Origin of the sequence: Pseudomonas sp. NPDC088429, from assembly GCF_044753305.1 — a bacterium.
Lineage (GTDB): Bacteria > Pseudomonadota > Gammaproteobacteria > Pseudomonadales > Pseudomonadaceae > Aquipseudomonas > Aquipseudomonas rustica.
The window spans coordinates 1-51,292 of sequence record NZ_JBIVMX010000012.1 but is presented as its reverse complement, the minus strand read 5'-3'; the positions used below and the strand labels follow the sequence as shown (position 1 = coordinate 51,292).

The window sequence follows — 51,292 nt, the reverse complement described above, 5'->3', positions numbered from 1 at the left end:
CCCCAACTGCTGACGCTGGCGCTTCAAGTGCTCCGGCATCTCTTTGTAGACGTCTTCGAACATGGTCGCGGCGCTTGGAATCTGCCCGCCGGCGAGGGTGCCGTAATGTTCGGCCTGTTTCTGCGCGGCAATCACTTCGGCTTCGAGCTCGGCGCTGACGGCGGCGTGCTCTTCGTCCGACCAGTGGCCGACCTTGATCAGGTGCTGTTTGAGGCGGGCAATCGGGTCGCCGAGCGGGAAGTGGCTCCAGTCATCGGCAGGACGGTATTTCGATGGGTCGTCGGAGGTCGAGTGCGGGCCGGCGCGGTAGGTGACCCATTCGATCATGGTCGGGCCGAGGTTGCGGCGGGCGCGTTCGGCGGCCCAGGCAGAAGCGGCGTAGACCGCGTAGAAGTCGTTGCCATCGACGCGCAGAGAAGCGATGCCGCAACCGACGCCGCGTCCGGCGAAAGTAGTGGCTTCACCACCGGCGATGGCCTGGAAGGTCGAAATCGCCCACTGGTTGTTGACCACGTTGAGGATCACCGGCGCGCGGTAAACGTGAGCGAAGGTGAGGGCGGTGTGGAAATCCGATTCGGCGGTCGCGCCGTCACCGATCCACGCCGAGGCGATTTTGGTGTCGCCCTTGATCGCCGACGCCATGCCCCAGCCGACCGCTTGAATGAACTGGGTCGCAAGGTTGCCGGAAATGGTAAAGAACCCCGCCTCTTTAACCGAATACATGATCGGCAACTGGCGGCCCTTGAGCGGATCGCGCTCGTTGGACAGCAGTTGGCAGATCAGGTCGACCAGTGGCACTTCGCGGGCCATCAGAATGCTTTGCTGACGATAGGTCGGAAAGCACATGTCGTCGATGTTCAGCGCCAACGCCTGAGCACTGCCAATGGCTTCTTCGCCAAGGCTCTGCATATAGAACGACATCTTTTTCTGACGCTGGGCGACGACCATGCGGTTGTCGTAGATGCGCGTCTTGAGCATGGCGCGCATGCCTTTGCGCAGGATCTCGACCGGCACGTTTTCAGCCCAAGGGCCGAGGGCGTTGCCTTGATCGTCGAGCACGCGAATCAGCCCACGCGCCAGGTCGGCGGTGTCGGCAGGTTCGACGTCGATGGAAGGTTTGCGCACCGTACCGGCATCGGTCAGATGCAGGTAGGAAAAATCGGTTTTGCAGCCTGGACGGCCCGAGGGTTCAGGGACGTGCAGACGCAGCGGTTCATACGCTTGGGTCATGGCTTCTACGCTCGATCTTGTGAATTTCTTGTAGTGAGCTGGCAGTCATCCTTCGGTAGAAGAAATCTTGTCCTACAACAATCATAGGCCGGGCCAAGAAGAATATTTATCTCTGTTTCGTTGCGCTGGAGACGATTTGCAGATAGAAATTCTGCATAAACATAAAAAACAGGTGGTTTTGTCTCATGCGCAAACTGGATCGTACTGACATCGGCATTCTCAACAGCCTTCAAGAGAACGCGCGCATCACCAACGCCGACCTTGCACGCTCGGTGAATCTGTCGCCGACGCCGTGCTTCAATCGGGTGAAAGCGATGGAAGAATTAGGCCTGATTCGCGAGCAGGTGACGCTGCTGGACGCCGATCTGCTGGGGCTGCACGTGAACGTGTTTATTCACGTCAGCCTGGAGAAACAGGTGGAGTTGGCGTTGCAGCATTTCGAAGAAGCGATTTCTGATCGCCCCGAAGTGATGGAGTGCTATTTGATGGCCGGCGACCCGGATTATCTGATCCGGGTGCTGGTGCCGACGATTCAGTCGTTGGAGCGCTTCATGATGGACTTTCTGACCAAGGTGCCGGGGGTGGCGAATATCCGCTCGAGTTTTGCGTTGAAGCAGGTGCGGTATAAGACGGCGCTGCCGCTGCCGGCGAATGGGTTGACGTTGGGGGCGTGAAGATCAAAAGATCGCAGCCTGCGGCAGCTCCTACACGGAAAAATGCATGATCGTGCCCACACGCCGCCTGGGAACGATCAATTCCGTGTAGGAGCTGCCGCAGGCTGCGATCTTTTGACGTTAAAGCTTGTTAAGCGGAATCTTCAGATAAACCACACCATTGTCCTCAGCCGCCGGCAAATTCCCCGCCCGCACGTTCACCTGAATCGCCGGCAGCAACAGCGTCGGCATGCCCAGTCCGGCATCACGCTTCGTGCGCATCTCGACAAACGTCGCCTCATCAACTCCGTCATGCACATGAATGTTGCTTTTGCGCTGCTCGCCCACCGTGGTCTGGCACTGCGACTCGCGACCCTCGGGCGGGTAGTCGTGGCAGACGTAAAGCTTCACGCTCGCCGGGAAGGCCAGCAGTGTGTGGATCGAGTTGAACAGTTGATTGGCGTTGCCGCCGGGGAAGTCGCAGCGCGCCGTGCCCACATCCGGCATGAACAGCGTGTCGCCGACCAGAATCTGCTCGCCATCAATCAGGTAAGCCATGTCCGCCGGTGTGTGGCCGGGAACATGCAGCGCCGTAGCTTTGAGATTGCCAATGCTGAATGACTCGTTCGGCGCGAACAGGTGATCGAACTGAGAGCCGTCGACGCAGAATTCCGGCTCCAGATTGAACAGCGCCTTGAACACGTTCTGCACTTTGCTGATCGACTCGCCGATGGCGATCTTGCCGCCCAGTTCGCGGCGCAGGTAGGGCGCGGCGGACAGGTGATCGGCGTGGGCGTGAGTTTCCAGCAGCCACTGCACTTGCAGATTGTGTTGGCGGACGAAGGCAATGATTTTGTCGGCTTGTGCGGTGCAGGTGCGGCCGGCGGCTCCGTCGTAGTCGAGCACCGGATCGACGATTGCGCAGTACCCGCCGTCGGCTTCATAGACCACATAACTGTAGGTCGAGGAGGCGGGGTGGAGGAAAGCTTCAATCAGCGCGGGCATGGACACAAACCTGTACGAGTGGGCGAAAAGTCATTCGGGGTTGCAACACTTTATGTAAAAACATAATGTTCGCAGCTTAAGTGACGTTGAAGGCATCGTGCAAATGCAATCCAGTCTGACCGAATGTGAAGTCGCCCAATTACGCGCCTCGGCCACCAAGGCCTGTGCGCTGCTCAAGGCGTTGGCCAATGAAGATCGGTTGTTGATCCTCTGTCAATTGACCCAGGGCGAACGCAACGTTGGCGAGCTGGAAACCATGACCGGCGTACGCCAGCCGACGCTGTCCCAGCAATTGGGCATTTTGCGCGACGAAGGCATGGTCGCCACTCGCCGTGAAGGCAAATACATTTTTTATGGGCTCGCCAGCCCGGAAGTGATTCAGGTGATGAAGACCCTGTCGGGGCTTTATTGCGGGGCCGTCCTAAAAAGCTGGGAACACCCATAAATGCCAGCCATCACACCAATCCCCTGTAGGAGTGAGCCTGCTCGCGATAGCGGTGTATCAGTCGATAAACATGTTGGCTGACCCACCGCGATCGCGAGCAGGCTCACTCCTACAATGGATCTGTGTGATGGCTGACGAAATCCTTGCGTGCAGCAAAAGGAACAAGCAATGAACGATCAACACTGGGGCCCATCCATCAGTGCAGACATCGTGGTTATCGGCGGCGGCACGGCGGGCATCGGCTTCGTCGCCAGTCTGCTCAAGCGTGATCCTGACCTGAAAATCACCGTGATCGAGCCGAGTTCGCAGCACTATTACCAGCCGGCGTGGACGCTGGTCGGCGGCGGTGCTTACGACGCAAAAGACACCGCCAGACCCATGGCCAAGGTGATGCCGCGTCAGGTCAACTGGCTGCAAGCCGCCGTCACCGGCATCGATCCCGACAAGCGCCAACTCACCCTCAACGATCAGCGCACGGTCAGCTATCAAAACCTGATCGTCTGCCCCGGCCTGCGCCTGGCCTGGGAGAAAATCGAAGGCTTGCAGGAAAGCCTCGGTCAGCACGGCGTCACTTCCAATTACAGCTATCAGCACGCGCAATACACCTGGGATCAGGTGCAAAAACTGCGCGGCGGCAAAGCGCTGTTCACGCAACCGGCGATGCCGATCAAATGCGCCGGCGCGCCGCAAAAGGCGCTGTATCTGTCCTGCGATCACTGGCTTAAAAGCGGCGTGCTGAACAACATCAATGTCGAATTCAATCTCGCCGGCGCCGCGTTGTTCGGGGTGGCGACGTTCGTGCCGCCACTGATGAAGTACATCGAAAAATACAACGCACAACTGGCCTTCAACTCGAATCTGGTCAAGGTTGAGGGCCCGGCGAAAACCGCATGGTTCGAGATCAAGGACGCTGACGGCAACGTCACTCGCGAGGCGAAAACCTTCGATCTGCTGCACGTCGTGCCGCCGCAGGTCTCGCCGGATTTCATCGCGAACAGTCCGTTGGCCGACGCCGCCGGCTGGTGCGAAGTCAATCAACACAGCCTGCAGCATCCGCGTTATCACGAGGTGTTTGCACTCGGCGATATCTGCGGCACCAGCAACGCGAAGACCGCAGCAGCAGTGCGCAAGCAAGTCGTGGTTGTTGCGCAAAATCTGCTGGCTCAGCGCAAGCAACAACCGCTGCCGTTGAAGTACGACGGCTACGGTTCGTGCCCGCTGACGGTGGAGAAGGGCAAGGTGATCCTCGCCGAGTTTGGCTATGCCGGTAAGTTGCTGCCGACGTTTCCGCTGGATCCGACCGTGGCGCGTCGCTCTGCGTGGTTGCTCAAGGCGACGTTGCTGCCGTGGTTCTACTGGAACGGCATGCTCAAGGGCCGCGAATGGCTGACTAGTCTGTCCAAGGTCGACTGAGATAACCCTATGTTGCTGGCAAGTCTGTTTGGCGTGGTGATGGGGTTGGTGCTCGGTTTGACCGGTGCGGGCGGCGGCATTCTGGCGGTGCCGGCGCTGGTGCTCGGGCTCGGCTGGACGATGACGCAAGCGGCGCCGGTCGCGTTGTTCGCGGTGGGCAGTGCGGCGGCGGTTGGAGCTATCGATGGATTGCGCCATGGGCTGGTGCGTTATCGTGCGGCACTGTTGATTGCGGCGCTCGGCGCAGTGTTTTCGCCGCTGGGGATCTACTTCGCGCATCAATTGCCGGAGAAGATTCTGATGATCCTCTTTAGCCTGCTGATGGTCATGGTCGCTTGGCGCATGCTGAGGCGCGAGCGTCAGGAAGAAGGGCCGAGCGATCACGGGCATGGCAGTTGGGGGCAGAAGAACTGCATGCTCGATGAAGAAACCGGGCGCTTCGACTGGACCGCGAAATGCACCGCAACCCTTGCGGCGTTGGGTGCGGTTACGGGCGTGGTGTCAGGGTTGCTTGGCGTTGGCGGCGGGTTTTTGATTGTGCCGGCGTTCAAGCAACTGACCGACGTGCAGATGCGCGGGATTGTTGCCACGTCGTTGATGGTGATCAGCCTGATTTCGGCGATCGGGGTGATCGGATCGTTTCACGCCGGGGTGCGGATTGACGGGCAGGGCGTTGCGTTCATTATCGCCAGCGTCATCGGCATGATCATTGGCCGCAAGCTCTGCGCGCGAGTGCCGGCGCGGGCATTGCAGGTGGGGTTTGCCAGTGTGTGTCTGGTGGTGGCGGGATATATGTTGTTGCGTGCTTGAGTATTTGAAGATCCAAAGATCGCAGCCTCGTTTCACTCGACAGCTCCTACATGGAATGCGATTTCTGTAGGAGCTGCCGAAGGCTGCGATCTTTCAGGTTGTTACAACACCAAGTGCGGTAGCCACAGGGAAATGGCGGGAATGTAGGTGACCAGCATCAACACCAGAAACAGCACCGCGTAGAACGGCAGCAACGCTTTTACCGTGCTTTCGATACTGACCTTGCCCACCGCCGACCCGACAAACAGCACCGCACCTACCGGCGGTGTTATCAATCCGATCCCCAGGTTCACCAGCATGATCATGCCGAACTGCACCGGGTCTACGCCAATGCCGAGAATCACCGGCATCAGAATCGGTGTGAGGATCAGAATCAGCGGGGCCATGTCCATCACGGTGCCGAGCAACAGCAGCATGACGTTGATGCACATCAGGATCACGTAGCGGTTGTCTGACAGGGTCAGGAACATCGTGGTGATCTTCGCCGGGATCTGCATCAGGGTCATGATGTAGCCGAAGCTCGCCGCGAAACCGATCAGGATCATCACGATCGAAATCGTCCGCACTGTGCGGTGCATCAGCTTCGGCAACTCACTCCATTTGTAGTCGCGGTAGATGAACATGGTCACGAAAAATGACCAGAGCACAGCGATGGCCGCTGATTCGGTTGCGGTGAAAATCCCGGATAGAATCCCGCCGAGAATGATCACCATCGCCATCAGGCCCCACAGCGCTTCACCGCAGATTTTCAGCGCCTGGCGCAGCGGAATGACTTCGCCTTTCGGGTAGTTGCGTTTACGCGCGAAAATCAGGCACAGCACCATCAGGCACGCGCTCATCAACAGGCCCGGCACCACGCCGGCCATGAACAGCGAAGCGATGGACACCGTGCCGCCGGCCGCCAATGAATAAAGCACCGAATTGTGGCTCGGGGGTGTCAGCAAGGCTTGCACCGAACCGCTGACCGTCACCGCTGTGGAGAAATCACGCGGATAGCCTTTGCGCTCCATTTCCGGAATCAGTACCGAGCCCACCGACGCGGTGTCCGCCACTGACGAGCCGGAGATCGCGCCGAAGAATGTCGAGGCCATGATGTTGACCAGCGACAGACCGCCACGGACGAACCCCACCAGCACCCCGGCGAACGCCACCAGCCTGCGCGACATGCCGCCCTCGGCCATGATCGCCCCGGCGAGCACGAAGAACGGAATCGCCAGCAGGGAAAATTTGTTCACGCCGCCAGCGACCTGAATCATCAGCGCCTGAAACGGAATGTCGATCCACCACGCGCCGATCAACGCCGACAGCCCGAGGGCGTAAGCGACCGGCATGCCGATCAGGATCAAGGCGATAAAACTGCCCAGCAGAATCAATGCGTCCATCAGGCAGCCCCTTCGTTTTCTTCAACCAGGTCAAAGCGCACCACGCGGCGATTGCTCTGGTCGCCGAGAAAGAGTTTTTCCAGCACAAAAATCAGCGTCAACGCGCCGCCGACCGGGATCGGCATGTAGGTAATGCCCACCCGCAGAGTGGGCAGGGCGCTCATGAACTGGTTCCAGGTCGACAGGCAGAGTTTGCTGCCCCAGATGGTCATGAACAGGCAAATGGTCGCCATCAATACCTGCGAGACAATGCTCATGGTTCTGCGCATGTCGGGCGCCAGGCGATCGGTAATCATCGCGACGGCCATGTGTGCGCCGGCGCGATAACTGGCGGCGGCGCCGATGAAGGTGAAGACCATCATCAGCAGAATGGCGGTGGGTTCCGGCCAGCTGGAGCCAGTGCCGAGGACGTAACGGGCGAAGACGCCCCAAGGGATGATCAGGGAAATGGTCAGCACCGAGAGACCGGCGACCCAGATGCAGGTCATGTAGATCCGGTCGTTGATGCGCAGCAGCAAATTCTTCATCGGGTTCCACCGTAACCGGGCAGCCGCCGACCTTCGGCGAGGTCAGCGTTGCCGGGCCTTTCGTTGAGGGCTGGGAGGGTTACTGCACGGCTTCGATGCGTTTGATCAGATCGACGTAAGGTGCGCCGTACTTCTCGCGTATCGATGCGGTGGCCTCATAGAACGGTTTCTTGTCGACGGTGATGAACTCGACGCCGGCCGCTTTGAGTTTTTCTTCGCTGCTGGCCGACTTGGCATCCCACAAAGTGCGCTCTTGTGCTTGAGCGGCTTTCGCGGCTTTTTTCACCAGGGTCTGCTGATCGGCGGTGAGTTTTTCCCAAGTGATTTTCGACATCACGATGGGCTCTGGCAGGATCAGGTGTCCGGTCAGGCTGTAGAACTTCGCGTTCTGGTAGTGATTATGTTCGAGCAGGGTAGGCGGGTTGTTTTCCGCGCCGTCGATCACTCCGGTCTGCAGGGCGCTGAAGATTTCGCCGGTGTCCATGGCGATGCCGTTGCCGCCCATTGCGTTGATGGTTTCGATGAACATCGGGTTGCCTTGCACGCGGATCTTCATGCCTTTGAGATCTTCGAGTGTGCGCACCGGTTTCTTGGTGTAGATATTCCGTGTGCCGCCGTCCATCCAGGCGAGGGCTACGAGGTTGAATTCCGACTGGGTGATCTTGTCGAGGATTTCATCGCCGATTTCGCCGTCGATGACTTTACGCATGTGCGCTTGGTCGCGAAACACGAAAGGCATGTTGAACACGTTCACGTCAGGTACCACCGGGCCGACGATGCCGAGGCTGACGCGAGCCATTTGAATCGCGCCGACTTGCGCCTGTTCGACCACTTCTTTTTCCGAGCCCAGCACGCCGCCGGCAAACATCTTGAAAGTCAGTTTGCCGTCGCTGTCGGCGACCAGTGTTTTGCCCAGTTGCTCTTCAGCCACCACCGTCGGATAGCCGGCCGGATGGATGTCGGCGAATTTGATTTCCAGTGCCTGAACGGCGCTGCTGAGGGTGAACGCGAAAGGGAGTGCAGCGACGAGCAACGTGCGTTTGAAGTCCATGAGGGGTGTCTCCAGTCTTGTTATTTTTGTGTTCAAGGCACAGCGGTGCAGCAGAGGCGGGTTACAGCAAATCGTTGAACAGTGGTTCCGGCAGGCCTTTGACGCCGGGGTTCAGGGCGAACACGCCGCCGGCCAGAGATTGCGGATCGTGGTCGTCACCGGGGCGGATCGAGGCGACGAACAAGGTGTCCATCTGGCTGCCGCCGAACGCACACATGGTCGGTTTCTTCACCGGTACAGGCAGTGAGTAATCGAGGCGCCCGTCGGGTGTGAAGCGATGCACGAGACCGGCGTCGTTGGCGCAGATCCAGTAGCAGCCATCGGCGTCCACTGCCGCGCCGTCGGGGCGCCCGCAGTGGTTGTTCATGTCGACGAAAACACGGCGATTCGATGGCGTGCCGCTGTCGGTGTCGTAGTCGAAAGCCCAGATCAACTGCACATTCGGGTGTGAGTCGGACAAGTACAGAGTTTTGCCGTCGGGACTGAAGCCGAGGCCATTGGGGACGATGAAGCCATCAAGTTGCGCTTCGATCGTCCCGGTTGCGCCGGCACCGTAGCGATAGAGCCGTCCTTCGGGCGCATTCAGGCCCATGTTCAACACCATGCTGCCCGCCCAGAAACGCCCCTGACGGTCGCAGCGACCATCGTTGAGGCGCATGTCCGGGCGTGCGTGTTCAACGCTGGCGAGCCGCTCGGCGTCGAGGCTGCCGTCGGTGTGCGGATGCAAATGAAAGAAGCCGCTCTCCATGCCAGCGATCCAGCCGCCACGCTGGTGCCGCGCGATGCAGGCGAGCATTTCCGGGGCTTTCCAGGCACGCACCTGGCCGGTATCGGCGCTCCAGCGTTGCAGCGCGCCGTTGGGGATATCGACCCAGTACAGCGCATTTTCCTGCGCCACCCAGACCGGGCTTTCGCCCACGGCGTTGCGGGCGTCGACGATCAATTCGGCTTGCATACTCATTCCCTTGGTTTTTATTGGGGGGGATCAAGTGAGTCGGTCAGTCGCCGAAGGGGCCCGCCGCGACGAAGGCGCCACCCTGATAAATCCGCGCCGGGTCATCGGCGGCCGGCATCGGTTGCGCCTCGACTTTCTCGCGGAATACTTCGGAGCTGTCCCGGGCTTCGAAACCGAGGTGGCTGGCGAATCGGTTGTCCCACCAGACGTCTTTGTTATCGGACATGCCGTAGACCACGGTGTGACCGACATTGGCCGTGTACAGCGAGTGCTCGAGCAGTTGCGTGAGGTCGTCGAAGCTCAGCCAGGTGTGCATCATTCGACGGTTTTGCGGCTCGGGGAACGAGGAGCCGATGCGGATGCTGACGGTCTCGATGCCATAGCGGTCGAAGTAGAAACTGGCCATGTCTTCGCCGTAGGACTTGGACAAACCGTAGTAGCCATCAGGGCGGCGCGCAGAGCTGGCGTCGAGTTGCTCGTCCTGTTTATAGAAACCGATGACGTGATTGGAACTGGCGAAAATCACTCGTTTGACGCCATGCCGGCGCGCCGCTTCGTAAATGTGAAAGACCCCGCAAATGTTGGCGCCGAGGATTTCCTCAAACGGCCGCTCCACGGACACACCGCCGAAATGCAGGATCGCGTCGACGCCTTCGACCAGTTGATGCACGGCCTGTTTGTCGGCGAGATCGCAGAGCACGATTTCTTCGCGATCATCGACAGCGGGCGTGAGCGCGGCGATGTCGGACAGTCGCAGCACGTTGGCGTAGGGGCGCAAGCGTTCGCGCAGGACTTTGCCCAGGCCACCGGCAGCACCAGTCAGCAGCAGCCGGTTGAACGGGGCGCGGGAAGGGGTGGTAGACGTCATGGCATTCCCTTACAAATTGTTATTGGTTTGTTGTAGGTTGTCGTATGACTGCGTTGGAGTATCGGTAGGGTTTCCGGATCTTGTCAACGCGACTTTTGGTGTATATGACGGATGGGCCAATTGGCATTTCGATCGCCCAATGGCTGCTCTGCAATGCATTCCCCCCACAGGGGATTTGCGGTGGCTCGGGAATTACAACAACGAAATCGGATAACTGATAAACACCCGGTTCTCATCGAACTCATTGGTGCTGAAGTCCCTGCGAATGGTCGCGTTGCGCCATCTCACGTTGAGGTTTTTCAGCGGGCCGCTCTGTACGGTGTAGGCCAGTTCCGACTCGCGGCCCCATTCCTTGCCGTCAGTGATCAAGCCGGTGTGGACGTTATCGCCGCTGATATAGCGGTTCATCATGGTCAGGCCGGGGATGCCCAGAACGACAAAGTTGTAGTCATGGCGCAACTGCCACGAGCGCTCCTTGGCATTGTCGTAACTGGCGTTGTAACTGTCGTTGGCCAGGGTGCCGCCGCTGGTGCCGTTGACCCGCATCCACGCATCGTCGCCGCCGAGTTTCTGCAGGCCGACATAAAAGGTGCTGCCGCCGTATCTTGCCGAGAGCATGGCGAACGCGGTCTTGTTGTCGAGTTCGCCCGCCTGGGCCTTGCCGTCTTCCTTGCCCGTGAAGAAGCCGAGGTTGGCGCCGAGCGTCCAGTCGCCCACGGGCTGGCTGTGGCTGAGGTTGAAGTACTGTTGCTGGTAGATGTCGCTGAGTTCGGCGTACCACACGCCGACCAGGGTTCGCTTGTCATTGAAGCTGTATTCGCCACCGCCGAAGTTGAAACGATCGGAGGTGAAAGCGCCCCGGCCGTTCATCGACATGTCTTCCATGCTTGCGTCGTTGCGTGGGCTGTTGCCGCGGAACTGGCCGCCGTAGACGGTCAGGCCGTTGATCTCGGTGGACGTGATCTGCCCGCCACGAAAGGTTTGCGGCAGGGAGCGGCCATCGTCGGAGCGCAGGATCGGCAGGACCGGCATCCATTCCCCGACCTTCAATTCGGTCTTCGACACCTTGGCTTTCATCGCCACGCCGAGCCGGCCAAAGTTGTCCGCCGGACGCCCGTCATCGTGGATCGGCAACAGCTGCGTGCCGCCGGTGCCTTTGCCGCCATCAAGCTTCTGAGAGTACAACCCGAGCACGTCGAGGCCGAAACCGACGGTGCCTTGGGTGAAACCGGATTTGGCGTCGAGGATGAAGCTTTGCGTCCACTCTTCAGCCTTGCCTTGTGGGTTGGCCGGGTTGACGAAATTGCGGTTGAAGTAGGCGTTACGCAGGTTCAGCGTGGCTTTGCTGTCTTCCAGAAAGCCTTCAGCGTCGGCGCTCATGGGCATGGCGAAGGCGAGGCTGCTGCAACCGATCAGGCTTAGAGTAGATCGCGGGCGAATAACGGAAAAGCGGGAAGGGCGGGCGGAATTGCGGACGAGTGTGCTCACTGTGACGCTCCCTGTTTCATTGTTGTTTTTATTATTTGTCATACGTCGTCGTACAACATGGTTGCGGATATTTCCTATGTTTTGCGGGAATGTCAACAGCAAGTTATACGATGACTCCCGGCAGCACTCTGATCACTTGTAGGAGCTGCGGCACGCTGCGATCTTTTGCTCTGGCTTTTTAAAAATCAGAATCAAAAGATCGCAGCCTCGTTTCACTCGACAGCTCCTACAGGGATCTGTGTTGACCATGAGATGTGTGTTGCCGGTGAATTTGCGGCAAACTTCATCCACCTTCAGCACAAGGCTTTTTAATGGATCAATACGCCCCGCGCCACTGGCAGCCGCACGAGAAGCCCAGTCTGCCCGGTTCCCCTTCGACGCCGCTGCACTCCAACCCCAAGCGCCTGGCCTATGCGCTGGTCGGTTTGCTGGTGGCGCTGACCGGTGGTTTGGGCAACTCGCTGGTGGTCGCCAACCTGCCTTATCTGCAAGGCGCCCTCGGCGCGACCACGGCGGAGATGGCCTGGCTGCCGGCAGCGTATGTAATGACCAACGTGTCGATGAACCTGTTGCTGGTGAAGTTTCGCCAGCAGTTCGGTTTGCGTGCGTTCACCGAAGTATTCCTCGTGTTGTATGCGCTGGTGACCTTCGGCCACTTGTTCGTCAACGACCTCAATTCCGCAGTCGCGGTGCGGGCGGCGCACGGCATGGTCGGCGCTGCGTTGAGCTCGCTGGGCCTGTATTACATGGTGCAGGCGTTCCCGGCGAAGTGGCGAATGAAGGCGTTGGTGCTCGGCCTCGGCACGTCGCAGTTAGCCTTGCCGCTGGCGCGATTATTCTCCGAAGACTTGCTGCAAATCGCCGAATGGCGCGGCTTGTACCTGTTCGAATTGGGCATGGCGCTGCTGTCGTTGGGCTGCGTATTGATGCTCAAGTTGCCGCCCGGCGACCGCTTCAAAACCTTCGAAAAACTCGACTTCCTGACCTTCGCCATTCTCGCCAGTGGCGTCGCATTGTTGTGCGCGGTGTTGTCGTTGGGGCGGATCGATTGGTGGCTGGAGGCCGACTGGATCGGCGTCGCCCTCGCGTCGTCGATTGCGCTGATCATCACCGGTCTGGCCATCGAACATAACCGCAGCAACCCGATGCTGATGACCCGTTGGCTCGGCAGCGGGACGATGATTCGTCTCGCGCTGGCGGTGACCCTGATTCGTATGGTCACCTCTGAGCAGTCCACCGGTGCGGTGGGTTTCATGCAGAACCTGAACATGGGCTATGAGCAATTGCACAGCCTGTACGTGGTAATGCTGATCGGCAGCGTCGCGGGGTTGTTGACCAGCGCACTGACGATCGACCCCAAACACCTGCTGATGCCGCTGATCATCTCGCTGGGTCTGATGGCCACCGGAGCGGTGATGGACAGTTCTTCCAACAACCTGACCCGCCCGGAAAACCTCTATTTCAGCCAGTTCCTGTTGGCCTTCGGCAGCACGTTTTTCCTCGGGCCGACCATGGTGCTCGGCACGCGCAACGTGTTGACCAATCCGCGCAACCTGGTGAGTTTTTCCGTGCTGTTCGGGATCTGTAATAACCTCGGCGGTTTAATCGGCGCGGCGCTTCTGGGCACCTTTCAGATCGTCCGGGAAAAATTTCATTCCAGTCACATCGTTGAGCACCTGACGCTGTCTGACCCTTTGGTGGCCGCGCGCGTGCAGAGTGGCGGCTCGGCGTATGGCTCGCTATTGGCCGACCCGAGCCTGCGCAACCTTGCGGGCATTCGTAGCCTGGCCAACGCCGCGACCCGAGAGGCCAACGTGCTGGCCTACAACGACGTGTTCATGCTGATCGCCGTGATTGCGGTGCTGACCATGATCTGGCTGTCCATTCGTGCGCTGTGGCTGATGAGCACCACCAAAGCCGTCGCCCCTGCGCCATCCACACCTTCGAGCGGTGCCATTTCTTCATGACCGAACCGACCACCACAACCACTAACGCCATTGCCGCCACGCCCGAAGGCGTGGCGCCGCCGTCATCGCCAAATACTGAGCCACGTTCGTTGCGGGTGCGGATTATTTCGTCGCTGGGCTTTGCCGCGATCGCCATCGTCGGCGTGTTGATCGTGTTGTATGCCTGGCAATTGCCGCCGTTCAGCAGCGCGGTCGAGACCACTGAAAATGCGCTGATTCGCGGGCAGGTGACGATCATCGGCCCGCAACTCGCCGGTTACGTCTATGAAGTGCCGGTGCAGGATTTTCAGTATGTGAAGGCCGGTGATTTGCTGGTGCGTCTGGATGATCGCATCTATCAGCAGCGTCTCGATCAATCGCTGGCGCAACTGGCGGTGCAGAAAGCCGCGCTGGCCAACGTCGTGCAGCAACGCAACAGCGCCGAGGCGACGATCAAGTTGCGCCAAGCCGTGCAGGCCGACAGCGAAGCGCAGTTGCGCAAAAGCGAGGCGGATCTGCGGCGTAATAAGGAACTGGTGAGCGACGGCTCAGTGTCGAAACGTGAAATGGACGTGGCGCTCGCAGCCAATGCGCAAAGCATTGCTGCGGTGGCGCAGGCCAAGGCCAACGTGGAAATCGCCCGTCAGGATTTGCAGACGGTGATCGTCAATCGTGGTTCGCTGGAGGCGTCGGTGGCCAGCGCGGAAGCGGCGGTGCAACTGGCGCGGATCGATTTGTCGAACACGCGCATCGTCGCGCCGCGTGACGGGCAGTTGGGGCAGATTGGCGTGCGTCTCGGCGCTTACGTCAACTCCGGGGCGCAGTTGATGGCGTTGGTGCCGAACCAGAAATGGGTGATCGCCAACATGAAGGAAACCCAGATGGACAACGTGCGGGTCGGGCAACCGGTGCGTTTCACCGTCGATGCGCTGAACCACCGTAAATTCACCGGGCATGTGCAGCATATTTCGCCGGGCACGGGGTCTGAATTCGCCTTGCTGCAAGCGGACAATGCGACGGGTAATTTTGTGAAGATTGCCCAGCGGGTGCCGGTGCGGATCACGATTGATCCGGATCAGCAGGAAGAGGAACGGCTAAGGCCGGGGATGTCGGTGGTGGTTAGCATCGATACCGCTGCCGGCAACACCCAACCCCATTAAGATCAAAAGATCGCAGCCTTCGGCAGCTCCTACATGGATAATCTGTAGGAGCTGCCGAAGGCTGCGATCTTTTTCTTTTCAAGCCGTGATCATCGGGGGCAGGGTGCCGAGTAGCGAGACGGCGGCGACCGCGCCAATGCCGAGCAGCCATTCAAGCATCACACTGCGTTTGAGCGTGCCGATCCGCTGTTCGCAATCTTCCATGCGCAAGCGGTTGAACAACGCCAACCCGAGCATGCCCAGCACAATCATCGCCTTGATCAACAGAATCAGCGCAAACCCGCTGAACAATGGCGTCGGCCACCACTGGCCGGTCAGCACACGGACGTTGATCAACCCGGTGATCAGCAACCCCGCCACCAGCCAATAACCAACCCCGCTGAAACGCTGCAAAACACCACGAAGCTCGCTCGGCTGACGCAGGATCATCACCAGCAGCAACAACCCACCCAGCCACGCGGCCACACAGGTCAGATGAACGATCTGATTGAGAATCAGCAGCTGCCCGCTCAAGCCATCAAGCATCGCGCCGTGCCCGACCGGTGCCAGCGTCGCCAGCAACAACCCGCTCAAACCCAGGCGCAACGGCATGCTTGAACGCCACGGAGTGAACAGCAACGCCAGCAGCACCGCGTTGATCAGCAGGTGCCAGCGCCACACCTGACCAAAAAACGTATTGCCCAACACCAGCGCAATCGTGTCTGGATCAAACGCCGCCGCAGCCGAACCGGCCATGCTCGCGGTAATCAGCAACGCCCAGGCAATCCCGCTGACCAGCGCAACCGCGGCCAGCCAACGGGCGAGTCGCGTCAGGTGCCGATCCAGTTCCAGCGCTTCACCCTTGAGCAGCAACGGCCTGAATAGCCAGGCGCCGAACAGCATCAACACCACGGTGAAATGCAGAAAGCGGCACAGCACCAGCGCCTCGCTCATGAATTACTGGCCAACCTTGAACTGATAGGCGCCTTCGCTTTTGTGCGTGTCGACCGACACTGCGTGCCATTCGACTTTGTATTCACCGGCGGTCAGCGGCTCCGCCGGGGTGATGATCAGGGTTTTCTTGTCGCCTTCGGTGGTCAGCGGTTTGACCGCAACCGGTGCGCCGTCCTTGGTCACGGTGACTTTGGTGAACGTGGCTTCGACACCTTCGGAAAAGGTCAGGCGCAGATCGGCAGGGGCAGCGACGGTGCTGTCAGCGGCCGGGGTCTGGCTTTTCAAATGGGCGTGGGCAAATACCGAAGACGCAGCGAACAGCGAGGCGAGCAGGGCAGTGGTGGTCAGGACATTCTTGAACAGCATCGCGGATACCTCTGAGGCAGAATCGAAGAACGGCCAGTTTACTCAACCGCGTCCGGGCGCGTCTGTACGAAGTTTCGTTTTCATCTGTCGCCCGCGTGCCTGAGCGGATGCTAGTCTTCAACAACGCTGTTGTCAGGGAGCCCACATGGGCAATCACAAGATCGAAATTCGCCGCAATAACGTCGAGAAAATCCTGCTGGCGGCGGAAAAAGTCTTCGCCGAAAAAGGTTTCGGCAGCACCGCGATGGCCGACATCGCCGCCGAAGTGCAACTGCCGCGTTCCAATCTGCATTATTACTTCAGCACCAAGAGCGAGCTGTACAGCGCGGTGCTGTTTGATCTGCTGGAAGTGTGGAAGCAGGACGCGCTGTGCTTCGAGATGTTCGACGATCCGCGCGTGGTGCTCAGCAGTTATATCCGCGCCAAGATGAACCACTCGCGTAGCCGGCCGTACGGCTCGAAGGTCTGGGCCAATGAAATCATCCACGGCGCGCCGACGCTGGGCGAGGCGCTGGATGTCAGCCTGTATGACTGGGCGAAAATGAAGGAAGCGAAGATTCGGCAGTGGGTCGAGGACAAGCGGATTTTGCCGGTGGAGCCGTCGGGGTTGTTGTACATGATCTGGGCGTCGACGCAGCACTATGCCGACTTTGATCATCAGGTGAATATTTTGAATGATCACCAGCCGTTGTCGGACATGCAGTTTGAGCGGGCGGTGCAGACGGTGACGAGTGTGATATTGCGCGGGATTGGGTTGGAACCATAAGTCAAAAGATCGCAGCCTTCGGCAGCTCCTACATGATCATTCCCACGCTCTGCGTGGGAATGCCTCTAGGGACGCTCCGCGTTCCAATGGGACGCAGAGCGTCCCGGGCTGCATTCCCACGCAGAGCGTGGGAACGATCAGTCAAACCGCAACGTGGTAGGGATTGCGCGGATCATGATTCCAGTCCAGAAACGGCTTGCCTGAATCCATCGGCACCATCTCGATGCAATCCGCCACCGGACAAGTAATCTGGCACAAATTGCAGCCCACGCACTCATCATCAATCACTTCATATTTATGCGTCCCGTCCGCCTGGCGCAAACTGCCAATCGCTTGATGTGAAGTGTCCTCGCAGGCAATGTGGCAACGCCCGCAACCAATGCACGCTTCTTGATCAATCTTTGCGATCACCTGATAGTTGATATCGAGGTACTTCCAGTCCGTGGTGTTGCCCACCGCGCGCCCGGAAAACTCGGAAATGCTGGCGTAACCCTGACTGTCCATCCACCGCGACAAGCCGTCCTTCATCTCCTCGACAATGCGGAAACCATGCAGCATCGCCGCCGTGCAGACTTGCACCGCGCCGCTGCCCAGCGCCATGAATTCTGCGGCATCGCGCCAACTGCCAATGCCGCCAATCCCGCAGATCGGCAAGCCCTGCGTCTCAGGATCACGGGCAATTTCCGCGACCATGTTCAGCGCGATCGGCTTCACCGCCGAACCGCAATAACCGCCGTGGGTGCTTTTGCTGCCGACGGTGGGCAGGGCGACCATGTGCTCCAGATCGACGCTGGTGATCGAGTTGATCGTATTGATCAGCGACACCGCATCGGCGCCACCGCGATGGGCGGCGCGAGCGGCGACGCGAATGTCGGTAATGTTCGGCGTCAGCTTGACGATCACCGGCAGTGAGCAATAAGTCTTGCACCAGCGCGTCACCTGCTCGACGTACTCCGGCACCTGACCGACCGCTGCGCCCATACCGCGCTCTGGCATGCCGTGCGGGCAACCGAAATTCAGTTCGATGCCGTCAGCGCCCGTGGCCTCAACCAGCGGCAGAATGTGTTTCCACGACTCTTCAACGCACGGCACCATCAGCGAAACGATGATTGCGCGATCCGGCCAATCCTTCTTCACCTGAGTGATTTCCCGCAGGTTGATTTCCAGCGAGCGGTCGGTGATCAGCTCGATGTTATTGATGCCGAGCACTTCGCGGTTGTTGCCGTAATGCGCCGAGTAACGCGACGAAACGTTGACCGCCGCCGGATCCTCGCCAAGGGTTTTCCAGACCACGCCGCCCCAGCCTGCTTCAAACGCGCGCACCACGTTGTAGGCTTTGTCGGTCGGTGGCGCGGAGGCCAGCCAGAACGGGTTCGGTGCTTTGATGCCGGCGAAGACTATCGAGAGATCGGCCATTTACGCAGCCTCCACGTTGAGCATCAGTTGAGCGTTGATCGCCTCGGCGGCGAGTTTGCCGTGCTGCACGGCTTGCACGGTGAGGTCTTGATCGAGGCTGGTGCAGTCGCCGCCGGCATACACGCCGGGAATGCTGGTGCGCAGGTTTTCATCGACCTGAATGCGTTCACCCTGGCGCTTGAGTTCACGGGCGAGCGGGTCGGCGAGGGCGCTGCTGTCGAAGGACTGGCCGATGGCTTTGAAGATTGCGTCGGCGGCCAGTTCGAAGGTTTCACCGGTGGTTTGCAGGCGTCCTTCGACCAGACCGGTGCGAGCGAAACGCATGCCGCGCACGTTGCCTTGATCGTCGAGCAGCACTTCTTCCGGTTGTGCCCAGGTCAGCAGACGCACCTGATTGGCCTTGGCGATGTCTTGTTCATGGCCAGTGGCGCCCATGTCCGCCGCGCCACGGCGATACACCAGATTGACATCGCGAGCGCCGAGGCGAGCCATTTGCACGGCCATGTCGATCGCGGTGTTGCCGGCGCCGAGGACGATGCAGCGTTCGGCCAGTGGCAGTTGCGTGAGGTCATCGGCCTGACGCAGTTCGCGGATGTAATCGGTGGCGGCGAGCAGGCCCGGCGCATCTTCGTGGGCCAGGCCGAGCTGCTTGCTGGCGTTGAGACCGAGGCCGAGGAACACCGCGTCGAACTGATGATGCAGCTCGCTGAGGGTTAGATTCTCACCGAGTTTCTGCCCGTGACGGATTTCGATGCCGCCGATTTGCAGGAGGAAATCCAGCTCCTTTTGCGCGTAATCGTCGACCAGTTTGTACTTGGCGATCCCGTACTCGTTGAGCCCGCCAGCCTTCTCCCGCGCTTCGAAAATCACCACGTCATGACCGTGCATGGCGCTGCGATGCGCGCAGGACAAACCGGCCGGCCCGGCACCCACCACGGCGATGCGTTTACCGGTGACTGCCGCGCGCTGGAATGGGTGTTCAGTGAAGTGTGCGTTGTCGACGGCGTAGCGTTGCAGCAGGCCGATCAGCACCGGCGCGCATTCGTGGGCGTTGTTGCGCACGCAGGCTTGCTGGCAGAGGATTTCAGTCGGGCAAACGCGTGCACAACTGCCGCCGAGGATGTTTGCCGAGAGGATTTTCTGCGCGGCGCCGGGGACGTTGTCTTGATGGATATTGCGGATGAACGAGGGGATATCGATCTCGCTCGGGCACGCATTCACGCACGGCGCGTCGTAGCAATACAGGCAGCGCGAGGCTTCCAGATGCGCCTGCCGAGCGTTGAGCGGCGGCGCCAGATCAGTGAAATGCCCGGCGAGGGCGGCCGCGCTTTCGTGCGGGTGGGGGAGATGGTTCAGGGTCTCGATCACGGTTGTGTGCCTCACGGTAACTGCCTCTATCGGGCATTGGCCAAATCCCGTGTAGGAGCTGCCGAAGGCTGCGATCTGTTGATCTTGTTTTTTAAGATCAAGATCAAAAGATCGCAGCCTTCGGCAGCTCCTACAGGGGAATGCATTTCAAATGTGGGAGCGGGCTTGCTCGCGAAGGCCGAAGGCCTCGATGTCAGCGTTTCACAGCAACTGGCTTATGTTGCTCAGCCCGCTTACTCAGCAAATCAAACACCGCCGGATACGCCGGCCGTTCGATGTACCGCCCGGCGCCGCGCTCGGCGCGCAGGTCGCCATCGGCCCAGACCAAACGACCCTGGCTGACGGTATGGCTCGGCACGCCGCGCACGGTCTTGCCTTCGAAGATGTTGAAGTCCACCTGCTGATGGTGAGTCTTGGCGGAAATGGTGCGCGTGCCTTGCGGATCCCACAGCACCAGGTCGGCATCGGCACCGACGCGAATCGCACCTTTACGCGGATAGAGATTGAAGATTTTCGCAGTATTGGTTGAGGTGAGCGCAACGAAATCCTGCATCGACAAACGACCGGAATTAACGCCCTCATCCCAAAGCACCGCCATGCGATCTTCGATACCCGCCGTGCCATTGGGGATCTTGCTGAAGTCGTCACGCCCGGCAGCTTTTTGCTCCGCGCAGAAGCAGCAATGATCCGTCGCAGTGGTGTGCAGATTACCGTTCTGCAGCCCGTGCCACAGCGCCTCTTGATGACCGCGCGGACGGAACGGCGGGCTCATCACGTAACCCGCAGCAGTCTGCCAGTCCGGGTGTTGGTAGACGCTGTCGTCGAGCAGCAAATGCCCGGCCAGTACTTCGCCGTAAACCGGCTGGCCCTTGCTGCGCGCATAGGTGATTTCGTCGAGGGCTTCCTTGGTCGAGACGTGCACCAGATACAACGGCGTGCCAATGGTTTCAGCGATACGAATCGCCCGGCTCGCCGCTTCCCCTTCAACCTGCGAAGGCCGCGACAGCGGATGCGCTTCCGGCCCGGTGATGCCTTGGGCCATCAACTTGCGTTGCAGGTGATAGACCAGTTCGCCGTTTTCCGCGTGCACGGTTGGTACCGCACCGAGCTCCAGACAACGCTCGAAACTCGCCACCAGCGTGTCGTCGGCAGCCATGATCGCGTTCTTGTAGGCCATGAAATGCTTGAAGCTGTTGATGCCGTGATGGCTGACCAGTTCGGCCATCTCTTCGCGCACCTGCTCGCTCCACCAAGTGATCGCGACGTGGAAGCCATAGTCGGACGCGGACTTTTCCGCCCAGCCGCGCCACTGATGAAACGCTTCCATCAATGATTGCTGCGGATTGGGAATGACGAAGTCGATGATCGACGTGGTGCCACCGGCCAGACCGGCCGCCGTGCCGCTGTAGAAATCCTCGCTGGCCACGGTGCCCATAAACGGCAGTTGCATGTGCGTGTGCGGATCGATGCCGCCGGGCATCAGGTATTGGCCGCTGCCGTCGAGCACTTCGGCGCCGGCGGGAACATCAAGGTTTTCACCGATGGCTTTGATCACGCCGTCGGCGCAATAGACGTCGGCGCGATAACTTTCATCATGGGTAACAACGGTGGCGCCACGGATCAACAGAGACATTCCGAGTTCCTCGCAGGCATGACCGACTTGTGCCGGTTCTAAATGTTTTATTGATGTACAGCAGTGCAGGGTGTATTCCTGTCAGCGCTGTCAGGAATAGAAACTAGTCGTGAATTTGCAATAGAGCAAGAATATTTTTTATAAGCTTATGTCTGTTTTAACTATATGAAAAATAACGATAAAAAGTACAAATCACCAAAATGGTGAGGCGGCTCACCATTTTGACGCACTTGACAGGATGGAAATATGAGCAAGATTTCCTATGTGAAATCAGCCGCTTGAAGTTGAGCTGCGGTTGCACGTTCTCAATGAAAATAAATGCAGTGCACCAGTTTGAGTCCTGTCTGTTCGGACAACTTGCCAAGTGTTTAGCCTGAGCACCCAGACAGGTTTCCGCGAACTCATCAGGTGAATAATTAAAACTGATAAATATCAGAAAGTTGCAATACGTTTGAAGCACGGCCCTAGCGCCAAGCGGTTCACCCGGCACGTTTATTGATGCCGCCGCTGACACCATGGCCGGTGCACGAAAGTTGTCAGTTCCTCCGGCCATCGTCCGGCTCGCGCCTTGTGTGCAAGCCGCCTGATGAGCAAAAAAATAATCAGAAGAACAGTGGAGCGGCCATGCAACAGAACAGATCGCAAGTGACCGAACGCGACGGCTTGTTCGAACTCGAAGCCGGCAGCGACGTCCTCGACAGTCCCCGTTACAACCACGATATGGCACCGACCAAGGTGCGCGAACGAACCTGGAACAAATGGCACATCACCGCGCTGTGGGTCGGCATGTCGATCTGCGTGCCGACCTACACCCTTGGCGGTGTGCTGACGGCGTACTTCGGCTTGAGTGTGGGCGAAGCGCTGCTGGCGATTCTGTTCGCCAATATCATCGTGTTGATTCCGCTGACGCTGAACGCCTTTCCCGGCACCAAATACGGCATTCCGTTTCCCGTGTTACTGCGCTCGTCGTTCGGCATTCTCGGCTCCAACGTGCCCTGTTTGATTCGCGCGCTGGTGGCGTGCGGCTGGTTCGGCATTCAGACGATGTTTGGCGGTTTGGCGATTCACCTGTTTCTTGGCTCGATTTTCGACGGCTGGAAATCCCTTGGCGGAACGGGGGAGGTGATCGGCTTCATGGTGTTCTGGGCGCTGAACCTGTGGGTGGTGATTCGCGGCGCCGAGTCGATCAAGTGGCTGGAAACCTTGTCCGCGCCGTTGCTGGTGGCGGTCGGCATCGGCTTGCTGGTATGGGCGATGCCCAATGTCTCGATGACCGAACTGCTGGCGATCCCGCCGAAGCGTCCGGAAGGCGCCAGCGTGGTGAGTTACTTCGCCGCCGGGCTGACGGCAATGGTGGGTTTCTGGGCGACGTTGTCGTTGAACATTCCGGACTTCAGTCGTTACGCCAAGAGCCAGAAAGATCAAATCCTCGGGCAGATTTTCGGCCTGCCACTGACCATGTTTTTGTTCGCCTCGCTGGGCGTGATCATGACCGCAGCGTCGGTGAAACTGGTCGGCGTGACGGTATCTGATCCGGTGACTTTGATCGGCCATATCCAGAGCCCGGTGTGGGTCGCGGTGGCCATGGCGCTGATCATCATCGCCACGCTGTCGACCAACACCGCCGCGAACATTGTCTCGCCGACCAATGATTTTCAGAACATCGCGCCCAAGGTGATCAACCGCACCAAAGCGGTGTTGCTGACCGGGTTGGTCGGCCTGTTGCTGATGGGACATGAGCTGCTGAAAAAGCTCGGTTTGATCGTTTCCGATGTGAGCCTCGAGACCGTGTATTCCAACTGGTTGCTGGGTTATTCGAGCCTGCTCGGGCCGATTGCCGGGATCATGGTGGTGGACTATTTCCTGATCAAGAAACAGCAACTGGATCTGGCCGGGTTGTACCGCGATGACGTGTATCCGGCGTGGAACCGGGCCGGGTTTCTCGCGTTTGGTGTGCCGGTGGTGCTGACGTTGTTGTCGCTGGGTAGCGACGCGTTCAGCTGGTTTTACAGCTATGGCTGGTTCACCGGCTCGGCGTTGGGCGGGATTATTTATTACGGGTTGTGCGTGATGCGGGCGCAGCCTTCGGTCGTTAAGTCAGCGGTGTAGTTGAGAGTGCCATCGCGAGCAGGCTCACTCCTACATTTTGAAATGCGTTCCTCTGTAGGAGTGAGCCTGCTCGCGATATCGGTCTACCCGACACCACAGCAATATCCATAAGAAAAGCAGCCTGAGGAGATCCCCATGAATGCAGCCGTAGACGTTCTGCAATCAACCCATCAGCACATCAACCGCGATCGCCTCTGGGCCTCGCTCATGGAGCTGGCCAAGCTCGGCGCCACGGTCAAGGGCGGGGTCTGTCGCCTGGCCCTGACCGACCTCGACCGCCAGGCCCGCGACCTGTTCGTGCAATGGTGCAAGGACGCCGGGTGCAGCGTCACGGTCGATGCCGTCGGCAACATTTTTGCCCGCCGCCCGGGGCGCAATCCCGACCTGCCGCCAGTGATGACCGGCAGCCACATCGACACGCAACCCACCGGTGGCAAGTTCGACGGCTGCTTCGGTGTGCTCGCTGGCGTCGAGGTTCTGCGCACACTCAACGACCTCGGCGTGGAAACCGAAGCGCCGCTGGAAGTGGTGGTCTGGACCAACGAAGAAGGCTCACGCTTCGCGCCATGCATGATGGGCTCCGGCGTGTTCGCCGAAAAATTCACCCTCGAAGAAACGCTGGCCAAGGTTGATGCCGAGGGCATCACGGTCGGCGAAGCACTCAATGCGATCGGCTACGCCGGCCCGCGCAAAGTCAGCGGACATAAAGTCGGCGCCTATTTCGAAGCACACATCGAACAAGGCCCGATCCTTGAAGACGAACAGAAAACCATCGGCGTGGTGCTCGGTGCGCTGGGGCAGAAGTGGTTCGACCTCAAACTGCGCGGCGTTGAGGCCCACGCCGGCCCAACACCGATGCACCTGCGCAAAGATGCACTGGTCGGCGCCTCGGTCATCGTCGGCGCCGTCAACCGCGCCGCCCTCGGCCATCAACCGCACGCCTGCGGCACCGTCGGCTGCCTGCAAGCCTATCCCGGCTCGCGCAACGTCATTCCCGGCGAAGTGCGCATGACCCTCGATTTCCGTCATCTGGAACCGGCACGGCTGAATTCGATGATTGCTGAAGTGAAGCAGGTCATCGAAGCGACTTGTGAGGAACATGGCCTGACTTATGAACTGACCCCGACCGCAGACTTCCCGCCGCTGTACTTCGAAAAAGGCTGCGTGGAAGCGGTGCGCGGCGCGGCCAAGGGCTTGGGGTTGTCGCACATGGACATCGTCAGCGGCGCCGGCCACGACGCAATTTTCCTCGCCGAACTTGGGCCTGCCGGAATGATTTTTGTGCCATGCGAAGGCGGGATCAGCCACAACGAAATCGAGAACGCCGCGCCGGATGATCTGGCGGCCGGGTGCGCGGTGTTGTTGCGGGCGATGCTCGCTGCTTCGGCGGCGGTGGCAGCAGGTAAAGCCGCCGCATAAACATCAACAGATCGCAGCCCTGTGTAGGAGCTGCCGCAGGCTGCGATCTTTTCCTGTCACCCGAATGTCATGAAAATGTGCGACGTTGCCGCCCATGAAAATCATCACCTCCGGCGCGTCCTATCTGGACATCGACGCCTACGCCTGCTGCATCGCCTACGCAGAACTGCTCAACCTGCAAGGCATCTCCGCCCGCGCCGTCAGCAGTGCAAAACCCAACGCCAGCGTCTCGAAAACCGTGCTTGCTTGGGGTCGCGCTTTTCAAACGCATGAACCATCGCTGACTGACGAATTCATCTTGGTCGACGTATCCGACTATCACCATTTCGATCCATTGGTCGTGCTCGATCAGGTCGTGGAAGTCATCGACCATCATCCAGGTTACGAAGATTACTGGGCAAAGAAACTCGGTTCAGCCGCCGACATCCGCCCGATCGGCGCTGCGGCAACTCAGGTCTTTCAGCGTTGGCAGATCTCAGACTTGCTAGCAAAAATCAGCGAACAAAGTGCCGCACTGTTGGCCACCGCGATCCTCGACAACACCCTGAACTTCACCAGCCAGATGACCACCGCAGCGGACATCGACGCCTACGCCGAACTCGCGTTTCGGGCGAAACTCGCGACCGACTGGCCCGAGAAATACTTCCTCGAATGCCAGGCCAGTATCGAATCTGACCTTGGCAATGCCTTGGCAGCCGACCTGAAACGGCTGAAACCCGAAAGTAATCTGCCGCAAGTCTTCGCACAAATGACCGTGTGGGATGCCGATGCGTTGCTGAAAAAGCATCGGCCAGCGATCCGCCAATGGATGGCGGAGCAGGGCGATGACTGGATGCTGAATGTCATCAGCATCCGCGACCGGAAAAGTTGCTTGCTGGCAGACCCGGTGTTGAGCCAACGCAAACTCAATCGTCTGCTGACACTGGACTGGCACGCCGGCATGGCCGTCCACGCACACTCAATCCTGCGCAAGGAACTACTCAAACTGGGCCTACACACAAACCTGTAGGAGCCGAGCTTGCTCGCGAAGGCGTCGTGTCAGGCAAATCACATCTGCCTGACACACCGCCTTCGCGAGCAAGCTCAGCTCCTACAAGGGTTACGCGATTAATCCAGGGTGAGGTTTTTTGTTCGGCGATCATTGCCCTGCGGATTGCCAACATCCAGCAACCGCCTCTCCACCAACACATTTTCCAGCGCCTGACGCTCGAACGGCGCCATTTGGTGTTCGCGCTTTTTCAGCTCCAGCAAAATGGGGCTGGACCAGGTGCGATAGGTCTGTTCGATCGTGCGACGCGACGTCATCAGTCTCTCCTTGATCAAGAGCCCAGGGGCTCAGTCCGATGAGGGAGTAACGTTAGACGACAAACCCGGAAGTCGCGAATACGACGACCCCGTGTAGGAGCTGCCGAAGGCTGCGATCTTTTGACTTGGTTTTTTAAAAGACAAGATCAAAAGATCGCAGCCTTCGGCAGCTCCTACACGGGATCGGGGGTCAGTCTTCTACGTTCATCAGTTGCTGCACGCCTTCCCACGCTTCGGCGCGCATGCGTTCGATGTCCAGGCCGGGGATTACGCCGTTGTCGACCACGATCCTGCCGCCGACCAGGCTGTATTTCACCGTGATCGGTTCGCCCGCAACCACTGGCGCGACGGCGCTGTCGTGGAAGCCGTAGAACCGTGGGTGGTCGAGGCTGTAGACGACCAGATCCGCCGCTTGCCCGACTTCCAAAGTGCCAACCGCGCCGAGCCCCAACACCTGTGCGCCACCCGCCGTGCCCCAGTGAATGACGTCTTCAGCGGTGGTCGCCGAGGCGCCTTGTTCGGCGCGGTGGATCAGCCACGCGGTGTTGGCTTCGCCGACCATGCTTCCGGATTCATTCGACGCTACGCCATCCACGCCCAGGGAAATCGGCACACCTGCCTCGTACATCTGCGGCACTGGCGCGACGCCACTGCCCAGCCGCGCATTGCTCACCGGGCAGTGGGATATGCCGGTGCCGGTCTGCGCGAGCATGCGGATTTCGCCCGGTTGCAGGTGTACGGCGTGGGCGAACCAGACGTCGGGGCCGAGCCATTCGTGTTCGGCGACGAATTCCACCGGCAGGCAGTTGTATTTTTCGCGGCAGAAATTCACGTAGTTCTGCGTTTCCGACAAATGTGTGTGCAGGCGCAAACCGAGGCCGCGTGCGGTGTGGGCGAGTTCACGTAACAGGGTTGGCGGCAGCGAGAACGTTGGCGTGGTTGGCGCGACAACCACGCGGCGCATCGCGTCTGGAGTGTCCTGGTGATACAGCGATTTCAGCCGTTCGATGTCGCCGACCATTTGCTCGAGGCTCTCCGGTTGCAGCGCGGTTTTCGAGAAGCCCGGATGTGCGCTCGCCGACTCCAGTGCGCCGCCACGGCACAGCACAAAGCGCAGGCCAAATTCATCGGCCATGTCGAACAGTAAGTCGCCGGTCTCGGTGCTGCCGTGAGCGTGGTAGAGGTAGTGGTGATCGGCGCAGGTGGTGACGCCGGACAGCAGCAATTCGACCATGCCCAGTCGTGCAGCAATCCGTGCCAGTTGCGGGGTAAAGCGGTTCAGGCGCGGGTAGGGCACGCTGGCCAGCCAGCCTTGCAGATCCTGATTCAGCCCTGCGGGCACGGCTTTGAGCAGGTTCTGGAACAGGTGATGGTGGGTGTTGATCCAGCCGGGATAGACCACGCAGTTGCGCGCGTCGATCAGCCGTTCGCCGGGTTGTGGTTCAAGGTTCGCGGCCATTTCGGCGATGCGACCGTTGACCACGCGGATGTCCACGGCCCCGGCCCGCGCGCGAGGGCCGCGCAGGCCGGTCATCACCGCGACCGGGTTTTTGATCAGGATGTTCTGAAGTTGAGTCATGGGCAGCTCCAAACTAAAGGATGTGCGAGGCGGATTTGCTGGCGGTGGTTTCCGGCACGCTGACGCCATTCAGCGCGGCGTTGAGCAGCACCGACACCAGGCAAGCGATAACCACGCTGCTGTGCAGGAACGGCTGCGACCACTCGGGGAGTTGTTTGAATAAGGTGGGGGCGAGCACCGGCACCAGCGCGGCGGCGATGGTGAAACCGACGATCAAGACGTTATAGCGATTGCGCTCGTAATCGACTTTGGCGAGGGTCTGAATGCCCGCCGCCGCGACCACGCCGAACATCGCAATGCCGGCGCCACCAAGGGCGGCGGTCGGCATCGAAGCGATGATCGCGCCGGCCTTCGGCACCAAGGCAATCGAGCACATCAGCAAGCCGCTGACCGCGACCACCCAACGGCTGCGCACGCCGGTGAGGATCACCAGGCCGACGTTTTCCATGAAGGCGATGAAGGGAAACGCGGCGAACATCCCGGCGATGGTGCTGGCCAAGCCATTGGCGCGCAGACCGTTGATGACCTGTTTGTCCTCGACCGGTTTTTCGACAATGTCGCCGATGGCCACGAACAGCCCCATCGACTCGACCATCTGCACGATCATCACCACCACCATGGTCGCGATGGGGATCAGGCTGAAGGTCGGCAGGCCGAAGTAGAACGGGTAGGGCACGGTCAGCCACGGCGCATCTTCGACGCTGTGAAAGCTGCCCATGCCCAGACCGTAGGCCAGACCGGCGCCAACCAGCATCCCGATCAACACCGCCATGTTGCGCAGCATCGGGCTGCCATAGCGGTTGACCAACAGGATGGTCAGCAACACCACCACCGCCACACCAAGGAACGCCGGCGCGCCGAAGTTGCTCGCGTTGCGCCCGCCGCCAACCCATTCATAGGCAATCGGGAACAGCTGCAAACCGATCACGGTGACGATGCAACCGGTGACCACGGGCGGAAAAAACCGCCGTAATCGACCGACGAAGGGCGCCATCAGCATGGTGAAAATCCCCGCGCCGATCACCGCCCCGCAGACCCCGGCGAACCCCACTTCCGGGTTGCTGCCGATGGCGATCACCGGGCCAACGCTGCTGAAAGCCACGCCTTGCAGAATTGGCAGGCGCACGCCGAATTTCCAGAAGCCGACGGTTTGCAGGAGGGTGGCAATGCCGGAACAGAACAGGGTGGTGCTGATCAACACCACCGTGTCGGCGTGGGACATTTTTAGGGCACTGGCGACAATCAACGGCACGGCGATGGCGCCGATGTACGAGACGGCCATGTGTTGCAGGCCGAGGGTGAGCATCTGTCGTACCGGCAAAACGCGGTCGACGGGGTGCACGGTGGATGCGGTTTTTGATGGGGATGTGGCTGACGACATGGGGAAACACCTCTGGCTGTTTTTATGCGGTAGAGAGGGGTATTCGTCTGATGCCTGCTGCAGATCCCCTGTAGGAGTGAGCCTTTGTGGCGAGGGGATTTATCCCCGATCGGCTGCGCAGCAGTCGCAAATCCAGCGAATGCGGTTTGTCTGTTAAACCGCGAGTTCAGGTTTTGGGGGCGCTTCGCACCCCATCGGGGATAAATCCCCTCGCCACAAATTAACTGCCTCCCCGCAGGTAAGTTGCCTCAGCAAAAGAAAATTGCCTCAGCACAGAACCTCAACACAGGGATCACTCCACAGATTTCAGTGCCATTGGGCATCAGTCATTCGTACACATGTGCCCGAAGCCGCCATCCACCGGCTCCGATGCCTTGTTTCAGCCTGCCAAGCAGGCGGCGAAGCCCTGGTTCAGGGCCGCGCGATCCAGGTCGCGGCCGATGAACACGATCTTGCTTGAGCGGGGCTCCGTGCCCCACGCGGTCGAGGCGCGGAATTCCACCAGGCTGTGCACGCCTTGCAGCACGTAGCGCTGGTCTTCATTGGCCACGGCGAGCACACCTTTCATGCGATAGAGGTTGTCGGCCTGGGAGGAGCGCAGCTCGCTGATCCAGCGGTGGAACGCCATCAGGTTGACCGCGCCGTCCACAGCGATGCCCACCGATGACACGCTTGGGTCGTGTTGGTGATCCTGCTCTTCAATAGAGTGCTCAGCGTGATGCTCATGGTCGTGGTGATCGTGATCGTGCTGATCCGCGCCGATTTCCATGAGCTTCTGCGTGCATTCAAACGCGCCGATGCCGAGGATCTTCGTCAGGTCGATTTGCGCGTGGGTCGAGGTCACCAGATCTGCCGTGGCATTCAAGCCACGGATCTTGCCGCGCAGGGTTTCAACCTCTTCAGCGCTGACCAGATCGACCTTGTTGATGACAATCCGGTCGGCGCAGACAATCTGATCCACCGCCTGATTGTCGACGCCATCGAGTTGCAGATCCTCCAGATGCTGGGCGATGTGCTTGGCGTCGACCATGGTCACGATGGCGTCGAGTTCGACTTCATCGGCGATCGGGTCATTGATGAAAAAGCTCTGCGCCACCGGGTACGGATCGGCCAGGCCGCTGGTTTCGATGAGGATGTGATCGAGGCGAACCGGGCGCGCGACCAGTTCGCGGACGATGCGCACCAAGTCCTCGCGAACCTCGGCGGTGCAGCACACGCAGCCGTTGACCATCTCGTAGATTTCTTCGGTCTCGGAACTGAGGACGAGGTCGCCGTCGATACCGACTTCACCGAATTCGTTTTCGATCACGGCGATTTTGCGACCGTGGTTTTCTTTGAGGATGTAGTTGAGCAGGGTGGTTTTACCGGCACCGAGGAAACCGGTGAGGATGGTCACGGGGATTTTGGTGTTGCGGGTTGGGGCGTTGAATGGGGTGTTCATGGTGAGGCTCCTTTGATTGACCGGTGCACACTGAATTCGGGGTGATTAAATTTTTGATGTTTAACCCTTGTGGCGAGGGGATTTATCCCCGATGGGCTGCGAAGCGGCCCCAAAACTGCAAATGAGGTGTGTCAGGTTGAATGCGGTTGCTGACTAAACGACTGCTGCGCAGCCGGTCGGGGATAAATCCCCTCACCACAGGTATTTGTGTCAGGTGATGGATCTGATTGAGGTTCTTGCCAGCGGCTGGCGACGCCGGCATCGAGGCCGAACAGGTCGAGCACGCGGCCGAGGCTGTGGTCGACCATTTGTGCGAGGTTTTCCGGGCGGGCGTAGAACGCCGGTACCGGCGGGGCGATGATTCCGCCCATCTCGGTGACGGCGGTCATGTTGCGCAGGTGGGCGAGGGTCAGCGGGGTTTCGCGGGCCATCAACACCAGCGTGCGGCGCTCCTTGAGCGTGACGTCGGCAGCACGGCCGATCAGCCCCGATGAGGTGCCAGTGGCAATCTCCGCCAGCGTCCTCATCGAGCACGGCGCCACCACCATGCCGAGGCAGCGAAACGATCCGCTGGCAATCCCGGCGGCGACGTCATCGGCGCGGTGATAATGACTGGCCAGCGCAGTGACGTCGGCGAGTTTGTAATCGGTCTCGTGAGCCATGGTCAGCAGCGCCGCGCGACTGATGATCAGGTGGCTTTCGATGTCCAGCTCGGCGAGCAATTGCAGCAAGCGCACGCCGTAGATGAAGCCGGACGCGCCGCTGATGCCGACCACCAGCCGTTGCCGGTTCACGATTCCAGTCCTTTGAGCAAAACCCGCGCGCGTTCGAGTACATCCTGATCGAGTTGCGCCTTGATCCCGTCAAACCCGGAACCGCGAGTCGCATCCAGGCCCATCCGCGAAGTGGTGCCGTTGACCGACGACGAAGGATCGAGCGGACTGCCCGGCAAGCCATCGATGGTGAAAATATCCAGATGCGGCTGAAAGTGTGTGGCCAGTGCCCACAGCACCTGGCTGTCATCGCTGATGTCGATATCGCTGTCTACCGCGATCACGGTTTTCAGGTACGGATCCCAGCCGAGCAACGCCAGCATGATCTGCCGCGCCTCGCCGTCGCGGCTCTGATCCAGCGCGACGTAGCAGTGAAAATGCGTGCCGGAATTCGGGTAATGCACAGCGGTGACAGCGGGGAAACGTGCCTTGAGTTTTTCGCTCATCTCCGCTTCGCGCGGCAGGCGGGCGAGGGTCAAATGCTCGGCGTAGCGGCCACCCATCACATCGACCAACCAGGCGTCCTTGCGCTTTAACAGGGTGTCGACGCGCAGCACATTGTTGGTCGAGCGATCCGAGGAATAACCGCTGAATTCACCGAACGGGCCTTCCTCGGCATAGGCCGCCGGGTCAATCGCGCCTTCCAGAACAAACTCGGCATACGCCGGTACACCGATGCCGTAGCGCGGGGTTTTCACTAACTCCAGCGGCGCACCAAACAGCCCGCCAGCGACGGCGCGTTCATCGGCGCCATAGGGCAAGCGCGCAGCGGCGGCGAGCATGAACAGTGGGTGCGCGCCAACCACCATGGCCACACGCAATTCTTCGCCACGTTCGCGCGCGGTCTGCAGCATCCGCCACAGGTGGCCGCGTGAATGCAGGCTTGTGGCGAGGGCCTGGCGGGCGTGGCGCATCGAGCGGTGATAGCTCATGTTGGCGATGCCGGTCAGCGGGTCTTCGGCGATGATGATCGCGTTGGTGATGTACGGGCCGCGATCGCTGTCGAAATGCTTGAGCATCGGCAGCAGCGCCAGATCCAGCGCTTCGCCTTCGAAGACTTCATCGAGGATCGGGCCGCTCTCCACATAACGCGGGGCGATGGCTTGGTTGGCGCGGGTTTGAAAGGTTTCGTGCAGTTGCGTCGGGGTGACGCCGAACAGCCGAGCGATGCGGGTTCGGGAGGCGAACAGATTAGTCGCCACCGGCACGCCGAGGTGGCCGACGTTTTCGCAGATCAGCAGCGGATCGCGGCCTTGGGCGGCGAGGGCATCGACCAGGGCGGTGACGTCCTGATCGGCAGAAATCGGTTGAGTGACGGTCAGCACATCGTCCGGGTACTCACGGCGATAGGCGTCGATGAACACGTGAAAGTCCTGAGAATCGCCGAGCGTCGAACGGGTCATGGTGTCACCTCGTAAAAAGCAGGCACGCAGGGGTGAGAGGGCGTTCGCGCGGCCAGCCGTTGGCCTGCCGGTCGAACGAACGCCGGGTCATCTTCGTGCCTGTAAAGTCGCTGTGTGCTCTGTGCACAGATCCCTTGTGGCGAGGGCCTTTGTGGCGAGGGGATTCATCCCCGTTGGGCTGCGAAGCGGCCCCAAATCCCGCAATTGCGCTGTGTCAGGAAAACCTCATTCACAGGTTTTGCGACTGCTGCGCAGCCGAGCGGGGATAAATCCCCTCGCCACAGGGTTTCCTTGTTACCCCAAGGATTTGCGTTATCTAGAGATACGTCGTGGTCAGGCGTATGTCGGCCTCGGCCAGATCCTTCGGCGGTGGCGTCGGTTCGATCCCGCACAACCTTGCGATGTTGTTGCCCAGGTAGTCTTCGAGATGATCCTCATCAATCCCCAGGCCCTGCGGTGCCGGCGAGCACAACACCTCCAGTTCCCGCAGCCACATCCCCGGCTCATTCGGCGGCGAGTCCGTGCCAAACACGATCTTGTTGCGCGGCAGTTCCTTGGCGAATTCGACGATCCGCGACTGGAAGCACCAGCCCGATTCGCAGTACACGTTCGGCGTGTCCATCGCCATCCAGAACGCTTCGAACGAGTAGTTGCCGCCGGTCTGGATACCGAAGTGACCGATGATGAAATTGACCATCGGGAACTCGCGAATGATCGGGTAGAACATCGTCGGGATCGTGTACGGGCCGTCGCCGGTGTGGATCAGCACGACGATGTTGTACTTGGCGCAGACCTTCATCGCCGGACGTAGCCAGTCGAGTGCGCGATCCGGGCGATAGCCGTGCATGTTGGCGTGCAGTTTGAGCATCTTGAAGCCGTATTCCTTGATGTGGAATTCCAGCTCCGCCGCACCGTTTTCCGGTCCCCAGCGCGGGTTGAAGTTGAAGTTGCCGATGAAGCGATCCGGGTACTTCATGCACAGTTCGGCGATGTACGACATGTAGTCGCGCACGCCTTCGCGGCCCCGGCGGTTGCCGTCGCGATAACCGGTGTTGCCCGGTGGCGGCTGGATGAAACCCATGTCGATGCGGCGTGGTTTGCCGTTGATCATGTACGGGCCGTCCATAAGCTTGAGCATGCGCTCGCCGGTGAACGGTTCGCCGGTGTGGCGCCAGGCCTCGTCGACCAGGTTGGTGGGGTGCAGATGGGTGTCGATAATCATCGGTTCAGCTCCTGGCCAGTTGAGTGGGGACGGGGCGCTTGAGTTGCGCCTCTGCTTCGGAAACGGAACGGGGTGGCGGGGTCGGTTCGAGGCCGATCATCCGCGCGGTGTTGTTGCCCAAGTAGTCTTCGAGGGTGTCCTCGTCGAGGTTCAGACCCTGCGGCGGCTCGTGGCAGAGCACTTCGAGCAGGCGCAGCCACATGCCCGGTTCGTTCGGTGGCGTGTCGGTGCCGAAGAGGATCTTGTGCGTCGGCAAGACCTTGGCGAATTCGACGATCCGCGATTGCAGGCACCAGCCGGATTCGCAGTAGACGTTGGGCAATTCCATCGCCCATTGCATCGGTTCGAACACGTAGACGCCACCGGTCTGCACGCCGAAGTGGGCCATGATGAAATTGACGTTGGGGAATTCCTTGATCATCGGCACCCATTCCGACGGGATGCTGTAAGGCCCGTCGCCGGTGTGCAACTTGACCGGAATGCCCAGCTCGGCGCACTTCTCGAAGCATGGGCGCACCCAGTCGAGCGCACGGTCAGGACGGTAGGCGTGCATGTTGGCTTGCATCTGCACCATGCCGAAACCGTGTTCCTTGACGTAGCGCTCTATCGCCTCGACGCCGTTTTCCACGCCGCAGCGCGGGTTGTAGACGAAGCAGCCGATGAAACGATCCGGGTAGGTCTGCACCATTTTCAGGGTGTAGGCCATGTAGGCGTCGATGGATTCGCGGCCGGTCAGGTCGCCGTCGGTCCAGGTGTAAATCGTGTTGCCTTGCGGCGGCTGGATGAAGGCTTTGTCAATGCGGCGAGGCTTGCCGTTGACCATGTACGGGCCATCCATCATCTCCAGCAGACGCTCGCCGGTGAACGGGTCACCGTCATGCCTCCAGGCGAGGTCCACCAGATCGGTGGGATAGCAGCTGATATCGATGATCATTGCAGTCGATCTCCTGATAGCGGGGAAGGGAGCCTTGCGGCTCTCGGCATCCACGTCCCGGGCAATCGGCCGTTTCTATGCGCAAGACTCGCGCATTCCCTCGCCTGTTCGCATCCGGCCCGGGTGGGTGGCTGCTGAGGGCGAGTATTGGAAAGGGGGGAGGGGTTCGTACAATATTAATTGGGCGGGGTGGTGATATGCGTTCGATATGGGCCTTGTAGCAAAATCAAAAGATCGCAGCCTTCGGCAGCTCCTACGGGGATCGGTGTAGGAGCTGCCGCAGGCTGCGATCTTTTGATCTTCGGTAATTGTGCTCGCCTCTTCGCGAGCAGGCTCGCTCCCACAGGGGAGCGCATTCCAATTGTAGGAGTGAGCCTGCTCGCGATAGCGTCAAAATTGTGTACGCAAAGCCAACAGTTTAATCGCCTCAACCACCGGCGCCACACGCTCCGCCTGCCCATGCGGCCACACCGCGTAGAGGTTGTAATGCGCCGCAATCTGCGCCTCGTTCAACGCCACCAACCGCCCACTGCGCAATGCATCAGCCGCCAACAATCCACGCACCAGCCCCGCGCCAACGCCAGCCTCGGCAGCCGCAATCAAATTCGCCGCATTATCAAAAATCACCCGTGCCGGCGGCTCGGTCGGCGTCATCCCTGCCGCATCCAGCCACGGAATCCACGAGCGCCGGGTATACCCCAACAATGGCAACTCCAAAATCTGCGCCGGGGTCAACGGCACCTGCAACCCATACCGTTCCAGCAAATCCGGCGAAGCCACCGCCAACACCCGATCGCCACAAATCTGCGTCATCTCGCAGTCGTCCCAATCGCCATAGCCATAGCGCAACGCCAGATCGACCCGCTCAAACGTGCTGCGATCACTGCGCGGCATCGACAGCAACGTCACCTCGTAATCCGGCAGCCCATCGAGCAACTGCGGCAGGCGCGGATTGAGCCAGCTCTGGGCCAGTTCGCTGTCGACATCAAGCGTCAACCGTTGCGCGACGCTGCGGTTTTTCACCGAAGAGATCGCCCGGTCAATCTGCGCCAGACCGTCCGACAACACACTGGCAAACAACTGCCCGGCGTCGGTCAGGTTGCTGCCACCCCCCTCACGCACGAACAACGGCTGGCCAATGAAATCTTCCAGCGCACGAATCTGCTGGCTGATCGCACTGTGGGTCAGATCCAGCTTGCGCGCAGCGCTGGAGAAACTGCCGCTGCGCGCGGCGTGGATAAACGCGCTCATGGACTGCACCGACGGGTATCGCTTGTACATGTTGTTAGTCCTGCTTACAGCGGTTGGCAGAAATCGTCGCTGGCCGCGTGTTGCTCAAGGTTCCAATAATCGGTGACCAGGCCCGCACAAAGACGGGCCGCTCTTTTGGAGCCTGACAATGATTGCATTCACGGTTAACGGCGAACGACGCGAGCTGGATGAAGCGTCCTCCTCCATGCCCTTGTTATGGGTCTTGCGTGATCAACTGAAACTCACCGGCACCAAGTTCGGTTGCGGCATGGGCCTGTGCGGTGCCTGCACCGTGCACTTGGACGGCGTCGCGGTGCGTTCCTGCCAATTGCCGGCGGCCGCCGTCGCGGGCCATAGCATCACCACCATCGAAGGTTTGTCGCCGAGGGAAAACCATCCACTGCAACTGGCCTGGGTCGCCGAAGATGTGCCGCAATGCGGCTACTGTCAATCCGGGCAGATCATGTCCGCCGCCGCGCTGCTCAACACCGGTGCGGCGGTGACCGACGATTCGATCCGCAACGCCATGTCCGGAAATATCTGCCGCTGCGGCACTTACGGGCGCATCAGCAAAGCGATCAAACGTGCGGCGAATGCGCCGAAGGAGGCCTGATGAGCCTTATCGACGACACCCGCATCGAACTGCCGCGGCGGGTTTTTCTCAAGCAAGCGGCGACCGTCGCTTCCGGACTGGCGATTGCCCTGTATCTGCCCAGCGGCATGGCGGCCACCGACCCAAAAGCCATGGCGCCGGCCAACGAATTTGAGCCGAATGCCTGGGTGCGGATCTTTCCCGACGGCACGGTGAAACTGGTGGTGCACAAGCATGACTCAGGCACCGGTACGCAAACGGCATTGGCCGCGTGTGTGGCGGAAGAGCTGGACGTAAACCCGATGACCGTGCAGGTGATTACCCCGGAAGATCCGTTTTTCGAAACCTACATTCATCCGGTCTGGAAAGTCTTCTCCACGGGCGGCAGCACCAGCGTTTCCCTCGAATACGATCGCTTGCGCATGGCCGGTGCCACGGCGCGGGCGCTGTTGATTACAGCAGCGGCGAAACAGTGGAAAGTCAGCCCCGACAGTTGCACCACCGAGGAAGGTCGCGTCGTTCACACGTCGAGTAAGCGTAGCCTCGGTTATGGCGAACTGGTCGGTGTCGCGGCGAAACTGCCAGCGCCGACCCACGTCACGCTGAAAGACCCGGCGCAGTTCAAATACATCGGCAAGCTGCGGCACAAACGCGATGCGGCGGCCAAGGTGTGCGGGCGGTTCAAGTACAGCATCGACGTGCAATTGCCGGACATGTTGGTGGCGGTGATTCAGCGTACGCCGGTGGTTGGCGCGAAGGTCGTCAGCGTCGATTCAGCAGCGGCTCTGCAAGTGCCGGGCGTGCGCAAGGTGCTGGCGATTCCGGGGCGTCCGGATGTGCTCGGCGGCAATCTGGAAGGCGTCGCCGTGTTGGCGGATACGTTCTGGGCCGCGCAGCAGGGCCGCAAAGTACTGGAGATCAAGTGGAGCGATTCACCTTTGGCCGGGTTCGACAGCGAGCAGTTGTTCAGCGCTCAAGCCAAAGCCATCGGCGATCCGCAAGCGCAAACCGTCAAAGCCATGACCCAAGGTGATGTCGCCGGGCAATGGGCGGGCGCGGCGAAGCTGATCGAAGCCGATTACACCATGCCTTACAAGGTGCAAAACCCGCTGGAACCGATCTGCATCACTGCGCAGGTCAAGGACAAGGCGATCACTTACTGGGGCGGCGTGCAGGTGCCGTCGTCGGCACTGGAAGCGGCGCAAACCGTGTGCGGGATCGACAAGGCCAACGTCACCATTCATGAGCTGGTGTCGGGCGGCAGCTTCGGTGCGCGGGAAGCCAAATACTGGTTGTTTGAAGTCGCGTATCTGGCGCAGAAAACCGGTGTGCCGGTGAAACTGCTCAACAGCCGTGAAGATGAACTGCACGCGCTGTTCAATCATCCGGCAACCTTGCATCGGGTCAAAGGTGCGCTGGATGCTCAAGGCAAACTCAGCGCGCTGCAATTGCACGCGGTATCGCCGGCCTCGCCGGAACAGTGGGAACCGGGCTATTTCGAACGCCCCGACAAGATGGATTACAGCACCACCGAAGCGATCACCGCGTGGGACTTCGCCTATCGTCCACCGCATTTGGAACTGAATTGGGTCAAGCACGAAAGCGACGTACCGAGCGGCTGGTATCGCTCGGTGAGTTTTATTCCCAACGTGTTTGCTGTGGAAAGTTTCATGGATGAACTGGCGCATGCGGCCGGTGCAGATCCACTGGCGTTCCGCCTGGCCAATATGCAGGAACGACCACGGCATGTGGCGGTGCTCAAGCAGGCAGCCGAGCGCGCCGGCTGGGGTCAGCCGTTGCCACCGGGAACCGCGCTGGGCATCGCGACCAATCAGGGTTACACCAGTTTCATCGCGGTGGTCGCAAGGGTGGCGACGGTCGATGGCAAGCCAAAAGTCGAGAAGCTCACCTGCGTGGTCGATTGCGGTTTGGCAGTGTCGCCGGGCGGTGTTGAAGAGCAAATCTACGGCGGCCTGATGTGGGGCTTCGGTCACGCGTTGTTCGATCGGCTCGACATCAAACAGGGCAGGGTGGTGCAGAGCAACTTCCACGACTATCGCGTCACGCGCATGTCCGACATGCCAGCCACCGACATCCTCGTGCTCGACGGTGAGCCGAGCAAACCCGGTGGCGTTGGTGAATTGGGCAGCCCTTCGGTGGTGCCGGCCATCGCCAATGCCTTGTTCGCGCTGACCGGTGTTCGTCAGCGTTCGACGCCACTGAGCCTGGGATAAATCGCCATGGATTTGCGCTTGCTGCGGTACTTCATGGCGTTGGCCGATGAGTTGCATTTCGGTCGCGCTGCCGAGCGCTTGCACATCTGCCAGCCGCCGCTGAGCCAGCAGATTCGTTTGCTGGAAGAGGAACTGGGCACGCCGCTGTTCGAGCGCAGCCATCATCGGGTTGAACTGACAGCGGCGGGGCAGATGCTCAAGGAGCAGGCACCGCTGGTGTTCGAGCAGCTTGAGCGGGCGCTGGATCTGACCCGGCAGACCGGGCGCGGTCAGCTCGGTGAACTGGAAATCGGCATGATCAGTTCGGTGATGGTCGGCGTGCTGCCCAAGGCTTTGCACCTGTTTCGTGAGCGCTATCCGCAGGTCAATTGGCGCCTGCACGAAATGACCCCGGCGGCGCAGGTCAAGGCGTTGAAGGAGAAACGCATTGATGCCTGCGTGTTTCGCGTGGGTTATGACGATCCGTTGTTGCGCAATGAACTGCTGATTTATGAGCCGATTCATGTGGTGATGCCGGCGGATCATCCGTTGGCGCAGCGCGAGGTGTTGGCCCCGGCGGATCTGGCGCAGGAGCCGTTTGTGGCGTTGGAGTTGAAGCAGTCGCGGTTCGCTAATTTTCTCTATCAGTGCTGCATTCAGGCCGGGTTTACCCCGCAGATCCGCCAGCAGGTGATTGAGGTGCAGACGTTGCTGAGCCTGGTGCGCGCAGGGTTTGGCGTGGCACTGTTGCCGGCGTCGATTGAACAGTTGGCGCCGGCGGGGCTGGTGTTTCGACGCCTGACCCCGGCGTTGCCGGAAGTGCCGTTGTATGCGACGTACCGCGCGGATGATGCCTCCCCCGTCCTGAAACTCTTCCTCGATACCCTGCGAGAACTCAACGGCAACCCCCAACCCCTGTAGGAGCTGCCGAAGGCTGCGATCTTTTGATGTTGCTTTTAAAAAACAGGATCAAAAGATCGCAGCCTTCGGCAGCTCCTACAGGGGGATGTGTCGTGTGTGAATAGAGGTGCACGATCACGTGTGGCTGCGGTCGTACTCTTCACATGGCGCATCACTTGTGGAGATCCAATGAGCCAGGAAGTCCTGACCACCGAAACCAATCGCCGCCAGTTGCAGCAAATCATCGCCGGATTATCCGACGGGGTGATTCTGCTGGAGCGGGATCAGAGCATCCTCTGGGCCAATGAGGCCGCGCTGGCCATGCATGGCGTCAGCCGGATCGGTGAGCTGGGCCACAACGCCTCCGAGTACGCGCAGCGTTTCAACCTGCGTTATCGCAACAACCACACGTTGGCGCCCGAGAATTATCCGATCAGCCGCGTGGCCCGCTGCGAGGCGTTCAATGATGTGCTGATCGAAGTGAATGCGGCGGATGACCCGGAACGCGTCTGGGTACACAGCGTGCGCAGCATGATCCTTACCGATCGCGAGGGGCAGCCCGAGTCGCTGGTGTTGATCATGAGCGACGTCACCGACTGGGCCAACGCTGAGCAGCGTTTCGAAAAAACCTTCAATGCCAACCCGGCGCCGGCGGTGATCTGCCGAATCAGCGACTTGCGCTATATCAAGGTCAATCCGGGGTTTCTGGAGATGACCGGCTATACCCGCGAGCAAGTCATCGGCACCTCAGCTTATGAAATCGACATCTACGAGCAGGCAGAAAAACGCGATCTGGCCATTCAACGCCTGCGCGATGTCGAGACCATTCCGCAGATGCAGGCTGAATTGCGCTTGCCCGATGGCAGCAGCAAACAGGTGATCGTCGCCGGGCAACCGCTGGTGCTCAACGACGAAGATTGCATGCTGTTTTCCTTTGTCGACATGGAGCTGCGGCACAAGGCCGAGGTGGCGCTGCGTCAGAGTGAGGAGCGGTTTGCCAAGGCGTTTCGCCTGACGCCGGTGCCGATTCTGATCTGCACAGCGGAGGAGCAGCGGGTGCTCGACGTCAATCAGGCGTTTCTCGATACCCTGGCTTTTGACGGGGACGATGTGCTCGGTAAAACCGTGACGCAGATTGGTTTTATCGATGACAACGGTGCGCGGTCTCGTCTGCTCGCGGCGCTTGAGAACAACGGCCGGGTGGATCGGGTGGACGTGCGAGTGCGTACCAAAGACGCCGATTTGCTCGAGTGTGCGCTGTCGGCCGACACCGTGAATATTCATGATGTGCCGTGCTATTTGCTGGTGCTGATGGACATCACCGAGCGCAAGCGCACCGAGCTTGAGCTGGTGGCGGCGATTGAAGAGGTGATGAAGGATGCTTCCTGGTTCAGTCGTACGTTGATCGAGAAGCTGGCGAATGTGAAGAAGGTTAATTCGCCGCAATTGCCGAGTGTGTCGTTTACCGATCTGACCGCGCGGGAGCGGGATGTGTTGGGGCTGATTTGTGAGGGTTTGGCGGACAAGGAGATCGCCGCGCGGCTGAAGCTGGCGCCGAATACCGTGCGCAATCATGTGGCGACGGTGTATTCGAAGCTGGATGTTCATAGTCGCAGTGAGGCGATTGTCTGGGCGCGTGAGCGCGGGTTGTTTTCGGGGGAATGGCGCGGGCAGCGTTAGGGTGCAAATGCACTAGTTGATCCGGTGCAAATTGAGGTTCTGGTGGGGGCGGGTGGTTCTTAGTCTGGTGGGGTGCGGTGCGTGCTTTTTTTGCGTGACCGTGTCCCTTCGAAGTAGCTAAAGGAACAGCCTCAATGATGAATCTTGCGCAGTTGCGCGCTCAGCTTGAGCAGAGTTTTTCGCCGCTGGCGTGTGAGTGTCTGGTGGATGGTGATCATTCGCTGACGGTGAAGCTTTATCACCCGGTGTCTGGGCAGGTGGATCTGGTCGTTAGTGGGTTGAAATTGGATGTGCTGCGCACGGCGGAGTCGGTGGCGGGGTTGATTGAAGAATTGCGTTATGAGTTGGAGAGTAATTCTTTGCGCTCGTCTCGAGATCCCGACTTGGCCTGAGCCCGTGTAGGAGCTGCCGAAGGCTGCGATCTTTTGATCTTTTGGCTTTGGGGTACATATCCGTTGCTGCGGGGGTTGCTGATTATGGTTTCGCCCTTACGGCGAGTCCCTTTGGCAAACGCCCCAAAGGAACCAAAGGTCTGTGCCCTGACGTCCGGCCCTCGCTAAGGCTCGGGTTCCTTCGCTCCGGGTTCATCCGGGGGCATCGCCTACGGTTTGCTTCGCTGCACCTCCTCTCGATGCTTTCCCCGTATGAATCCCTCCACTCAGCCTCCCGACGGGCTCTAAGATCAAAAGCTGCACCCGAGCTTGCGCTCATCGTGTTGAGTGGTGAGGAGCGGGGCGCGGTTGGCTTTGGTTTTGTGGTGTTCTTGCCCCTCACCCCAGCCCTCTCCCGAGGGAGAGGGGGCCGATTGATGGGCTTCTCGGGATTTGTGTGCGGCGCGGTATTTCACGTCGGCGTAACTTGCCCAAACACCTCGGTCAGTCCCCTCTCCCTCTGGGAGAGGGCTAGGGTGAGGGGCTTTCAGAATATACGCGGCAGCCGAGCTTGCGCTCATCCTGTGTAGGAGCTGCCGAAGGCTGCGATCTTTTGATCTTGCTGTTGTAGAAGCCAGGCCTGCTCGCGACCGCGCTCGCACAGGCAATCCAATCGCGATCCCCACCCCAAAATCGACAGCCCCATTCCCCCAATCCAGCCATTTCACTGGCGCTTGCACTCACCTCGGCTATAAAGAATGAGTGGTCAGGTCTCTCGTGGTCGGTTGGGTCGCGGGAGTTTGTCGCTCATTTTTCGCGGGTCGTCCTATGAACAGTCTTGGGAAACGCGTGTTGCCGTTGGTTATTTTTGGTGTGTTGGCCGGTTGTGCCAGTCCTCCGCCGCCTCCGCCCGTGGCGCCGCCTCCGCCGCCGGAACGCACTTGTCAGATTCAGGAAAGCACCGAGGTGGTTGGTGACATGTACATCGACGAGCAGGTGACTCGCCACATCACCACCACCCGTTGCGTCACGCAATAGATCCATTGCTTGAAAAAAACTGTAGGAGCTGCCGAAGGCTGCGATCTTTTGATCTTGATCCAAGAAAATCAAAAGATCGCAGCCTGCGGCAGCTCCTACAGGGGCAGGATCCGTTCAGGGTTTGAGCGGGATCAGGAGAGGAAACCACCGTCGACATTCAGCGCTACGCCGGTGGTGTAGCTCGATGCATCACTGGCGAGGTACAGCACCGCACCGGCCATTTCGCTCGGATCGGCCACGCGCTTGAGCGGAATCTGCGTCAGCGCTTGTTTGAGAATCGCGTCGTTCTTCACCAGCGCCGAGGCGAATTTGGTGTCGGTCAGGCCCGGCAGCAGGGCGTTGCAGCGGATGCCGAACTGCGCGCATTCCTTGGCGAAGACCTTGGTCATGTTGATCACCGCAGCCTTGGTCACCGAGTAGATGCCTTGGAAGATCCCCGGCGAAATACCGTTGATCGACGCAACGTTGATGATGCTGCCGCCACCGTTTTCGCGCATCAGTTTGCCGGCTTCAACCGACATGAAGAAGTAACCACGAATGTTCACGTCGACGGTCTTCTGGAACGCGCCGAGGTCGGTGTCGAGCACGTTGCAGAATTGCGGATTGGTCGCGGCGTTGTTGACCAGAATATCGAGGCGACCGAACTGTTCTTTGATGCCGGCGAACACTTGGGCAATCTGCTCCATTTCACCGATGTGGCAGGCCACTGCAGTGGCTTTGCCGCCGGCCGCGATGATCGCGTCGGCGACGTGCTGGCAGCCGTCGAGTTTGCGGCTCGAGACGATGACGTGGGCGCCTTGCTGGGCCAACAGTTTGGCGATGGCTTCGCCGATGCCACGGCTGGCGCCGGAGACGAAAGCGATTTTGCCGTCGAGGTCGAACAACTGAGTCTTGGACATAGGGGTTCCTTGGTGTGGGCCGTCAGAGGCTCGATTTCGCGATGACTTGCAGGCTCATCTGCTCCAGCAGTTTGTTCATGTGAATGAACTGCGCGAAGCGTTTGTCCTGGGTCTGGCCGTGGTAGAAGCGGTAGTAGATCTGCTGCACGATGCCGGCCAGGCGGAACAGGCCGTAGGTGTAGTAGAAGTCGAAATTGTCGATCTGGATACCCGAGCGTTCGGCGTAGTAATCGACGAACTCGCGGCGGGTCAACATGCCTGGCGCATGGCTCGGCTGGCGGCGCATCAGTTGCACCGGCGCCGGGTCGTCGGCTTGAATCCAATAGGCGAGGGTGTTGCCCAGATCCATCAGCGGATCGCCGAGGGTGGTCAGTTCCCAATCGAGCACGCCGATGATCTGCATCGGGTTGTTCGGGTCGAGGATGACGTTGTCGAAGCGATAGTCGTTATGGACGATGCTCGAGGTCGGATGGTCGGCCGGCATCTTGTCGTTGAGCCAGGCTTTCACCGCCTCCCAGTGCGGTGCGTCCGGGGTCAGGGCTTTTTCGTAGCGCTCGCTCCAGCCTTTGATCTGGCGGGCGACGTAGCCTTCCGGTTTGCCCAGATCGCCGAGGCCGCAGGCGTTGTAGTCAACACGGTGCAACTCGACGAAACGGTCGATAAAGCTCTTGCACAACGCTTCGGTTTTTGCCGAGTCGAGGCCCAGTTCCGGCGGCAGTTCCGAGCGCAGGATGATGCCGTTGACGCGCTCCATCACATAGAACTCGGCGCCGATAACCGACTCGTCGGTGCAGTGCACGTAGGCTTTCGGGCAATACGGAAAACCATCGCGCAATTGATTGAGGATGCGGAATTCACGGCCCATGTCGTGGGCGGATTTGGCCTTGTGGCCGAACGGCGGACGGCGCAGGACGAATTCCTGTTCCGGGTATTCCAGCAGGTAGGTCAGGTTCGACGCGCCGCCGGGAAACTGGCTGATCGCAGGCGTGCCGCTCAGGCCCGGAATATGCGCCTTGAGGTACGGATCGATCAGGCTGGCATCAAGTTCTTCGCCAGAGCGGATACGGGTGGACTGGTCAGTAAGCGCCATGCTTATCCCTTCTGCTTATTTTGGAGGCCAGACATCATTGGCTAATCTAATGGCGCGCCCGATTGCTCACAAGCGCGGTGCGGTCTTATAGGTTAGCGTGTTGCCGGATAATCAGCGTTCCGAATAAGCACAAGAGCCCACCGTGTTGCCGGATAATCAGCGTTCCGAATAGGCACAAGAGCCCACCGTGTAGGAGCTGCCGAAGGCTGCGATCTTTTGATCTTATAAAAGCAAGATCAAAAGATCGCAGCCTTCGGCAGCTCCTACAGGTCATTCAGGTCAGTCAGATCAGTGCACGCGCTGGTTGCTGAGTTTTGGCGGGAGGGCGATCGGGGTGAGCACCGGTTGCCCGGAGAAAAACGCGACGAGGTTTTTGCCCACCAGTTCGACCGTGCCTTGGGTGGCCTCTGGCGACAGGCCGGCAACGTGAGGCGTGAGCAATACGTTGCTGAGGGATTTCAGCGCATCCGGCACCTGCGGTTCGTGATCGAACACATCCAGTGCCGCACCGGCAATTTTTCGTTGTTCAAGGGCCGTGATCAGGTCTGCTGTGGCAATCACACTGGCCCGCGCAATGTTGACGATAAAACCCTTCGGCCCCAGTGCATCAAGCACTGCACGCGTCACCATATGCTGCGTGCCGATACCGCCCGGCGTCGCGATGATCAGAAAGTCCGCAGCGCGCGCCAGTTCGGTCGGCGTCGAGCAAAACGCGTAAGGCACCTCGCTGCGCACCTGACGGCTGTGGTAGCTGATTTCCATGTCGAAACCGAGGTGCGCGCGCTTGGCAATCGCCAGGCCCACTGCACCCAATCCGAGAATCCCCAAGCGTTTACCGGCCAGCGACGGGCGCATGATCTTCGGCCATTCACCACGACGTACCGCCGCGTCGCAACGCGGAATATCACGCACCAATGCCAGCAGCATCGCCATCGCATGGTCGGCCACGGACGAGGCGTTAACCCCGGCGCCATTGGTCACGGTAATCCCGCGATCACTGGCGGCTTGCAGATCAACTTGCTCATAACCGGCTCCGATCACGGTGATGATTTTCAGTGCGGGCAGGGCGGCAATTTCGTCAGCCGTCAGACCCAGCGGGCCACGGGTCAGCACCGCATCGATGCGACTGCCGTGAGTGGCAATAGCCTGCGCGCGTTCGGCGGGCGTCGGCGCGAGGATCAGGTGAAAACCCTGATTTTCCAGAATCGGCAAATAGTCGTTGATGGTTTCAACCAGTACCAGAACGGTTGCGGGCATTGCGCGGCTCCTGTGATCGTCGGCGTCGAGGGCATCAAATTATGCTTCAGAGTGCTGATTCCAGAGCGGTTTGGCAATGGTTGAACGTTGCCCCGCATCAGCCAGTGTAGGAGCTGATGCAGGGCTCGCCTGAACGCTTCGTCAGAAGGTTACGTCGGCGCTGTTGATCAGCCGGGCGAAGGCGCCGCCAAGGGTGGCGTTGTGGTGATCGATGATCGCCTGCGCTGATAGGGCGGGAGTGTTCATGCAGGTGTGGGCGTCGGCGATCAACACGGGTTTGAAGCCCAGGTCGGCAGCGGCGCGGCAAGTGCTGTCGATGCAGAATTGAGTCTTCATTCCGACGAGGTAGAGATTCTCGATTTTTCTGGATTGCAGTTGCTGCGCCAAGTCAGTGCCATGGAAGGCGTTGGGTCTGGACTTGTTAAAGAGGGTTGCGGTTTCAGCGTTGAGCTCAAGCTCGGGCAGTAATTGCCAGAACGGACTGCCAGCGGCAATCGGCGAACCTTGGGGTCCGGTGTGGCGTACCGCAAAGATCGGCACCTGCTGTTGTCTCGCCTTGGCGATCAGGTGCTGGATGTTGGCGAGAATTTGCTCGCCGTGATGAGGTTGTTCCGGGCCATGAAACAGACCGACCTGCATATCGATGATCAACAGTGCTGCAGACATGATGTCTCTCCTTGAGTGCTGCAAATGCCGCACGGACGGGAGAAACAACAAGGCCCCGTCCATTGCTGGCGGGGCCTTGGGTTTGCTGCGCTGGGGTTACCTCAGGCGCAAACACCACGACCCGCCGATGGCGGTCGTGGTGGTACGGGTGAGGTGCAGCGCGCAAAGGTTCATGGGGCTGATCATGCTGTGCGGGTTGCGCGCCTGTCAATTGGCGTATTGAGCGATGCCGTTGCCGAACGACCAGTTCTCTTTTTTCACTTCCACCAGATTGATGAACACGTCTTCGAGGCGAATCGACAGGTGCGTGTTGAGGTTCTGCGCGATGGTTTGGTACAGCGCTTTTTTCTGCTCCAGCGTTCGGCCTTCGTTGAGCGTGATCTGGATGATCACCAGTTGCTCGGAACGCTGGATGCCGAGGTATTCGGGGTCAAAGATAAAGTGATTGGCGTCGTGCTCGTTGAGGATCTGGAAGTTGTCATGATCCGGGACGTTGATGGTCCTGCGCATGGCGCTGTAAATCTGCTCGCCGATGCGTTTGGCAAAGGTCGGATCGGGGTGTTTTTTGATTTCGACGCGGACTAATGGCATGGGTAGGCTCCGAGGGAGTAGTGGGGCCTTTCTCACGCTAGATGAAATGGTGGGGATTGAAAGTATTTCGCTCGCCGATCCGACGCCTTCGCGAGCAAGCCCGCACACAATGGATCGCATTCTACCTGTGGGCTTGCTCGCGAAGAGGTCGGTATGACCAACACAAAAGCCTGCCTCTTGCACGGTGCTCGCGCCACAATCTGTCGGACATTTCGCCTCATGTTGTCAGCCAATAAACACAACTCGGTAATTCATGTTTATAGACACCTGAAGTTACGTACGATTGCCCACAAATCGTTGCGTCGTTGCCTACGCCTAAGACAGAATCCGCCGGCTTGTGCGCCTTGGGGCGGGTCGGTAATGTTGATCGGGTCACTGATTTCCAGTGATCGGGCTTAGCGGCCTGGATAAACAACAATGGTTGTACGAGCGACATTCAGTCAGGCACTTCTTCGCCTGCACTAAATGGTAGCTGTGCGCATGGCACCTTCGGGTGCACCGGTTTTTGTTGCTTATCCGGCCCGCTAACTTGCGCACAGCTGCCACCCTTCTGCTTAGCGGCAGAATGGTTGCGGCCTCTTTAGAGAAAGCGACTATGTTCAAAGTAACGCCAAACCCGCCGGCCACCGATCCGGCATCGCCCTACGAATCCTCCCAATCCAAGAAATTCCACGAAGCCGCCGAACGCGCCCTCGACCACTATCTCGGCCCACCCACCGCCGAAATCATGGCTGCACCTTATGTGTCCAACCGTTTGTTCATGGTCAACCCGGCTAGCGCGAACGAACCTCTGTTAGCCGATGCCAGTGAGAGCCTCGGTTCGGCTTGCGTAATGATCAACGACTTGGCGGGGATGCTTGAAGGCACTCATCGCCGGACGTTGTTAGGGATTGCGCAAGTGGTGATGTTGGGTGAGTTGGCTGTCAATCAGGTGCTCGATAATTTGGTACCGGTCGATTGATCCAGCCCGGCGGCGAGGTGATAAGTCTCGCCGCTGTCTCTGTATGAGGGTGCCTACGTAACTCCCGGATTTTGCCTACGCACCCAACAGATCCGTCTGCTATTCGGTAGAGGAGGAACGAGGAATGATGTGGGTGCAAGGCAGCCTGGACAGTGGTTGCCAACAGCCAAGGAAGGCGAATGCTTCAAAATAATCGGGAAAACCTGGAACTCGAAAGGATCCTGAATGAGACACGCAAACTCGTAGCCGAACGTCAAAAGCTTTTGACGGAGGAAAAAAAGCTGAGCAGGGAAGCGAATTTATATCCGCTCGCAATATTAGGGGGGCTGGTGACCGCAATCACTGCCGTAGCAGGCTTCTTTTTCAAGTCTTAAGTACTTGAACCTTCTAACCCAAAAGGACAATCAAAAATGAGCACCTATGACCTAAAAGCCAGAATGGAAGAACTCGAGCGAGAGCACGATGAATGGGCTGAGAGAGTGCGCATCAAAAACAAAGGCGACATGTTACCTGTCTGGGCGATGCTGGCTTTCGGTCTGTTTTGCATGGCAATGGGTTTCATGTTGGGTCGATTAGTCGGATGAGGTTTATCCCTCATGCCCGATGCGATAACTTGCCGAAAAACGACAGATTGCGTGCTCGTTGACGACAGCCATTTTCTCAAAAACGACACCACGCTGATCTGCTCCGCACAACCATTCCTCAGCTAAGTCTTTGCTTCTGCTCATTTATCGCGGAGAATCGCGCCCCTGTTTCGGCCGGAGCATGTCTGTCGGTTTTTTCCGACGCGTCCTGACCGAGTGGCAAGTGACCGGAATGCGGAGATCCGACCGGATGAATGATCAGGCCAATAGCGTCGAAGAGCGCTTTGATGCAGCAGCACCCGCTGAACTTTCGAGCTGGAATCGCCAGGACACCACCTGGATGTTGGGGTTGTTCGGGACGGCCATTGGCGCCGGTACCCTGTATTTGCCGATCAACGCAGGCTTGGGTGGCTTCTGGCCGCTGGTGGTGCTTGCGCTGTTGGCGTTCCCTATGACGTTCTACGCACACCGTGGTCTGACCCGTTTTGTGCTGTCCGGTCGCGAAGGCGCTGACATCACTGAAGTGGTCGAGCAGCATTTCGGCATTAAGGCTGGTGCGCTGATCACGCTGCTGTACTTCTTTGCGATCTTCCCGATTCTGCTGATCTACAGCGTGGGCCTGACCAACACGGTCGCCAGTTTCCTTGAACATCAATTGCACATCACGCCGCCGCCGCGTGCGCTGCTGTCGTTCGTGCTGATTCTTGGTTTGCTGGCAGTGGTGCGTTGCGGCCAGGACGCCATCGTCAAGGCAATGAGCCTGATGGTCTATCCGTTTATCGTCGCGTTGCTGTTTCTGGGGGTGTACCTGATTCCGCACTGGAACGGCGGCATCCTCACCACTGTTTCGCAGGTGCCGCCAGCGTCGGCGCTGCTGCACACGCTGTGGCTGGCGATTCCGGTGATGGTGTTCTCGTTCAACCACTCGCCGATCATTTCGGCGTTTGCGGTGGATCAGAAGCGTCAGTATGGCGTGCATGCCGATGAGCGCAGCTCGCAGATCCTGTTCCGCGCCCATGCGTTGATGGTGCTGATGGTGCTGTTCTTCGTCTTCAGTTGCGTGCTGACGCTGTCGCCGGAGCAATTGGCGGAGGCCAAGGAACAGAACCTGTCGATCCTGTCGTACCTGGCCAACCACTTCAACAATCCGACCATTGAGTTCGCGGCGCCGCTGATTGCGTTTGTGGCGATCTCGAAGTCGTTCCTCGGTCACTACATCGGTGCCAGCGAAGGCCTGAAAGGCTTGATCGTGAAGAGCGGCAAGCGTCCGGGCGCCAAGGCACTGGATCGCATCGTGGCGGCGTTCATGCTGGTGATCTGCTGGATCATCGCAACGCTGAACCCGAGCATTCTCGGCATGATCGAAACCGTCGGCGGCCCGGTGATTGCGGCGATTCTGTTCCTGATGCCGATGTACGCGATTCGCAAAGTACCGGCGATGGCGCGCTATCGTGGTCAGGCGTCGAACGTGTTTGTCACGGCGGTAGGTCTGGTGGCGATTTCGGCATTGGTTTACAAGCTGACGATGTAGCGCGGATTCAATCGAAAAGAACCGCTGTGCCTGCCCAGGCACAGCGGTTTTTTTTCGCCAGTGCCTGGCTTGCCACCGGTTTCTGTAGGAGCCGAGCTTGCTCGCGAAGGCGGTGTATCAGCCAACACCGTTGTTGAGTGACCAACCGCTTTCGCGAGCAAGCTCAGCTCCGACAGGGATGGGGGTGGTGGGGCATAAAAAAACGCCGCTCATCTCACGATAGGCGGCGTTTTTTATTGCGTTGTAACGTTAGGCTTGAACGACCGGGATGTTGGCGTTCGCAGCAGCTTCACGGAACTCGGCGATCTGGTCGAAGGACAGGTAGCGGTAGATATCGGCCGCCATGCTGTCGATCTTGCCAGCGTATTCCATGTACTCCTCGACGGTCGGCAGGCGACCCAGGATCGAAGCCACGGACGCCAGCTCGGCCGAAGCCAGGTAGACGTTCGCGCCGTCGCCCAGACGGTTCGGGAAGTTACGAGTGGAAGTGGACACCACGGTAGCGTTCGGCTCTACACGTGCCTGGTTACCCATGCACAGCGAGCAGCCTGGCATTTCCATGCGTGCGCCAGCCTTGCCGTAGATGCCGTAGTAGCCTTCTTCGGTCAGTTGGTGAGCGTCCATCTTGGTCGGCGGCGACAGCCACAGACGGGTTGGCTGCTGACCCTTGACCTGATCCAGCTACGT

Annotated in this window: 47 protein-coding genes and 1 pseudogene; 20 read left to right on the top strand and 28 right to left on the bottom strand. The window is 59.5% G+C overall.

The window, feature by feature from the left end; translation table 11 throughout:
• Window positions 1-1,230, bottom strand: a 1,230-nt coding sequence (locus tag ACIP66_RS09435; RefSeq protein ID WP_400647374.1) for a 3-methyl-2-oxobutanoate dehydrogenase (2-methylpropanoyl-transferring) subunit alpha, incomplete at its 3' end; no start/stop codon positions are given.
• A gap of 185 nt (window positions 1,231-1,415) precedes the next feature.
• Between ACIP66_RS09435 and bkdR the strand changes: the two genes are divergently transcribed.
• Window positions 1,416-1,904, top strand: a complete 489-nt coding sequence (gene bkdR / locus ACIP66_RS09430) for a Bkd operon transcriptional regulator BkdR (RefSeq protein WP_008086971.1) — start codon at window positions 1,416-1,418, stop codon at window positions 1,902-1,904.
• Between the two features lie 120 nt (window positions 1,905-2,024).
• Here bkdR and ACIP66_RS09425 read toward each other — a convergent pair whose 3' ends face one another.
• Window positions 2,025-2,888 carry an MBL fold metallo-hydrolase gene (locus tag ACIP66_RS09425; RefSeq protein ID WP_400647371.1) on the bottom strand — a complete coding sequence of 288 codons (864 nt, stop codon included), beginning with the start codon at window positions 2,886-2,888 and terminating at the stop codon, window positions 2,025-2,027.
• Window positions 2,889-2,991: 103 nt separating this feature from the next.
• On the opposite strand from ACIP66_RS09425, the gene ACIP66_RS09420 reads away from it, so the two are divergent.
• From ACIP66_RS09420 to ACIP66_RS09410, 3 genes are all read left to right on the top strand, one after another.
• Complete coding sequence (locus ACIP66_RS09420) at window positions 2,992-3,333, top strand: helix-turn-helix transcriptional regulator (protein ID WP_053121433.1); 342 nt, start codon at window positions 2,992-2,994, stop codon at window positions 3,331-3,333.
• A gap of 168 nt (window positions 3,334-3,501) precedes the next feature.
• Entirely contained in the window at window positions 3,502-4,746 is a 1,245-nt protein-coding gene (locus tag ACIP66_RS09415; RefSeq protein ID WP_400647368.1) for an FAD-dependent oxidoreductase, read from the top strand.
• A 9-nt stretch (window positions 4,747-4,755) separates the two neighbouring features.
• On the top strand, window positions 4,756-5,556 hold the full coding sequence (locus ACIP66_RS09410) for a sulfite exporter TauE/SafE family protein (RefSeq protein ID WP_400647365.1): 801 nt from the start codon (window positions 4,756-4,758) through the stop codon (window positions 5,554-5,556).
• A gap of 101 nt (window positions 5,557-5,657) precedes the next feature.
• Here ACIP66_RS09410 and ACIP66_RS09405 read toward each other — a convergent pair whose 3' ends face one another.
• From ACIP66_RS09405 to ACIP66_RS09380, 6 genes are all read right to left on the bottom strand, one after another.
• Window positions 5,658-6,938, bottom strand: coding sequence for a TRAP transporter large permease (locus ACIP66_RS09405; RefSeq protein ID WP_053121428.1), 1,281 nt, complete (start codon window positions 6,936-6,938; stop codon window positions 5,658-5,660).
• The gene (locus ACIP66_RS09400; protein ID WP_053121425.1) at window positions 6,938-7,465 is read right to left on the bottom strand and encodes a TRAP transporter small permease; all 528 of its coding nucleotides are present in this window, start codon (window positions 7,463-7,465) and stop codon (window positions 6,938-6,940) included. The genes ACIP66_RS09405 and ACIP66_RS09400 overlap by 1 nt, the downstream gene beginning before the upstream one ends.
• Window positions 7,466-7,544: 79 nt before the next feature.
• A complete protein-coding gene (locus tag ACIP66_RS09395; RefSeq protein WP_400647361.1) occupies window positions 7,545-8,516 on the bottom strand; it encodes a TRAP transporter substrate-binding protein in 972 nt (323 codons plus the stop codon).
• A 61-nt stretch (window positions 8,517-8,577) separates the two neighbouring features.
• Entirely contained in the window at window positions 8,578-9,471 is an 894-nt protein-coding gene (locus tag ACIP66_RS09390; protein WP_053121421.1) for an SMP-30/gluconolactonase/LRE family protein, read from the bottom strand.
• A 43-nt stretch (window positions 9,472-9,514) separates the two neighbouring features.
• Window positions 9,515-10,339 carry an NAD(P)-dependent oxidoreductase gene (locus ACIP66_RS09385; protein ID WP_053121420.1) on the bottom strand — a complete coding sequence of 275 codons (825 nt, stop codon included), beginning with the start codon at window positions 10,337-10,339 and terminating at the stop codon, window positions 9,515-9,517.
• Window positions 10,340-10,531: 192 nt separating this feature from the next.
• Window positions 10,532-11,827, bottom strand: a complete 1,296-nt coding sequence (locus tag ACIP66_RS09380; RefSeq protein WP_400647358.1) for an OprD family porin — start codon at window positions 11,825-11,827, stop codon at window positions 10,532-10,534.
• A 311-nt stretch (window positions 11,828-12,138) separates the two neighbouring features.
• Here ACIP66_RS09380 and ACIP66_RS09375 point away from each other — a divergent pair, with 311 nt between their 5' ends.
• Together ACIP66_RS09375 and ACIP66_RS09370 are read left to right on the top strand one after the other, a co-directional pair.
• A complete protein-coding gene (locus tag ACIP66_RS09375; RefSeq protein ID WP_159814680.1) occupies window positions 12,139-13,794 on the top strand; it encodes an MFS transporter in 1,656 nt (551 codons plus the stop codon).
• A complete protein-coding gene (locus ACIP66_RS09370) occupies window positions 13,791-14,933 on the top strand; it encodes an HlyD family secretion protein (RefSeq protein ID WP_053121414.1) in 1,143 nt (380 codons plus the stop codon). The genes ACIP66_RS09375 and ACIP66_RS09370 overlap by 4 nt, the downstream gene beginning before the upstream one ends.
• 78 nt (window positions 14,934-15,011) lie before the next feature.
• Here ACIP66_RS09370 and copD read toward each other — a convergent pair whose 3' ends face one another.
• Window positions 15,012-15,866 carry a copper homeostasis membrane protein CopD gene (copD, locus tag ACIP66_RS09365; protein WP_053121411.1) on the bottom strand — a complete coding sequence of 285 codons (855 nt, stop codon included), beginning with the start codon at window positions 15,864-15,866 and terminating at the stop codon, window positions 15,012-15,014.
• Between the two features lie 3 nt (window positions 15,867-15,869).
• Window positions 15,870-16,232 (bottom strand): copper homeostasis periplasmic binding protein CopC, encoded by a 363-nt coding sequence (gene copC, locus ACIP66_RS09360; protein WP_400647354.1) that lies wholly within the window; start codon window positions 16,230-16,232, stop codon window positions 15,870-15,872.
• A 145-nt stretch (window positions 16,233-16,377) separates the two neighbouring features.
• Between copC and ACIP66_RS09355 the strand changes: the two genes are divergently transcribed.
• Window positions 16,378-16,998, top strand: coding sequence for a TetR/AcrR family transcriptional regulator (locus tag ACIP66_RS09355; RefSeq protein WP_212544627.1), 621 nt, complete (start codon window positions 16,378-16,380; stop codon window positions 16,996-16,998).
• A 141-nt stretch (window positions 16,999-17,139) separates the two neighbouring features.
• Here the strand turns inward: ACIP66_RS09355 and preA are convergent, their stop codons facing one another.
• The 3 genes from preA to hydA all read right to left on the bottom strand — a co-directional run bounded on the left by preA (window position 17,140) and on the right by hydA (window position 21,415).
• Complete coding sequence (preA, locus tag ACIP66_RS09350; protein ID WP_212544626.1) at window positions 17,140-18,414, bottom strand: NAD-dependent dihydropyrimidine dehydrogenase subunit PreA; 1,275 nt, start codon at window positions 18,412-18,414, stop codon at window positions 17,140-17,142.
• Entirely contained in the window at window positions 18,415-19,782 is a 1,368-nt protein-coding gene (locus ACIP66_RS09345; RefSeq protein ID WP_400647351.1) for an NAD(P)-dependent oxidoreductase, read from the bottom strand.
• 193 nt (window positions 19,783-19,975) lie between these two features.
• Window positions 19,976-21,415, bottom strand: a complete 1,440-nt coding sequence (hydA, locus tag ACIP66_RS09340; RefSeq protein WP_212551543.1) for a dihydropyrimidinase — start codon at window positions 21,413-21,415, stop codon at window positions 19,976-19,978.
• Between the two features lie 624 nt (window positions 21,416-22,039).
• Between hydA and ACIP66_RS09335 the strand changes: the two genes are divergently transcribed.
• The 3 genes from ACIP66_RS09335 (at window position 22,040) to ACIP66_RS09325 (ending at window position 25,952) form a co-directional block, all read left to right on the top strand.
• Window positions 22,040-23,524, top strand: a complete 1,485-nt coding sequence (locus ACIP66_RS09335; protein WP_400647349.1) for an NCS1 family nucleobase:cation symporter-1 — start codon at window positions 22,040-22,042, stop codon at window positions 23,522-23,524.
• Window positions 23,525-23,659: 135 nt separating this feature from the next.
• Window positions 23,660-24,943 (top strand): Zn-dependent hydrolase, encoded by a 1,284-nt coding sequence (locus tag ACIP66_RS09330; RefSeq protein ID WP_159814674.1) that lies wholly within the window; start codon window positions 23,660-23,662, stop codon window positions 24,941-24,943.
• Between the two features lie 94 nt (window positions 24,944-25,037).
• The gene (locus ACIP66_RS09325) at window positions 25,038-25,952 is read left to right on the top strand and encodes a DHH family protein (protein WP_400647346.1); all 915 of its coding nucleotides are present in this window, start codon (window positions 25,038-25,040) and stop codon (window positions 25,950-25,952) included.
• A gap of 98 nt (window positions 25,953-26,050) precedes the next feature.
• Here ACIP66_RS09325 and ACIP66_RS09320 read toward each other — a convergent pair whose 3' ends face one another.
• The 9 genes from ACIP66_RS09320 to ACIP66_RS09280 all read right to left on the bottom strand — a co-directional run bounded on the left by ACIP66_RS09320 (window position 26,051) and on the right by ACIP66_RS09280 (window position 36,262).
• On the bottom strand, window positions 26,051-26,248 hold the full coding sequence (locus ACIP66_RS09320) for a hypothetical protein (protein ID WP_159814672.1): 198 nt from the start codon (window positions 26,246-26,248) through the stop codon (window positions 26,051-26,053).
• A gap of 190 nt (window positions 26,249-26,438) precedes the next feature.
• The gene (locus ACIP66_RS09315) at window positions 26,439-27,827 is read right to left on the bottom strand and encodes an amidohydrolase family protein (RefSeq protein WP_400647343.1); all 1,389 of its coding nucleotides are present in this window, start codon (window positions 27,825-27,827) and stop codon (window positions 26,439-26,441) included.
• A gap of 13 nt (window positions 27,828-27,840) precedes the next feature.
• Window positions 27,841-29,208: a nucleobase:cation symporter-2 family protein gene (locus ACIP66_RS09310; RefSeq protein WP_159814670.1), complete on the bottom strand. Its 1,368-nt coding sequence runs from the start codon at window positions 29,206-29,208 to the stop codon at window positions 27,841-27,843.
• 379 nt (window positions 29,209-29,587) lie between these two features.
• Window positions 29,588-30,649 carry a GTP-binding protein gene (locus ACIP66_RS09305; RefSeq protein ID WP_282358471.1) on the bottom strand — a complete coding sequence of 354 codons (1,062 nt, stop codon included), beginning with the start codon at window positions 30,647-30,649 and terminating at the stop codon, window positions 29,588-29,590.
• 131 nt (window positions 30,650-30,780) lie between these two features.
• Complete coding sequence (locus tag ACIP66_RS09300; protein ID WP_400647340.1) at window positions 30,781-31,443, bottom strand: UbiX family flavin prenyltransferase; 663 nt, start codon at window positions 31,441-31,443, stop codon at window positions 30,781-30,783.
• A complete protein-coding gene (locus tag ACIP66_RS09295; protein WP_400647337.1) occupies window positions 31,440-32,825 on the bottom strand; it encodes a UbiD family decarboxylase in 1,386 nt (461 codons plus the stop codon). Before ACIP66_RS09295 ends, ACIP66_RS09300 begins: the two co-directional genes overlap by 4 nt.
• 316 nt (window positions 32,826-33,141) lie before the next feature.
• Window positions 33,142-34,047, bottom strand: coding sequence for an amidohydrolase family protein (locus tag ACIP66_RS09290; RefSeq protein WP_008081961.1), 906 nt, complete (start codon window positions 34,045-34,047; stop codon window positions 33,142-33,144).
• Window positions 34,048-34,051: 4 nt separating this feature from the next.
• Complete coding sequence (locus tag ACIP66_RS09285; protein ID WP_400647334.1) at window positions 34,052-34,981, bottom strand: amidohydrolase family protein; 930 nt, start codon at window positions 34,979-34,981, stop codon at window positions 34,052-34,054.
• Window positions 34,982-35,371: 390 nt separating this feature from the next.
• The gene (locus tag ACIP66_RS09280; protein ID WP_400647331.1) at window positions 35,372-36,262 is read right to left on the bottom strand and encodes a LysR substrate-binding domain-containing protein; all 891 of its coding nucleotides are present in this window, start codon (window positions 36,260-36,262) and stop codon (window positions 35,372-35,374) included.
• A gap of 118 nt (window positions 36,263-36,380) precedes the next feature.
• Here ACIP66_RS09280 and ACIP66_RS09275 point away from each other — a divergent pair, with 118 nt between their 5' ends.
• From ACIP66_RS09275 to ACIP66_RS09250, 6 genes are all read left to right on the top strand, one after another.
• Window positions 36,381-36,845 (top strand): (2Fe-2S)-binding protein, encoded by a 465-nt coding sequence (locus ACIP66_RS09275; protein ID WP_400647329.1) that lies wholly within the window; start codon window positions 36,381-36,383, stop codon window positions 36,843-36,845.
• Complete coding sequence (locus ACIP66_RS09270) at window positions 36,845-39,058, top strand: molybdopterin cofactor-binding domain-containing protein (protein WP_400647326.1); 2,214 nt, start codon at window positions 36,845-36,847, stop codon at window positions 39,056-39,058. Before ACIP66_RS09275 ends, ACIP66_RS09270 begins: the two co-directional genes overlap by 1 nt.
• A 6-nt stretch (window positions 39,059-39,064) precedes the next feature.
• Entirely contained in the window at window positions 39,065-39,958 is an 894-nt protein-coding gene (locus ACIP66_RS09265; RefSeq protein WP_053121372.1) for a LysR substrate-binding domain-containing protein, read from the top strand.
• Between the two features lie 168 nt (window positions 39,959-40,126).
• Window positions 40,127-41,617, top strand: a complete 1,491-nt coding sequence (locus tag ACIP66_RS09260) for a helix-turn-helix transcriptional regulator (RefSeq protein WP_400647323.1) — start codon at window positions 40,127-40,129, stop codon at window positions 41,615-41,617.
• 134 nt (window positions 41,618-41,751) lie between these two features.
• On the top strand, window positions 41,752-42,009 hold the full coding sequence (locus tag ACIP66_RS09255) for a DUF1652 domain-containing protein (protein WP_053121368.1): 258 nt from the start codon (window positions 41,752-41,754) through the stop codon (window positions 42,007-42,009).
• A gap of 807 nt (window positions 42,010-42,816) precedes the next feature.
• Window positions 42,817-43,026 (top strand): hypothetical protein, encoded by a 210-nt coding sequence (locus ACIP66_RS09250; RefSeq protein ID WP_053121366.1) that lies wholly within the window; start codon window positions 42,817-42,819, stop codon window positions 43,024-43,026.
• A gap of 131 nt (window positions 43,027-43,157) precedes the next feature.
• Here ACIP66_RS09250 and ACIP66_RS09245 read toward each other — a convergent pair whose 3' ends face one another.
• The 5 genes from ACIP66_RS09245 to ACIP66_RS09225 all read right to left on the bottom strand — a co-directional run bounded on the left by ACIP66_RS09245 (window position 43,158) and on the right by ACIP66_RS09225 (window position 47,529).
• Entirely contained in the window at window positions 43,158-43,925 is a 768-nt protein-coding gene (locus ACIP66_RS09245) for an SDR family oxidoreductase (protein WP_007911074.1), read from the bottom strand.
• Window positions 43,926-43,947: 22 nt separating this feature from the next.
• On the bottom strand, window positions 43,948-45,015 hold the full coding sequence (locus tag ACIP66_RS09240) for a phosphotransferase family protein (protein WP_212551668.1): 1,068 nt from the start codon (window positions 45,013-45,015) through the stop codon (window positions 43,948-43,950).
• Window positions 45,016-45,303: 288 nt separating this feature from the next.
• The gene (locus ACIP66_RS09235) at window positions 45,304-46,272 is read right to left on the bottom strand and encodes a 2-hydroxyacid dehydrogenase (RefSeq protein WP_053121360.1); all 969 of its coding nucleotides are present in this window, start codon (window positions 46,270-46,272) and stop codon (window positions 45,304-45,306) included.
• Between the two features lie 141 nt (window positions 46,273-46,413).
• Window positions 46,414-46,938 (bottom strand): cysteine hydrolase family protein, encoded by a 525-nt coding sequence (locus tag ACIP66_RS09230; protein WP_400647318.1) that lies wholly within the window; start codon window positions 46,936-46,938, stop codon window positions 46,414-46,416.
• A gap of 207 nt (window positions 46,939-47,145) precedes the next feature.
• On the bottom strand, window positions 47,146-47,529 hold the full coding sequence (locus tag ACIP66_RS09225) for a tautomerase family protein (protein ID WP_400647315.1): 384 nt from the start codon (window positions 47,527-47,529) through the stop codon (window positions 47,146-47,148).
• A gap of 595 nt (window positions 47,530-48,124) precedes the next feature.
• On the opposite strand from ACIP66_RS09225, the gene ACIP66_RS09220 reads away from it, so the two are divergent.
• The 4 genes from ACIP66_RS09220 to ACIP66_RS09205 all read left to right on the top strand — a co-directional run bounded on the left by ACIP66_RS09220 (window position 48,125) and on the right by ACIP66_RS09205 (window position 50,605).
• Window positions 48,125-48,490: a DUF6124 family protein gene (locus ACIP66_RS09220; protein ID WP_159815700.1), complete on the top strand. Its 366-nt coding sequence runs from the start codon at window positions 48,125-48,127 to the stop codon at window positions 48,488-48,490.
• A 179-nt stretch (window positions 48,491-48,669) separates the two neighbouring features.
• Window positions 48,670-48,864, top strand: a complete 195-nt coding sequence (locus ACIP66_RS09215; protein ID WP_400647313.1) for a hypothetical protein — start codon at window positions 48,670-48,672, stop codon at window positions 48,862-48,864.
• 36 nt (window positions 48,865-48,900) lie between these two features.
• A complete protein-coding gene (locus ACIP66_RS09210) occupies window positions 48,901-49,074 on the top strand; it encodes a hypothetical protein (RefSeq protein ID WP_178124195.1) in 174 nt (57 codons plus the stop codon).
• A gap of 250 nt (window positions 49,075-49,324) precedes the next feature.
• A complete protein-coding gene (locus tag ACIP66_RS09205; RefSeq protein ID WP_212544609.1) occupies window positions 49,325-50,605 on the top strand; it encodes an HAAAP family serine/threonine permease in 1,281 nt (426 codons plus the stop codon).
• Window positions 50,606-50,854: 249 nt separating this feature from the next.
• On the opposite strand, the pseudogene ACIP66_RS09200 reads toward ACIP66_RS09205, so the two are convergent.
• Window positions 50,855-51,286, bottom strand: a pseudogene (locus ACIP66_RS09200) (aconitase family protein); the annotation flags it as partial.
• Window positions 51,287-51,292: the final 6 nt, after the last annotated feature.

Coding starts and splice junctions, on each gene's coding strand:
- ACIP66_RS09280 (WP_400647331.1), bottom strand. CDS start 36,262: ATGTACAAGCGATACCCGTCGGTGCAGTCCATGAGCGCGTTTATCCAC.
- ACIP66_RS09215 (WP_400647313.1), top strand. CDS start 48,670: ATGCTTCAAAATAATCGGGAAAACCTGGAACTCGAAAGGATCCTGAAT.
- ACIP66_RS09285 (WP_400647334.1), bottom strand. CDS start 34,981: ATGATCATCGATATCAGCTGCTATCCCACCGATCTGGTGGACCTCGCC.
- ACIP66_RS09420 (WP_053121433.1), top strand. CDS start 2,992: ATGCAATCCAGTCTGACCGAATGTGAAGTCGCCCAATTACGCGCCTCG.
- ACIP66_RS09330 (WP_159814674.1), top strand. CDS start 23,660: ATGAATGCAGCCGTAGACGTTCTGCAATCAACCCATCAGCACATCAAC.
- ACIP66_RS09205 (WP_212544609.1), top strand. CDS start 49,325: ATGAATGATCAGGCCAATAGCGTCGAAGAGCGCTTTGATGCAGCAGCA.
- ACIP66_RS09370 (WP_053121414.1), top strand. CDS start 13,791: ATGACCGAACCGACCACCACAACCACTAACGCCATTGCCGCCACGCCC.
- ACIP66_RS09220 (WP_159815700.1), top strand. CDS start 48,125: ATGTTCAAAGTAACGCCAAACCCGCCGGCCACCGATCCGGCATCGCCC.
- ACIP66_RS09210 (WP_178124195.1), top strand. CDS start 48,901: ATGAGCACCTATGACCTAAAAGCCAGAATGGAAGAACTCGAGCGAGAG.
- ACIP66_RS09410 (WP_400647365.1), top strand. CDS start 4,756: ATGTTGCTGGCAAGTCTGTTTGGCGTGGTGATGGGGTTGGTGCTCGGT.
- ACIP66_RS09260 (WP_400647323.1), top strand. CDS start 40,127: ATGAGCCAGGAAGTCCTGACCACCGAAACCAATCGCCGCCAGTTGCAG.
- copD (WP_053121411.1), bottom strand. CDS start 15,866: ATGAGCGAGGCGCTGGTGCTGTGCCGCTTTCTGCATTTCACCGTGGTG.
- ACIP66_RS09305 (WP_282358471.1), bottom strand. CDS start 30,649: ATGAACACCCCATTCAACGCCCCAACCCGCAACACCAAAATCCCCGTG.
- ACIP66_RS09235 (WP_053121360.1), bottom strand. CDS start 46,272: ATGCCCGCAACCGTTCTGGTACTGGTTGAAACCATCAACGACTATTTG.
- ACIP66_RS09230 (WP_400647318.1), bottom strand. CDS start 46,938: ATGTCTGCAGCACTGTTGATCATCGATATGCAGGTCGGTCTGTTTCAT.
- ACIP66_RS09275 (WP_400647329.1), top strand. CDS start 36,381: ATGATTGCATTCACGGTTAACGGCGAACGACGCGAGCTGGATGAAGCG.
- ACIP66_RS09385 (WP_053121420.1), bottom strand. CDS start 10,339: ATGACGTCTACCACCCCTTCCCGCGCCCCGTTCAACCGGCTGCTGCTG.
- ACIP66_RS09310 (WP_159814670.1), bottom strand. CDS start 29,208: ATGTCGTCAGCCACATCCCCATCAAAAACCGCATCCACCGTGCACCCC.
- ACIP66_RS09270 (WP_400647326.1), top strand. CDS start 36,845: ATGAGCCTTATCGACGACACCCGCATCGAACTGCCGCGGCGGGTTTTT.
- hydA (WP_212551543.1), bottom strand. CDS start 21,415: ATGTCTCTGTTGATCCGTGGCGCCACCGTTGTTACCCATGATGAAAGT.
- ACIP66_RS09325 (WP_400647346.1), top strand. CDS start 25,038: ATGAAAATCATCACCTCCGGCGCGTCCTATCTGGACATCGACGCCTAC.
- ACIP66_RS09335 (WP_400647349.1), top strand. CDS start 22,040: ATGCAACAGAACAGATCGCAAGTGACCGAACGCGACGGCTTGTTCGAA.
- ACIP66_RS09240 (WP_212551668.1), bottom strand. CDS start 45,015: ATGGCGCTTACTGACCAGTCCACCCGTATCCGCTCTGGCGAAGAACTT.
- preA (WP_212544626.1), bottom strand. CDS start 18,414: ATGGCCGATCTCTCGATAGTCTTCGCCGGCATCAAAGCACCGAACCCG.
- ACIP66_RS09415 (WP_400647368.1), top strand. CDS start 3,502: ATGAACGATCAACACTGGGGCCCATCCATCAGTGCAGACATCGTGGTT.
- ACIP66_RS09395 (WP_400647361.1), bottom strand. CDS start 8,516: ATGGACTTCAAACGCACGTTGCTCGTCGCTGCACTCCCTTTCGCGTTC.
- ACIP66_RS09245 (WP_007911074.1), bottom strand. CDS start 43,925: ATGTCCAAGACTCAGTTGTTCGACCTCGACGGCAAAATCGCTTTCGTC.
- ACIP66_RS09290 (WP_008081961.1), bottom strand. CDS start 34,047: ATGATTATCGACACCCATCTGCACCCCACCAACCTGGTCGACGAGGCC.
- ACIP66_RS09295 (WP_400647337.1), bottom strand. CDS start 32,825: ATGACCCGTTCGACGCTCGGCGATTCTCAGGACTTTCACGTGTTCATC.
- bkdR (WP_008086971.1), top strand. CDS start 1,416: ATGCGCAAACTGGATCGTACTGACATCGGCATTCTCAACAGCCTTCAA.
- ACIP66_RS09225 (WP_400647315.1), bottom strand. CDS start 47,529: ATGCCATTAGTCCGCGTCGAAATCAAAAAACACCCCGATCCGACCTTT.
- ACIP66_RS09355 (WP_212544627.1), top strand. CDS start 16,378: ATGGGCAATCACAAGATCGAAATTCGCCGCAATAACGTCGAGAAAATC.
- ACIP66_RS09250 (WP_053121366.1), top strand. CDS start 42,817: ATGAACAGTCTTGGGAAACGCGTGTTGCCGTTGGTTATTTTTGGTGTG.
- ACIP66_RS09265 (WP_053121372.1), top strand. CDS start 39,065: ATGGATTTGCGCTTGCTGCGGTACTTCATGGCGTTGGCCGATGAGTTG.
- ACIP66_RS09375 (WP_159814680.1), top strand. CDS start 12,139: ATGGATCAATACGCCCCGCGCCACTGGCAGCCGCACGAGAAGCCCAGT.
- ACIP66_RS09255 (WP_053121368.1), top strand. CDS start 41,752: ATGATGAATCTTGCGCAGTTGCGCGCTCAGCTTGAGCAGAGTTTTTCG.
- copC (WP_400647354.1), bottom strand. CDS start 16,232: ATGCTGTTCAAGAATGTCCTGACCACCACTGCCCTGCTCGCCTCGCTG.
- ACIP66_RS09405 (WP_053121428.1), bottom strand. CDS start 6,938: ATGGACGCATTGATTCTGCTGGGCAGTTTTATCGCCTTGATCCTGATC.
- ACIP66_RS09425 (WP_400647371.1), bottom strand. CDS start 2,888: ATGCCCGCGCTGATTGAAGCTTTCCTCCACCCCGCCTCCTCGACCTAC.
- ACIP66_RS09400 (WP_053121425.1), bottom strand. CDS start 7,465: ATGAAGAATTTGCTGCTGCGCATCAACGACCGGATCTACATGACCTGC.
- ACIP66_RS09390 (WP_053121421.1), bottom strand. CDS start 9,471: ATGCAAGCCGAATTGATCGTCGACGCCCGCAACGCCGTGGGCGAAAGC.
- ACIP66_RS09320 (WP_159814672.1), bottom strand. CDS start 26,248: ATGACGTCGCGTCGCACGATCGAACAGACCTATCGCACCTGGTCCAGC.
- ACIP66_RS09315 (WP_400647343.1), bottom strand. CDS start 27,827: ATGACTCAACTTCAGAACATCCTGATCAAAAACCCGGTCGCGGTGATG.